General features: G+C 55.2%; 54 protein-coding genes (2 of these 54 cut by a window edge). 41 read left to right on the forward strand and 13 right to left on the reverse strand.

Going from position 1 to position 57,671, the window contains the following annotated elements; translation table 11 throughout:
• A protein-coding gene (locus UF64_RS18065) for an MgtC/SapB family protein (protein WP_044830022.1) crosses the window boundary here: on the forward strand, positions 1 to 93 show its 3' end. The gene continues 459 nt to the left of window position 1, outside the view; the window shows 93 of its 552 coding nt (coding positions 460-552); its start codon lies beyond the left edge, outside the window; it ends in the stop codon at positions 91 to 93.
• Here the strand turns inward: UF64_RS18065 and UF64_RS18070 are convergent, their stop codons facing one another.
• Positions 94 to 1,134: a LacI family DNA-binding transcriptional regulator gene (locus UF64_RS18070; RefSeq protein WP_044830023.1), complete on the reverse strand. Its 1,041-nt coding sequence runs from the start codon at positions 1,132 to 1,134 to the stop codon at positions 94 to 96.
• Between the two features lie 50 nt (positions 1,135 to 1,184).
• The gene (locus UF64_RS18075; protein WP_044830024.1) at positions 1,185 to 2,516 is read right to left on the reverse strand and encodes a GH1 family beta-glucosidase; all 1,332 of its coding nucleotides are present in this window, start codon (positions 2,514 to 2,516) and stop codon (positions 1,185 to 1,187) included.
• A 240-nt stretch (positions 2,517 to 2,756) separates the two neighbouring features.
• Here UF64_RS18075 and UF64_RS18080 point away from each other — a divergent pair, with 240 nt between their 5' ends.
• The 4 genes from UF64_RS18080 (at position 2,757) to UF64_RS18095 (ending at position 6,993) form a co-directional block, all read left to right on the forward strand.
• Complete coding sequence (locus UF64_RS18080; protein ID WP_052657700.1) at positions 2,757 to 4,004, forward strand: ABC transporter substrate-binding protein; 1,248 nt, start codon at positions 2,757 to 2,759, stop codon at positions 4,002 to 4,004.
• A gap of 96 nt (positions 4,005 to 4,100) precedes the next feature.
• The gene (locus UF64_RS18085; RefSeq protein WP_082049889.1) at positions 4,101 to 5,051 is read left to right on the forward strand and encodes a carbohydrate ABC transporter permease; all 951 of its coding nucleotides are present in this window, start codon (positions 4,101 to 4,103) and stop codon (positions 5,049 to 5,051) included.
• Between the two features lie 53 nt (positions 5,052 to 5,104).
• Entirely contained in the window at positions 5,105 to 5,908 is an 804-nt protein-coding gene (locus UF64_RS18090; RefSeq protein WP_369792977.1) for a carbohydrate ABC transporter permease, read from the forward strand.
• Between the two features lie 5 nt (positions 5,909 to 5,913).
• Positions 5,914 to 6,993: an ABC transporter ATP-binding protein gene (locus UF64_RS18095; RefSeq protein WP_044830026.1), complete on the forward strand. Its 1,080-nt coding sequence runs from the start codon at positions 5,914 to 5,916 to the stop codon at positions 6,991 to 6,993.
• A gap of 61 nt (positions 6,994 to 7,054) precedes the next feature.
• Here UF64_RS18095 and ddpX read toward each other — a convergent pair whose 3' ends face one another.
• On the reverse strand, positions 7,055 to 7,615 hold the full coding sequence (gene ddpX, locus UF64_RS18100; protein WP_044830027.1) for a D-alanyl-D-alanine dipeptidase: 561 nt from the start codon (positions 7,613 to 7,615) through the stop codon (positions 7,055 to 7,057).
• A 46-nt stretch (positions 7,616 to 7,661) separates the two neighbouring features.
• Here ddpX and tsaB point away from each other — a divergent pair, with 46 nt between their 5' ends.
• Both tsaB and rimI read left to right on the forward strand, forming a co-directional pair.
• Positions 7,662 to 8,435, forward strand: coding sequence for a tRNA (adenosine(37)-N6)-threonylcarbamoyltransferase complex dimerization subunit type 1 TsaB (gene tsaB, locus UF64_RS18105; protein ID WP_235285147.1), 774 nt, complete (start codon positions 7,662 to 7,664; stop codon positions 8,433 to 8,435).
• Positions 8,432 to 8,950: a ribosomal protein S18-alanine N-acetyltransferase gene (gene rimI, locus UF64_RS18110; RefSeq protein ID WP_044830029.1), complete on the forward strand. Its 519-nt coding sequence runs from the start codon at positions 8,432 to 8,434 to the stop codon at positions 8,948 to 8,950. The genes tsaB and rimI overlap by 4 nt, the downstream gene beginning before the upstream one ends.
• 167 nt (positions 8,951 to 9,117) lie before the next feature.
• Here rimI and UF64_RS18115 read toward each other — a convergent pair whose 3' ends face one another.
• Positions 9,118 to 9,366, reverse strand: a complete 249-nt coding sequence (locus UF64_RS18115) for a sulfurtransferase TusA family protein (RefSeq protein ID WP_044830030.1) — start codon at positions 9,364 to 9,366, stop codon at positions 9,118 to 9,120.
• A gap of 253 nt (positions 9,367 to 9,619) precedes the next feature.
• Between UF64_RS18115 and UF64_RS18120 the strand changes: the two genes are divergently transcribed.
• The 31 genes from UF64_RS18120 to UF64_RS18270 all read left to right on the forward strand — a co-directional run bounded on the left by UF64_RS18120 (position 9,620) and on the right by UF64_RS18270 (position 44,929).
• Positions 9,620 to 10,042, forward strand: a complete 423-nt coding sequence (locus UF64_RS18120) for a Fur family transcriptional regulator (protein ID WP_044830255.1) — start codon at positions 9,620 to 9,622, stop codon at positions 10,040 to 10,042.
• A 162-nt stretch (positions 10,043 to 10,204) separates the two neighbouring features.
• Positions 10,205 to 10,999 carry a GNAT family N-acetyltransferase gene (locus tag UF64_RS18125; RefSeq protein WP_044830256.1) on the forward strand — a complete coding sequence of 265 codons (795 nt, stop codon included), beginning with the start codon at positions 10,205 to 10,207 and terminating at the stop codon, positions 10,997 to 10,999.
• On the forward strand, positions 10,996 to 11,901 hold the full coding sequence (locus tag UF64_RS18130) for a 1-acyl-sn-glycerol-3-phosphate acyltransferase (RefSeq protein ID WP_044830031.1): 906 nt from the start codon (positions 10,996 to 10,998) through the stop codon (positions 11,899 to 11,901). The genes UF64_RS18125 and UF64_RS18130 overlap by 4 nt, the downstream gene beginning before the upstream one ends.
• A 169-nt stretch (positions 11,902 to 12,070) precedes the next feature.
• On the forward strand, positions 12,071 to 13,462 hold the full coding sequence (gene miaB, locus UF64_RS18135; RefSeq protein WP_082049891.1) for a tRNA (N6-isopentenyl adenosine(37)-C2)-methylthiotransferase MiaB: 1,392 nt from the start codon (positions 12,071 to 12,073) through the stop codon (positions 13,460 to 13,462).
• Positions 13,459 to 14,562 carry a PhoH family protein gene (locus tag UF64_RS18140; RefSeq protein WP_082049893.1) on the forward strand — a complete coding sequence of 368 codons (1,104 nt, stop codon included), beginning with the start codon at positions 13,459 to 13,461 and terminating at the stop codon, positions 14,560 to 14,562. The genes miaB and UF64_RS18140 overlap by 4 nt, the downstream gene beginning before the upstream one ends.
• A complete protein-coding gene (ybeY, locus tag UF64_RS18145; protein WP_044830032.1) occupies positions 14,546 to 15,136 on the forward strand; it encodes an rRNA maturation RNase YbeY in 591 nt (196 codons plus the stop codon). Before UF64_RS18140 ends, ybeY begins: the two co-directional genes overlap by 17 nt.
• A gap of 79 nt (positions 15,137 to 15,215) precedes the next feature.
• A complete protein-coding gene (locus tag UF64_RS18150; RefSeq protein WP_044830033.1) occupies positions 15,216 to 16,160 on the forward strand; it encodes a hemolysin family protein in 945 nt (314 codons plus the stop codon).
• On the forward strand, positions 16,153 to 17,730 hold the full coding sequence (gene lnt, locus UF64_RS18155) for an apolipoprotein N-acyltransferase (RefSeq protein ID WP_044830034.1): 1,578 nt from the start codon (positions 16,153 to 16,155) through the stop codon (positions 17,728 to 17,730). Before UF64_RS18150 ends, lnt begins: the two co-directional genes overlap by 8 nt.
• 112 nt (positions 17,731 to 17,842) lie before the next feature.
• Positions 17,843 to 18,313 carry a helix-turn-helix domain-containing protein gene (locus UF64_RS18160; protein ID WP_008888859.1) on the forward strand — a complete coding sequence of 157 codons (471 nt, stop codon included), beginning with the start codon at positions 17,843 to 17,845 and terminating at the stop codon, positions 18,311 to 18,313.
• A gap of 309 nt (positions 18,314 to 18,622) precedes the next feature.
• Positions 18,623 to 19,795, forward strand: a complete 1,173-nt coding sequence (gene metK / locus UF64_RS18165; protein ID WP_044830035.1) for a methionine adenosyltransferase — start codon at positions 18,623 to 18,625, stop codon at positions 19,793 to 19,795.
• Between the two features lie 142 nt (positions 19,796 to 19,937).
• On the forward strand, positions 19,938 to 20,657 hold the full coding sequence (locus UF64_RS18170; protein ID WP_044830036.1) for a tRNA (guanosine(46)-N(7))-methyltransferase TrmB: 720 nt from the start codon (positions 19,938 to 19,940) through the stop codon (positions 20,655 to 20,657).
• 179 nt (positions 20,658 to 20,836) lie between these two features.
• Positions 20,837 to 21,400 (forward strand): RNA polymerase sigma factor, encoded by a 564-nt coding sequence (locus UF64_RS18175; protein WP_235285148.1) that lies wholly within the window; start codon positions 20,837 to 20,839, stop codon positions 21,398 to 21,400.
• Between the two features lie 139 nt (positions 21,401 to 21,539).
• Positions 21,540 to 22,448 (forward strand): DUF4880 domain-containing protein, encoded by a 909-nt coding sequence (locus tag UF64_RS18180; RefSeq protein ID WP_044830259.1) that lies wholly within the window; start codon positions 21,540 to 21,542, stop codon positions 22,446 to 22,448.
• A 345-nt stretch (positions 22,449 to 22,793) separates the two neighbouring features.
• On the forward strand, positions 22,794 to 25,391 hold the full coding sequence (locus UF64_RS18185) for a TonB-dependent receptor (RefSeq protein ID WP_235285149.1): 2,598 nt from the start codon (positions 22,794 to 22,796) through the stop codon (positions 25,389 to 25,391).
• A 180-nt stretch (positions 25,392 to 25,571) separates the two neighbouring features.
• Positions 25,572 to 26,309 carry a calcium-binding protein gene (locus UF64_RS18190; RefSeq protein WP_044830038.1) on the forward strand — a complete coding sequence of 246 codons (738 nt, stop codon included), beginning with the start codon at positions 25,572 to 25,574 and terminating at the stop codon, positions 26,307 to 26,309.
• Positions 26,310 to 26,475: 166 nt separating this feature from the next.
• Positions 26,476 to 28,158 (forward strand): type I secretion system permease/ATPase, encoded by a 1,683-nt coding sequence (locus UF64_RS18195; RefSeq protein ID WP_044830039.1) that lies wholly within the window; start codon positions 26,476 to 26,478, stop codon positions 28,156 to 28,158.
• Positions 28,155 to 29,504 (forward strand): HlyD family type I secretion periplasmic adaptor subunit, encoded by a 1,350-nt coding sequence (locus UF64_RS18200; RefSeq protein WP_052657701.1) that lies wholly within the window; start codon positions 28,155 to 28,157, stop codon positions 29,502 to 29,504. Before UF64_RS18195 ends, UF64_RS18200 begins: the two co-directional genes overlap by 4 nt.
• Before the next feature lie 133 nt (positions 29,505 to 29,637).
• Positions 29,638 to 30,234: a biliverdin-producing heme oxygenase gene (locus UF64_RS18205; protein WP_052657702.1), complete on the forward strand. Its 597-nt coding sequence runs from the start codon at positions 29,638 to 29,640 to the stop codon at positions 30,232 to 30,234.
• 200 nt (positions 30,235 to 30,434) lie between these two features.
• Positions 30,435 to 30,935, forward strand: a complete 501-nt coding sequence (gene rimP / locus UF64_RS18210) for a ribosome maturation factor RimP (protein WP_052657720.1) — start codon at positions 30,435 to 30,437, stop codon at positions 30,933 to 30,935.
• 9 nt (positions 30,936 to 30,944) lie between these two features.
• Positions 30,945 to 32,501 carry a transcription termination factor NusA gene (nusA, locus tag UF64_RS18215; protein WP_044830041.1) on the forward strand — a complete coding sequence of 519 codons (1,557 nt, stop codon included), beginning with the start codon at positions 30,945 to 30,947 and terminating at the stop codon, positions 32,499 to 32,501.
• A gap of 18 nt (positions 32,502 to 32,519) precedes the next feature.
• Complete coding sequence (locus tag UF64_RS18220; protein WP_044830042.1) at positions 32,520 to 33,110, forward strand: RNA-binding protein; 591 nt, start codon at positions 32,520 to 32,522, stop codon at positions 33,108 to 33,110.
• Between the two features lie 80 nt (positions 33,111 to 33,190).
• A complete protein-coding gene (gene infB / locus UF64_RS18225; protein ID WP_044830043.1) occupies positions 33,191 to 35,857 on the forward strand; it encodes a translation initiation factor IF-2 in 2,667 nt (888 codons plus the stop codon).
• A 17-nt stretch (positions 35,858 to 35,874) separates the two neighbouring features.
• A complete protein-coding gene (gene rbfA / locus UF64_RS18230; RefSeq protein ID WP_044830044.1) occupies positions 35,875 to 36,294 on the forward strand; it encodes a 30S ribosome-binding factor RbfA in 420 nt (139 codons plus the stop codon).
• Complete coding sequence (gene truB, locus UF64_RS18235) at positions 36,294 to 37,220, forward strand: tRNA pseudouridine(55) synthase TruB (RefSeq protein ID WP_044830045.1); 927 nt, start codon at positions 36,294 to 36,296, stop codon at positions 37,218 to 37,220. The genes rbfA and truB overlap by 1 nt, the downstream gene beginning before the upstream one ends.
• Positions 37,221 to 37,237: 17 nt before the next feature.
• Positions 37,238 to 37,507, forward strand: a complete 270-nt coding sequence (gene rpsO, locus UF64_RS18240; protein WP_007088414.1) for a 30S ribosomal protein S15 — start codon at positions 37,238 to 37,240, stop codon at positions 37,505 to 37,507.
• A 209-nt stretch (positions 37,508 to 37,716) separates the two neighbouring features.
• Positions 37,717 to 39,840, forward strand: coding sequence for a polyribonucleotide nucleotidyltransferase (gene pnp / locus UF64_RS18245; protein WP_044830046.1), 2,124 nt, complete (start codon positions 37,717 to 37,719; stop codon positions 39,838 to 39,840).
• A 98-nt stretch (positions 39,841 to 39,938) separates the two neighbouring features.
• Positions 39,939 to 41,333: a nitronate monooxygenase family protein gene (locus tag UF64_RS18250; protein ID WP_044830263.1), complete on the forward strand. Its 1,395-nt coding sequence runs from the start codon at positions 39,939 to 39,941 to the stop codon at positions 41,331 to 41,333.
• Positions 41,334 to 41,490: 157 nt separating this feature from the next.
• The gene (locus UF64_RS18255; RefSeq protein ID WP_044830047.1) at positions 41,491 to 43,278 is read left to right on the forward strand and encodes an SPFH domain-containing protein; all 1,788 of its coding nucleotides are present in this window, start codon (positions 41,491 to 41,493) and stop codon (positions 43,276 to 43,278) included.
• A gap of 183 nt (positions 43,279 to 43,461) precedes the next feature.
• A complete protein-coding gene (irrA, locus tag UF64_RS18260) occupies positions 43,462 to 43,902 on the forward strand; it encodes an iron response transcriptional regulator IrrA (protein ID WP_044830048.1) in 441 nt (146 codons plus the stop codon).
• A 215-nt stretch (positions 43,903 to 44,117) separates the two neighbouring features.
• Positions 44,118 to 44,552, forward strand: coding sequence for a rubrerythrin family protein (locus tag UF64_RS18265; RefSeq protein WP_044830049.1), 435 nt, complete (start codon positions 44,118 to 44,120; stop codon positions 44,550 to 44,552).
• 92 nt (positions 44,553 to 44,644) lie between these two features.
• Positions 44,645 to 44,929, forward strand: a complete 285-nt coding sequence (locus UF64_RS18270) for a YciI family protein (RefSeq protein WP_044830264.1) — start codon at positions 44,645 to 44,647, stop codon at positions 44,927 to 44,929.
• On the opposite strand, the gene eutC is transcribed toward UF64_RS18270, so the two are convergent.
• The 5 genes from eutC to UF64_RS18295 form a co-directional block, all read right to left on the reverse strand.
• The gene (gene eutC / locus UF64_RS18275) at positions 44,926 to 45,699 is read right to left on the reverse strand and encodes an ethanolamine ammonia-lyase subunit EutC (protein WP_044830050.1); all 774 of its coding nucleotides are present in this window, start codon (positions 45,697 to 45,699) and stop codon (positions 44,926 to 44,928) included. The genes UF64_RS18270 and eutC overlap by 4 nt on opposite strands.
• Positions 45,700 to 47,091 carry an ethanolamine ammonia-lyase subunit EutB gene (locus UF64_RS18280; RefSeq protein WP_044830051.1) on the reverse strand — a complete coding sequence of 464 codons (1,392 nt, stop codon included), beginning with the start codon at positions 47,089 to 47,091 and terminating at the stop codon, positions 45,700 to 45,702.
• A 168-nt stretch (positions 47,092 to 47,259) separates the two neighbouring features.
• Positions 47,260 to 48,084 carry an ABC transporter ATP-binding protein gene (locus tag UF64_RS18285; RefSeq protein ID WP_044830052.1) on the reverse strand — a complete coding sequence of 275 codons (825 nt, stop codon included), beginning with the start codon at positions 48,082 to 48,084 and terminating at the stop codon, positions 47,260 to 47,262.
• The gene (locus tag UF64_RS18290) at positions 48,078 to 49,139 is read right to left on the reverse strand and encodes an iron ABC transporter permease (protein ID WP_044830053.1); all 1,062 of its coding nucleotides are present in this window, start codon (positions 49,137 to 49,139) and stop codon (positions 48,078 to 48,080) included. Before UF64_RS18290 ends, UF64_RS18285 begins: the two co-directional genes overlap by 7 nt.
• Positions 49,139 to 50,269, reverse strand: coding sequence for an ABC transporter substrate-binding protein (locus tag UF64_RS18295; protein ID WP_044830054.1), 1,131 nt, complete (start codon positions 50,267 to 50,269; stop codon positions 49,139 to 49,141). Before UF64_RS18295 ends, UF64_RS18290 begins: the two co-directional genes overlap by 1 nt.
• A gap of 180 nt (positions 50,270 to 50,449) precedes the next feature.
• Between UF64_RS18295 and UF64_RS18300 the strand changes: the two genes are divergently transcribed.
• Positions 50,450 to 51,244 (forward strand): class I SAM-dependent methyltransferase, encoded by a 795-nt coding sequence (locus UF64_RS18300; protein ID WP_044830055.1) that lies wholly within the window; start codon positions 50,450 to 50,452, stop codon positions 51,242 to 51,244.
• A gap of 3 nt (positions 51,245 to 51,247) precedes the next feature.
• Here the strand turns inward: UF64_RS18300 and UF64_RS18305 are convergent, their stop codons facing one another.
• The 3 genes from UF64_RS18305 to UF64_RS18315 form a co-directional block, all read right to left on the reverse strand.
• On the reverse strand, positions 51,248 to 51,706 hold the full coding sequence (locus UF64_RS18305; RefSeq protein WP_044830056.1) for an OsmC family protein: 459 nt from the start codon (positions 51,704 to 51,706) through the stop codon (positions 51,248 to 51,250).
• 17 nt (positions 51,707 to 51,723) lie between these two features.
• Positions 51,724 to 52,332, reverse strand: a complete 609-nt coding sequence (locus UF64_RS18310) for a GntR family transcriptional regulator (RefSeq protein ID WP_235285150.1) — start codon at positions 52,330 to 52,332, stop codon at positions 51,724 to 51,726.
• Between the two features lie 142 nt (positions 52,333 to 52,474).
• Positions 52,475 to 54,835, reverse strand: a complete 2,361-nt coding sequence (locus UF64_RS18315; protein WP_052657703.1) for an alpha/beta fold hydrolase — start codon at positions 54,833 to 54,835, stop codon at positions 52,475 to 52,477.
• Positions 54,836 to 55,118: 283 nt separating this feature from the next.
• Between UF64_RS18315 and UF64_RS18320 the strand changes: the two genes are divergently transcribed.
• Together UF64_RS18320 and UF64_RS18325 are read left to right on the forward strand one after the other, a co-directional pair.
• Positions 55,119 to 56,408 (forward strand): MFS transporter, encoded by a 1,290-nt coding sequence (locus UF64_RS18320; protein WP_235285151.1) that lies wholly within the window; start codon positions 55,119 to 55,121, stop codon positions 56,406 to 56,408.
• 146 nt (positions 56,409 to 56,554) lie between these two features.
• Positions 56,555 to 57,037, forward strand: coding sequence for a CHAP domain-containing protein (locus tag UF64_RS18325; protein ID WP_235285152.1), 483 nt, complete (start codon positions 56,555 to 56,557; stop codon positions 57,035 to 57,037).
• Between the two features lie 570 nt (positions 57,038 to 57,607).
• Here UF64_RS18325 and UF64_RS18330 read toward each other — a convergent pair.
• Positions 57,608 to 57,671: the final stretch of a GntR family transcriptional regulator gene (locus UF64_RS18330; RefSeq protein ID WP_044830060.1), read on the reverse strand. It continues 578 nt past the right edge of the window; the window shows 64 of its 642 coding nt (coding positions 579-642); its start codon lies beyond the right edge, outside the window; the stop codon is at positions 57,608 to 57,610.

A 57,671-nucleotide genomic window follows, 5' to 3' on the forward strand; every position in this document is an offset into this window, starting at 1 on the left:
CCGGTCGAGCTGTTTCTGGTCCGCCTTGTTGGGACAGGTGATGCCGAAAACGGCGACAATCCCGAACATCTCAGAACCGGGACAGATCGCTGATCAGAAGTCCTCGCCATCGCGAAAAGCGGCAAGATCGTCAATGCGATGATAAGGTAGCAAGGTCTGAAGTTCCGAGGCAGGTGTGCCGTTCATCAGATCATGCAGATGGTTTGCCAGCACTTCACCGACCAGTCGTTGAGGCTGGTAATAGTAGGCCAGTTTCTGTTTTGACAGCATGCGAAACGGCATGCCACCGAACCCTACAACACCGATTCCATCGCGGATCGTATCCATGCCAAGTTCCATCAGGGCTTCGAGAGCTCCGATCATGGTCATCTGACTTGCGCAGACAACGGCGGTAACATCACGCTGGGCATTAAAAAGCCGGGTTGTTGACTCGCGCGCCGCCCGCACGGAAATGTCCGAAGGCATCCAGATCAGGCTATCGGGATCAAGGCCGGCATCAACCATGGCCCTGCGCGCCCCCTGTTTACGATATCCGAAGAAGGTCAATGCTTCGGGCGGGTCGATCATGCCGATCTTGCGGTGGTCGTCATCAAGCAACCGTGTTACCGCATCATAAGCAGCCTGTTCATCGTCATGGTCGACAAAGGCATGTGGCGTGAGAAGTTCTGTACGCCCAAAGCTGACAAACGGAAAATCATGCTGGAGGCAGTATTTTGCCCGGCTGTCCTGCAAGGTGGTGCGCGAAAAGACTACGGCATCTGCAAGGCGCTGGGTGTGGACCTTGCGCACCGGATCAAGCGGATCTTCGCCACGGGTCTGGGCGAGTACCAGCAAGGAATAATTGTCGGCCTCAAGACCCTGCGTCAGGCTTTCGACTTGAGCCAGGAAGCCCGGATCGCCGTAATCCCCGACTTCGGGGGAATAGAGAATGGAGCAGACCTGCATGGTTTTGCCGGTGCGCAGCATCACGCCACGGGCATCTGGCTGATAACCGATGTCAGCCGCAGCCGCCTTTACGCGGGCGACAGTATCGGGTTTGACTTCGGGCCCATCTTTGAGCGCACGCGATACCGTCGTGATCGACAAACCAAGGCGGTCGGCAATCGTGCGAAGATTGGGGCGAGCAGCAGACATATACAGGTCCGTTTCATTCAGATTTCGGACAATCTAAGCATCCGGTTGGCCTATGGCAATGCGTTCTGTTCAATCACCTTGCGCATGAAATCATAGGAAGCCTTTGGCGTGCGTTTCTGGGTGACGTAGTCAACATGCACCAGACCGAACCGTTTTTCATAGCCATAAGCCCATTCGAAATTATCCAGAAGCGACCAGGGCATGTAGCCGCGAATGTCAGCACCTTCAGACACAGCACGTAGAAGCGCTTCAAGATATTCGGTGTAATAGGCAATGCGGTCCTGATCGTCGATCTGGCCATTTGCCTTCGGGATATCTGTAAAGGCACCACCGTTCTCGGTGATGAAAACAGGCGGATTGCCATAGTCATTCTGCAGGATCTTCATCGTGCGATAGAAGCAATCCCCGTCAATCGCCCAGCCCATTTCAGTCCGGCGGAAATAGTTTGGTGGCTGGGCATGTTTGAACGGCCATGCCGCATCTGTCGCAGTTTGGATGTAGCTTGGGAAATACTGGTTCAGCCCCTGGAAATCGACTTTGGTTTTGATGGCTTCAAGGTCGCCATCCCGAATATGTGGTTCCATCCGGTCAATGATCAGCTCCGGGTACCGGCCATAATAAACCGGATCCAGAAATACACCGTTCCACTTGGCTTCAAACAGGTCGACCAGATGCGCATCCTGTTCGCGACGGTGCGGAAGGGTATAGCCCTTATGCATCGGCAAGACGAAACCGACAGGTGCGTCCGGATAATGGTTCTTGATCACCTGTGTCGCGCGCGCGTGACAAAGATTAAGGTGGTGAGCTGCACGCATTGCTGCACGCGGATCGGTAATGCCCGGTGCATGGCGGCCTTCTTCGTGGCCGACCCAGGCAACAACATTGGGCTCATTAAAGGTGACCCATGATTTCACCCGATCCCCAAGCCGGGTTACAAGAAGTTCGGTATAGTCGCCAAACCAGTCAACGATATCACGGTTGGTCCAGCCGCCACGGTCCTGAAGGGCCTGAGGCAAGTCCCAGTGATAAAGGCACAGCCAAGGTTCGAGGTCACGTTCGAGCATGCCAGTGACCAAGCGACTATAGAAATCGAGGCCGGCTTCATTCACCTTGCCAGTCCCGTCCGGGATCACGCGAGGCCACATAACCGAAAACCGGTAATGTTTCGCGCCCAGTCCCTTGATCAGATCAAGATCCTCGGCCCAACGGTGATAGTGGTCGCAAGCGACACTGCCGTCATCGCCGTTGGCAACACGACCCGGCGTTGCGCAATATGTGTCCCAGATGCTGGCTCCGCGCCCGTCGTCCTTCGCGCCACCTTCGATCTGGTAGCTTGATGTTGAGACACCCCAGCGAAAATCGTCAGGAAATGATTTGGTCATGTTCGCTTCCTTGCCCTAGCCTTGGATGTCTTTTTTTGGATGCATCCAAAATCGTAACGTTTCGAAAAACACGTCAAAAATTTTTGTGTGCCTCGATCTTCGCCTATTATGGTAGGGTTTTGATGATTGACAAGGGTGAATAAAGCGCTTATCAAAAAAATCGTAACGTTACGATTTTCCGGCCAGATAAACGAACAAGAAGTCGGGCGTGAACGTGTCCTTTAGGGAGGAACATCCGTTATGAAGAAATTTTCCAAAATTGCCGCAAGCTTGGCGTTTCTGAGCGTCGGTGTATCTGCCGGTGCACTTCATGCCCAGACTGCCGAAGTTCTGCATTGGTGGACTTCGGGAAGCGAACAGGCCGCGATTGGTGAAATTCGCAAGGCGTTCGAGGCCAATGGCGGAACCTGGGTTGATACCCCGATTGCCGGTGGTGGCAATGCGCGTGCTGCAGCGGTGAACCGCATGTTGGGCGGGGATCCGGCTGCTGTCTTCCAGTTTTCCATTGGACAGCAACTTCGCGAATTGGCCGATCAGGGCCTTCTGGCCAATGTCGGCGAGGTCGCAACCGCTGAAAACTGGGATGAGAAGTTACCGCCACTGATCGTCAAGGCAGCGAAATATGATGGCAACTACATTGCCGCGCCGATCAATATCCATGGTGAGAACTGGATGTTCTATAACACATCCGTTCTGGAGAAATCCGGTATCGAGGTTCCAAAAACCTGGGATGACTTCATTGCCGCGGCGGAAAAGCTCAAGGCCGCAGGTATCACGCCGATTGGCCTTGGTGGTCAGCCTTGGCAGGAACGCATCATGTTCAACAGCGTTCTTCTGGGCGTTGCTGGCCGTGAATTTTACGCCGAGCTATATAGCACCCTTGATGACGAACTTCTGAAATCGGATACGATGCGCAAGGTGTTTGAAACCTTTGGGGCGCTTAAGCCGTTTGTTGATGAAGCAAGTCCGGGTCGTAACTGGAACGAAGCGACCAACATGGTCGCCAAGGGAGAGGCCGCATTCCAGTTCATGGGTGACTGGGCCAAGGGTGAAATCATTGCAGGCGGGATCGAGCCGGGCACCACGGTTGGCTGTGCCTTCGCACCCGCAATTGATACGGCCTATATTATGACGGTGGATGCCTTTGCCTTCTCGGCCATGGATGGTGACGAGGATGCAACCCCTGCTCAGACCCTGATGGCACAAGTGATGTTGGAGCCGGACGTGCAGATTGCCTTTAACAAGAAAAAAGGATCGATCCCGGCGCGTCTTGATGTTCCTGCTGACAGCTTTGATGTCTGCGCACAAACTGCCATCAACACCCTGCAGGACAAGAAAACGCATCTTGTCAGCACTGGGTTGTTTGGTGTGCCAAGTGCGGTTTCGGGTGCGATTGATGACAGCATTTCGAATTTCTGGAACAGTGCAGACATGAGCCCTGAAGAGGGTCAGGCACAATTTCAGCAGGCGATTTCCTACGCAAAATAACCATTTTGCGTATTACCGGATATCGTGATCGTGAGTAAGCGCCGCTGAAGCCACGGACGTGGTGCAGCGGCGCCTTTACAAACAGGCGAGAATGTCATGGCCGAACCGGCACCGGACGTGTTGCAGCGTTCCGACGAAGGAAAAATCACAAGCAAACCCGCAAAGAAGCGTTGGCGACCGCAATGGAGTGCCGGGGTCGCGCTTGTGCCGGCGATGACAATCACGATTGTTTGCTTTTATGGGTTCATCATCTGGACCTTTGTGATTTCACTGACCCGTTCACGGCTTCTACCTGTCTACAAATTTACCGGCTTTGATCAGTATGTCCGCCTGTTTGCCAATGAACGCTGGTGGACGGCGATGCAGAACTTGGCGATTCACGGGTTCCTGTTTATCGGCGGCTGCGTTGTTTTTGGGTATCTGCTGGCGATCCTGATTGATCGCGGGGTCAAGGCAGAGGGGATGTTTCGAACGGTGTTCATGTTGCCGCTTTCGATGTCGTTCATTGTGACGGGGGTCATCTGGCAATGGGTGATGAATCCCGGGCTTGGCTTGCAGGAAGCTGTGCGTGCACTCGGCTGGACCGGGTTTGAATTTAACTGGATTGTGCGTCCGGACAGGTCGATCTATACGCTGGCAATTGCGGGTATCTGGCAGCAGGTCGGGCTTTGCATGGCGCTGTTTCTAGCTGGTCTTCGAAATATTGATCCCAATATCTGGAAGGCATCGCGCGTCGATGGCATTCCGGTATGGCGGGTCTATCTGCACATTGTCACACCGATGCTGCGCACTGTTTTCTTTACGGTGTTCATTCTGATGAGTGCGATCGTGATGAAGGCCTTTGATCTGGTGGTCGCGCTTACCGGGGGTGGGCCTGGCTTTTCATCGGATTTACCGGCCCGGTTTGTCGTAGATCATATTTTGAACCGTCAGGAACTTGGTCTTGGGGCGGCAGGCGCGTTTGTGTTGCTGTGCACCGTGATCGCCGTGATTTCCCCATACATCTATTACGAGCTCAAGAAAGAGCGCAGCGGGCGGGGGCATTGATCGTGCGATATAACCGATTGGCCCTTTACGGTTTGCTCGGACTGGCAGCCATCATGATCATGGCACCGGTTTTCATCATGATTTCCACATCGGTGAAATCTATGGATGAAATCAGGGATGGCAGCATCTTTACCTTGCCAGCTGATCCAAGTTTTGCCGCCTGGAGCAAAGCCTGGCTTGGTGATTGCAGCCAGACACTTGGCGAAAAATGCGGTGGGTTGTCATCATCCTTCATGACGTCGGTACAAATTGTGATCCCGGCTCTGATCCTGTCCGTTGGGTTGGGGGCGGTGACCGGTTATTCATTGGCTGTCTGGAAGATGAAGGGGGCAAATCTGATGTTTGCAGCCCTTCTGGTCGGGATGTTCATCCCGCCGCAAGTAACGCTTTATCCATTGATCATCATGATTCGCGAACTGGGGATCTTCGGGTCCATCCCGGGGCTCATTCTTGTCCACGTTATCTGGGGTGTTGCTTTTACCACCATGATGTTCCGCAACTTCTTCAAGACTGTGCCGCAGGATCTTTTGAAAGCAGCCCGAATAGACGGGGCCGGGTTCTGGGCTTTGTTCTGGCATGTGATGTTGCCTTTATCGCTGCCGATTCTTGGTGTCGCGATGATTTTGCAGTTCACCTACATCTGGAACGACTTCCTGTTGGGGCTGACCTTTGGCGGGCGTTCGGGCCAGCCGATGACAGTCGCACTGAATAACCTTGTCGGGTCACAGTTCGGCGAGAAGGAATACAATGTTGATATGGCTGCAACCATGCTGACAGCCTTGCCCACCCTTGCAGTTTATCTGCTTTCCGGGCGGTTGTTTGTGCGCGGCATTGCCGCAGGTGCAGTGAAAGGGTAACGGGGATGAATGGCGTCGAACTTCGCAACGTGACCAAGGCCTATGCCGGACTCACGGTGATGGAAAACATCAATCTGGAGATCGCCGATGGTGATTTTCTGGTGTTGTTGGGGCCATCGGGGTGCGGCAAATCGACATTGCTGAACATGATAGCCGGACTGGAGCCGGTGACGGGTGGCTCGATTGATATCAACGGCCGTGACGTTACCGAACTTGAGCCGGACGAACGCGATATTGCCATGGTGTTTCAGTCCTATGCGCTTTATCCAACCATGTCGGTTCGCAAGAATATCGGGTTTGGTCTTAAGATGGCGGGAATGCCCAAGGCCGAGATCGAGGAGCGCGTTACCGAAGTGGCCGAGCTTTTGCAAATCACGCCGCTTTTGGATCGAAAGCCATCCCAGCTTTCGGGCGGCCAACAGCAACGTGTTGCGATTGGTCGTGCTTTGGTGCGTGAACCTGCCGTTTTCCTGTTTGATGAGCCGCTATCGAACCTTGACGCCAAGCTGCGTGCGGATATGCGGATCGAGCTCAAGCGTCTGCATGAACGCCTTGGTCGGACAATTGTCTATGTTACCCACGATCAGATCGAGGCGATGACGCTGGCGACCAAGGTTGTCGTGCTTGATCGCGGCAGCATTCAGCAGGCCGATAGCCCGGAAAATGTATATCGCCGTCCAGCAAACCGGTTTGTGGCAAGCTTCGTTGGTGCACCGACCATGAATTTCATCGATGGGGTGCTCGTCCGCGAAGGCGACCATGTGTTTTTTGATACTGGCAAAGGTAAATTGCCGCTGATTGGTGCCCCAGCCCCGACAGATGATTTATTTGGGCGTCCTGTTACTTTGGGCGCGCGACCGGAACATGTTCTGTTTGACGATGCAGGGATTTCGGCACGTGTCGTCTTGGCAGAACCGACAGGGCCTGATCAGTATGTACGTCTTGCGGTCGCTGGTGAGGAAATGACAGCACGAAGTGGCCCTGAGCAGGCATTTATGTCAGGCTCCGATATCGGGATTGTTATTGATGGGGGGCGGATGTCGCTTTTTGACCGGCAGAGCGGGGACGCACTTTTACGCGGGTGAGCACGTTGGCTTGCGGGCCAGGTCTTGAAATTGGCGGTGCCGCAATGCGCCGCCAATTATTTTATTTGATCATCATTGGTTCGGGCAGTGAACTGTCAGAAAACAGTGGATAGCGTGCGCGCGCATTGGGTAACTGATAGTGCCACCATTCGTGATCGTAAAACTCGAACCCGGCGCTGACCATGATGCCGAGCAGCAAGAACCGGTTGGCTTCGGCCTGTTTGGAGATCAAATCCGAACCGTGATACGAGCGGATATGCATTTCATCAAACCCTGCCCCCATATCCAGTTCCTTGCCGTTTTGATCAATCAGGGTTAGATCAATGGCCACACCACGACCGTGTGGCGATCCGAAATCCGGGTGGGCGACGAAATCGGGGTTGGGCGTATGGTTCCAAAGCGCACGCTGTGCTTCCTGGGGCCGGAATGCATCAAGAATGCGGAGCTTGACCCCCTGACGGCGCGCCATGGCAGAGGCCTTTTTCAGGCACTTGGCCGCATCCGCATGAAGATAGCAGGCAGGTCGTGTATAAATCGGTGCCCCGGTGAAATTGCGATCCGTGGCATAGACGATATCAATTTCGACATCATATTCTTGTGGCGTAATTTCGACCAGCGCCATCGCCGGAGGCCCCCTGTTCTTGTCGTTCACCGATTACATAAAGAAAATGCTGACTGGACAGTCGCACCGATTGGATACGGCCGACCATAGCGCATCCGACGCGGCAAAGCCAAAGGCCGAAAGATCCGGACCGACGATTTTGGCGATTGATACCGCCTCGACATCGCTGTCGACCGCTGTTCTGATTGATGGCGAGGTCAAGGGCGAGCTCTATGAAGACATGGAACGCGGTCAGGCCGAGCATCTGATGGGCTTTATTGCCAAAACGCTGGAAACCGCAAAAGTAGATTTCGCCGATCTTGATGGTATTGCTGTCACCGTGGGGCCGGGTGCCTTTACCGGCATGCGGATTGGTCTTTCGACTGCGCGTGCGCTTGGTCTGGCGCGCAAGATCCCGGTGGTTGGCGTCAGTTCGCTAGAAGCGGTGGCCTATGGCGTGTCCGAACGTGATCAGCAGGGGCGCAATATCCTGGTCGCGCTTGATAGCAAACGAAACGAGATTTTCGCCCAGGCGTTTGATGGCAAGAAACGCCCGCTCAGCACGCCGGAATGTGTCGCGCCGCGCCAGGCGCTAATGATGGCGCCACCCGGCGATACCTTGCTGGCCGGTGATGCGACCCCGCGTCTTTTGACCGCTGCTGCCCATGCGCCTGATGCGTTTTATGATTGCACGGCACCGGGCCTTCCGCGCGCGGGCAATGTCGCACGGATCGCGGCCGAGCGGTGGGAAAGCGGCGAAAACCTTGCCCCCGTGCCGCTTTATCTGCGTGCGCCCGATGCAAGGCGCATCGAAGATCAGGGACCGCAGAAAAAGAAATGACCCCGGCCAACCCCAATGATGGCAGTGCTGATGGCAAGAACCCGCAGATTGCGCTGGTGCCGTTGACAGCAGCCTTTGCGTCGGTGGCCAGTGCCCTGCATGCCAAGGGGTTTGAAGATGCCTGGGATGAAGATGCGATCATCCGGTTGCTTGATGTGCCAGGTGCGTTCGGGATTTTGGCCTATCGCCCCGGTGATGCGGCGAAAAATGCCGAAGACCAGCCGCTTGGGTTTGTTTTGATGCAAACCGTTCTGGACGAGGCGGAAATCAATACCATTACGGTTGATCCCGATGCCCGGCGGATGGGGGTTGGGCGCGCGTTGCTGGATGCTGTTACCGACCGACTTCAAGAATGTGGTGTCACCCGTATCCTGCTCGAAGTGGCGGTCGATAATGATGGCGCGATTGCGCTTTATCGTCAGAACGGCTTTAGCGAGGTCGGGCGGCGCAAGGGATATTATGCCCGTGCCGGTGGCCGGAAAGTTGATGCGCTGGTTCTTGAGCGCCTGATCTAGACAATTTTTCGCGATGCCGATTGCCTATGCCAACCATGCAAGGAAGTTTGGTTTCCCAACATGGTCTTAGGCAATTTGGAGTAATTTTAATAAGTTATATCCACATAAATAGTGTGGTTTTGAGCGCCAACCTGTTGTAGTGTAAGCCTGCATCGGAACTGGTGGTTTCACGAACCTTTGCGGATTGTGAGCCGATAAGTTCCCGGTGTGTCAGCGATTTCGACCAGTTCGACGACTTCGTCGCCCATCTCGGTTACCGAGCGCGGAACGTTTTTAAGCGGTTCACCGGCGCCAAGGGTAACTTCAAGAACCTGACCTGCTGTCATGGTTTCGAGTTTGAGACGGGTGCGCACAAATGTCATCGGGCAGACGTCATTTGTGATGTCTATTTTCTGGTCGGGGGTTGCGGTGGCCATGCCGGTCTCCTGCCTTGATGCGCAACTGTGAAGTAGCGTCCTTCATCGCGGGTGGCAAGTGGCCACGGGAATGCCGATATGATTGTGATTGCCGGTGATTGATACCGGCGATTTACAAGAAGCGGAATTTATCGCGAATTCGACCTTGCGATATGTGGCGGATTTTTCAATATTTAGCCACAAGAGATCGATGCCTGAGACACGTCTCGGCTGGGGACAGGTGGAACCGGAAACGGAAACGAGAAACAAGACAATGCTTGCAGAATCAACTATCGAGCAGAAATGCATCGACGCGGGCCTGAAAATGACAGGCCAACGCCGGGTGATTGCCCGTGTGCTCTCTGAGTCCGAAGACCACCCGGACGTTGAACTGGTTTATCGTCGCGCGACCGACATTGATCCGAAGATTTCGATTGCGACGGTGTATCGCACCGTGCGCCTGTTCGAAGAGGCAGACATCCTTGAAAAGCACGATTTCGGTGACGGTCGTGCCCGTTACGAGGAACTGACCGAAGAACATCATGACCACCTGATCAACATGCGTTCGGGTGAGGTGATCGAGTTTTCGAACGAAAAAATCGAAAAGCTTCAGGAAGAGATCGCCAACGAACTGGGCTATCGCCTGGTTGGGCATCGTCTTGAGCTTTATGGTGTTCCTTTGAAAGACGGCAAGTAATTCTGCTGTTCAATGGCGCACGCGACTTATGATTTTCAAGGCCACTTGCTGATATCGGCAAGTGGCCTTCATATTTTTGTTACCTGTTCTTCACAAAGCCTTCACTCGCTCTTCACGCAGTTCTTGCGCAATATCCGTGCAGTTGAACGAAAGGGTGTTGTCATGCGTGACGAAAAACAGCTTCAGCGGCTTGAGGTTCGCCTTGCCGAGAATGAAACCGAAATTCTCGCCAGCCAGAAGCTTCGCTACAAAGTGTTCTATGAAGAGCGCGGCGCCAAACCGACCGATGAAATGGCTGCCGAAAAACGCGACTTCGATCACTATGATCCCCTTTGCGACCATCTTCTTGTTCTTGATCACACGCGCGGTGCGGGTGCCGATGCGGTTGTGGGCACCTATCGCCTGTTGCGCCAGTCGGTCGCCAATGAACATGGCGGCTTTTACAGCGCCGATGAATATCACATCGAAAGCATGCTTAATGCGGTGAAGGAAACCGGGGAGATCATGGAACTCGGTCGTTCCTGCGTCGAAGCCGAATACCGCACCATGCCGACGCTGCAGCTTCTGTGGCAAGGGATCGCGGCCTATGTTTTCAAATACGACATCAAACTGATGTTTGGCTGTGCGTCCTTCCACGGCACCGACCCGGATGCCTTCAAGGATGTTCTGACCTATCTGCATCACAATCACCTTGCACCCGAAGACATGCGCCCGCGTGCGATTGCCGATCGCTACGAGCCGATGATGCGCGCCGAGATCGATGGCATCGATCAGCGCCAGGCGCTGCGCGATCTGCCGCCGCTGATCAAAGGCTATCTGCGACTGGGTGGTTTTGTTGGTGACGGGGCGGTGGTCGACCATCAGTTCAACACCACCGATATCTGCATCGTGTTGCCGACCGAAAAGGTCACAGATCGCTATTACAAGCATTACGAACGTACCGCGAGGGTGTCGTGAACTGCTATGTGTGTGCAGCCATCCGGCTGATGGCCTATGCGCTTCTGACGCTGGTTCTGTTGCCGGTTCAGATGGTCGCCATTGCCGCGCGATTGAAGCTGGCCGATGAATTGCCGCGTTTCTATCACGCGCTTTGCCTGCGCATCCTGCATATCGAAGTCCGGGTTTCGGGCGTTGATATGATGGAAGGGCCGGGCGTGATCGTTGCCAACCACGCATCCTATCTTGATATCCCGGTACTTGGCGCTTTGACGCGCGGCAGCTTCATTGCCAAAACCGAAGTCGCCGACTGGCCGGTCTTTGGTTTGCTTGCCAAACTTTCGCGGACCACCTTTATCGAACGCCGCGCTGCGCGATCACGTGAACAGAATGACCAACTCAGCCAGCGTTTGCGAGATGGTGACAAGCTGATCCTGTTCCCGGAAGGCACCAGCAACGATGGCAATCGTGTGCTGCCATTCAAATCAACGCTGTTTGCCTCGGCCGAGCGGGTGATGCCCGATGGGTCGCCGGTGCGCTTCCAGCCGATTTCGATTGCTGCCACCCGTCTTGACGGGGCGCCGATTGGCCGTGATTTGCGGGCGTTTTATTCCTGGTACGGGGATATGGACTTGGCCCCGCATTTGTGGCAGTTTCTCGCGCTCGGCAAGGTGACGGTTGAGATTGTTGTCCATCCGCCCGTGACGCTGGCAGATGCAGCTGGATCACGCAAGGAACTTGCCCGGATGTGTGAAGCCCGCGTTGCCCAGGGACATCAGGCAGCTTTGCGTGGCCTGCATCAGGGTGTGCCGGTCCAGTTGATTGACAGCGATCTTTCCGGTGAGCTGATCGGGTGTTCGCCGCTTGCGATCATTTCGGAAGATTTTCGACTGTTTGGTCCGGATCGACAGTTCGGCTCCTGATCGTTTTGCCGTATAATGCACCGGTTGATGTGAAATTCGGTTTCACCTGACCGGGATTTCAGATAACGAGATGTCCGACGGGTTCCGGTTATTGATGATGTGGAACCCAGGCGCGGTGTGAGCGATCACACCGCTTTTCGGCGTTTTGAGAGAGCGAAACGGATCTGGCGTGACTGAACCGAAGAAACTTTTTGTGAAAACCTATGGCTGTCAGATGAATGTCTATGACAGTCAGCGCATGCAGGATGTTCTGGCGCCGCTGGGTTACCAGTCGGTCGACAGTGCTGAGGGGGCCGATATGGTCATCCTCAATACCTGCCATATCCGTGAAAAGGCCGCCGAAAAGGTATTTTCCGATCTCGGGCGCGTGCGCAAGCACAAGGAAGCCAAGGAAGCCAATGGCGGCGACAAGATGATTGTCGCAGTGGCGGGCTGTGTCGCACAGGCCGAGGGTGCTGAATTGATGAAGCGCGAACCCATGGTCGACATGGTGTTTGGTCCGCAGACCTATCATCGCCTGCCGGAAATGGTGGCGCGCGCCAACCGCGCGATTGGCCGCAACCGTATTGTTGATACCGATTTCCCCGCCGAAGAAAAATTCGATCATCTGCCCGAACAGGTTTCCAGTCAGGGATATTCAGCGTTTCTGGCCATTCAGGAAGGGTGTGACAAGTTCTGTACGTTCTGTGTTGTGCCCTATACCCGTGGGGCGGAATATTCACGCCCCGGTGCCGATGTGATCCGCGAAGCCAAGCAGTTGGTGGCGCAAGGCACGCGTGAACTGACCCTTTTGGGGCAGAACGTGAATGCCTATCACGGCGAAGCACCGAATGGCGGGGAATGGACCCTTGGCCGGTTGCTGCGCGAGCTTGCTGAAATCGACGGGCTGGATCGCATTCGCTACACCACATCCCATCCGCGCGACGTTGATGAAGATCTGATTTCCGCCCACCGTGACATCAAAAAGCTGATGCCGTTCCTGCATCTGCCGGTTCAGGCTGGCGGTGACCGTGTTTTGCAGGCGATGAACCGCAAGCATACCAATGCGGATTACCGCGAGATTGCCAAACGGCTGAAGGATGCCTGCCCGGATCTTGCGCTGTCGTCGGACTTTATCGTCGGATTCCCCGGGGAATCCGACAAGGATTTCGAAGACACGATGGAAATCGTGCGCGATATCACCTTTATCCAGGCCTTCAGCTTTAAATACAGCCCACGCCCGGGCACGCCAGCATCGGCAATGGAATTGCAGGTGCCTGAAAAAGTCAAAACCGAACGGATCATGCGCCTGCAGGCCCTTCTGGCCGAACAGCAGTTGGTGTTTAACCAGAACAGTGTCGGCAAGGAGATGGATGTTCTTCTTGAACGCCGTGGCAAATATGAAGGCCAGCTGGTGGGCAAAAGCCCCTATATGCAGCCGGTTCATGTCAGCGGTTTGCCGGAATCGGCCCTTGGACAGATCGTTCGCTTGAAAATCACCGAAGCGCTGCCTAATTCCCTTGGCGGCGAACTGGTCGACGCCACCCGTAGCGACCAGAAATCTGAAAGGAACGTTGCGTGAGCGGCACCCCCACGAAAAGCAAGACCAACACCAAAACCAAACATGCCCCCAAGGATTCCGATCAGATCGAGTTTCAGGACAATGCGCTTGCGCAGGTTTTGTACGGCCCGCAGGCCGAAAACCTGACACGCCTGTCGGAACGCACCGGGGTTCAGGTTTCCAGCCGTGGGCTGGTGGTGATGCTGGCCGGTGATCCGGCAAAGGTCGCCCAGGCCAAGAAGGTCCTTGCCCAGCTTTATGCGCGCCTGCGTGATAAGGAAATTGATCATATCGATATCGAAACGGTAGACGGTGCCGTGCGCCTTTCCGAACCGGACGACGCCGATCCCTGGAGCGGCCAGACCAAAGACATGTTTGGCGGTTCGCGCCTGACCATCCAGACCAAGAAGCGTCGCATTTCGCCGCGCTCCAAGCGCCAGAAAGACTATGTCGAGGCGATCCTTGATAACGAGCTGATCTTTGGCATCGGTCCGGCGGGTACCGGCAAGACCTATCTTGCGGTCGCCATGGCGGTGCAGGCGTTTATTCTCGGTCAGGTTGATCGCATCATCCTGTCGCGTCCGGCAGTCGAGGCGGGTGAACGTCTTGGCTTCCTGCCCGGCGATTTGAAAGACAAGGTCGATCCGTATCTGCGTCCGCTTTATGACGCGCTCCATGACACGCTTCCGGGCGATGTCGTGATCAAGCGCATGGAAAGTGGTGAGATCGAAGTCGCCCCGCTGGCCTTCATGCGTGGTCGTACCCTTTCACATGCCTTTGTCATTCTGGACGAAGCGCAAAACACCACGCCGATGCAGATGAAAATGTTCCTGACCCGTCTGGGTGAAGGATCGCGCATGGTTGTGACCGGCGACATGACCCAGATCGACTTGCCGGACGGCACAAAGTCGGGTTTGCGCGATGCGCTTGAAACCATTGGCGATGTCAAAGGTGTGGCAACGATCAAGTTCGATCAGCGCGATGTCGTGCGCCATCACCTTGTGACCAAGATTGTTCAAGCCTATGACGCGGCCGATGCCCTGCGTGATCGCCTGAAAAAGGGTTATCGCGGCGAAAAGGACAGTGCAGCCAAGGATGCGGGTGATGACCGCACCGCTTGAACTGGACCTTGAGGTCGAAGCAGGAGACTGGCAACGCGAAGAGATCGCCGCTATCGAGGCTGCCGTGATCGCGGCCCTTGATGGTGCGCTGGCCAATGGTGCGCTTTGGGATGACAACGCGGTGCCGACCGACGGCACGGAAGATGAAGGCGATGGTGCATCGCTTTTATCCGTCGCCCCGGTGATCGAAGTCGGGGTGCGGTTATCTGATGATGCATCGGTTCAGATCCTTAATCGCGATTACCGCGACAAGGACAAGTCGACCAATGTGTTGTCCTTTGCGGCCCTTGAAAGTGCCGAGGATGCCGAGGCCTTCATGATGGCGCCTGATATGCCCCTGATGCTTGGTGATATCGTGATTGCGCGTGAAACCTGTTCCCGGGAAGCCGTTGAGCAGAAAAAGCCATTGAAAAATCATCTGGTTCATCTTGCGGTTCATGGCACGCTACATCTTGTCGGCTACGATCATATGGTTGATGATGAAGCCGAAGAGATGGAAGAACTTGAACGTCAAATTCTTGCCGGACTCGGGATTGATGATCCCTATGAGCCGATTGAAGATGAACCTAACTAGAATACGGTTTGTTTGAATTAAAGGATGTCGAAACCGACCCATGAACGACTCTAGTCAACGCGACGACGACCACGAGAGTATGCGCCCTCGCACAGGCGAGGATACAAATCAGGACGCCGAGAACGGCTCCTTATGGGACAATGTGGCCTCCGCCCTGGGCTTCAAGCGGGGCAAGTCCCGCAATGGCGAAGCGTCGCTCAGCGACACGCTTGAAGAACTCGCCGAACGGACCGAGCAGGATGAAGAGCCGGTCTCGCTGCACGAACGTTCCCTTTTTGAAAACATCATTGCGCTCCGCGATATGACGGCAGAAGACGTCATGATCCCGCGTGCCGACATTGTGGCGGTTGCCAAGACCATTACCCTTGATGACCTGGTCGAAGTGATGGTCAAAAAGGCCCATTCACGTTTGCCGGTTTATGGCGATACCCTCGATGACATTGCGGGCATGGTTCATATCAAGGATGTGCTGGGCTGTGTCGCGGCTGGTCGGGAATTCAGCCTGCAGTCGCTGTTGCGCCGGGTGTTGTTTGTCTCGCCCGCGATCCGGGTGCTGGATCTTCTTTCGGAAATGCGGCTGTCGCGCACCCACATGGCGCTGGTGGTTGATGAATTTGGCGGGATTGATGGTCTGATCACCATCGAGGATCTGGTTGAGGAAATCGTCGGCGAGATCGATGATGAACATGATATCGACCAGACGCCCAAGCTGATCCGTCTTTCGGATGGCTGCTATATCGCCGATGCGCGGTTCGAGGTCGAAGACCTTGAAGAAAAGCTGTCCTTTGGCTTGCTTGACGAGGATGAGGACGAAGACATCGATACGCTTGGCGGTCTTGTCTTCTCGCTGGCCGGGCGTGTTCCGGCACGTGGTGAGCTGATCGAACATCCAAGTGGCATTCAGTTCGAGGTTCTTGATGCCGATCCACGGCGTATCCGTCGTCTTCGCATTCATATGATGCGCCGCGAGGAGGATCAGGAACCCGCAGCATCACCAGAAACGCAGGAAAAAAAGGATGATTGACGCCATGGCGCGCCGGATTGCCGGTCTTTCAGGCTGGCGCAGGCGTTTTGTCTGGCTGTTGTCCGGGGCGGTGGCGGTTTTGGCTCTGCCGCCCTTCTTTATTATTCCTGTTCTGCCGATCTGTTTTGCGGTTCTGCTCTGGAGCCTTGAGGGCGTTCGCTGCAACAAGGGTGCACTTTCAGCCGGCTGGTGGTTTGGTACGGGCCATTTTGCCGCAGGCTTTTACTGGGTCAGTCATGCCTTTCTCGTACAGCCGGAAATCTATGGCTGGATGATCCCGTTTGCCTTGCTGGGGCTTGGGGGTGGTTTGGCGATTTTCCCGATGCTGGCGGTCTGGGCTAGTTGGCGTCTGGGCGATGGCCCCATTCGGCGCGCGGTGTTGCTCGCCGTTTTCTGGGCGGTGGTCGAATATCTGCGTGGCCATGTGCTGACCGGCTTCCCCTGGAACCTTTTGGGCCATATCTGGGCGATTGATGCGGCACCGATGCAGTTTGCCTCGGTCGTCGGGGTGTACGGCCTTTCCTTTGTGACTGCCCTTTTCGCAACCTTGCCAGCGGCCTTTGTGGCCGGGAAGCCGGGCAAGCTTGCAGCCCTTGGTGGGATCATGATTGCGTTGATCCTTTGGGGTGGTGGTGCGGTGCGCCTCATGATGGTCGGGCCTGTTGCACCAGAAACTGCCCTTTCGGATCTGCCAGCCGATGTGCCGATTGTTCAGATCGTTCAGCCCAATATTCCCCAGCGTGAAAAATGGCGTCCGGAGCTGCAAAACCAGCATTTCGCTCAGCTTCTTGAGATGTCGCGCAGGCCCGAAGGCCTGCGGCCTGATCAGAAGCGGATTGTCATCTGGCCAGAAACGGCGGCGACCTTTTTTGTCGAGACCCAGACAACGGCTCGCATGCAGATGGCCGAGATGCTTGGGCCTGATGATATCCTGATTACCGGCGCACCCCGGACCTATCCGCGTGATACCGATGAATACAAGGTCTGGAACGCGATTCAGGTGATTGATGCTGGTGGTCATATTGTCGCCAGCTTTGACAAGTTTCATCTGGTGCCGTTTGGGGAGTATGTGCCGTTCCGATTGATCCTGCCGTTTCCGAAACTGACAGCGGGCCGAACCGATTTCTCTGCCGGGCCGGGGCCACAGACCCTGTCTGTAAGGGGGATGCCAAGCTTCTCGCCACTGATTTGCTATGAAGTAATTTTCCCCGGCGCTGTGATTGACGATGACAAACAGCCCGACTGGTTATTAAATGTTACCAACGATGGGTGGTTTGGCCACAGCGCGGGCCCATATCAACATATGGCAGCGGCCAGGTTCCGGACCATTGAGGAAGGCCGCCCCCTCGTAAGGGCAGCCTATGCAGGGGTATCGGTGACGTTCGATGCCTATGGGCGCAAGGTGGAGAGCCTGTCCTTAGGAGAGAGGGGGATCCTCGTGCACCCCCTTTCGAGTGATAAAAACCATACAACAGTATATTATTTGTGGCGTGACTTGCTATTTTACGGTATTGTTACCTTCTTCGCCGTTCTCGCTATGGGATATAGACGCAAAGTAAAATCCCTCTAGGCGGCTGAAAAATTTACCGAACCGTCCAGAAATTGTCCCTCAAAACAAGGACGGATCAGGTCGGAGTGAGAGAAGGAACTACCTCAAAATGTCGCCTAAGGATGAAACTAAGATGGTAAAGAACACACGTGGTCGGGGCCGTGGCCGGACTGCAAGTGGGGCTCCAAATCCTGTCGATATTCACGTTGGTGCGCGTGTTCGACTGCGCCGGACGCTTCTTGGCATGAGCCAGGAAAAGCTTGGCGAAGCGATTGGCCTGACATTCCAGCAAGTGCAGAAATACGAACGTGGTGCCAACCGTGTCGGTGCGTCGCGTCTGTATGATCTGTCACGGGTTCTTGAAGTGCCTGTATCATTCTTCTTCGACGACATGCCCGACGAAATTTCGTCCAAGTCGGTGCATGAACGTCGTGAAATGTCCGAAAGCCCGGACCCGTTTGACAACGATCCGATGAACCGTCGTGAAACGTTGGAACTGGTGCGTGCCTATTACCGGATTACCGATCCGAACCAGCGCAAGAAAATCTTTGAACTCGTCAAATCAATGGGCGCATTGCAGGGCACTGATTCCGATCAGAAATAATCGGATTACCCGATCATTTTGGATACAGGACGTAGTTCACAGAGCGTGAATTACGTCCTTGTCTTTATAAGTAAAACTAACCCGCATGTAAGGTCATCCGGGTTACGGTTTTACGTCGATGATGCTTGACCTTCACAAAGTGATCAGGCACAACCGACGAAATAGTTCGGCCCGGCGCCGGACACTGTGGACGGATTTGGACCGCTTGCCACCACATTAAAAAAGGCTAAGTGGGCGCTATCGATACGGCCTCGTATCGGGAGCCCTCCGGTCCAGTTTTGGAAACCCATTACCGGAGAAGGTCTTATTATGTCTCTTTCCGATTATCTATTTACCAGTGAATCCGTCTCGGAAGGTCATCCGGACAAAGTCTGTGACCGCATTTCCGATTCCATCGTTGATGCTTTTCTTGCTGCGGATGAAGATTCGCGCGTTGCTGTTGAAACCCTTGCCACCACCAACCGCGTGGTTCTGGCAGGCGAAGTACGTGGCCCTGAAAGCGTGACCAAAGAGGTCATGATCGAAAAGGCCCGTCAGGCAATCCGTGACATCGGTTACGAGCAGGACGGCTTCCACTGGAAGACGGCCGAGATTGAATGCCACGTGCATGAACAGTCTGTTGATATTGCACAGGGCGTTGACTCTGCTGGTGAAAAAGACCTTGGCGCTGGTGACCAGGGCATAATGTTTGGTTACGCTTGTAACGAAACCGATGAACTGATGCCGGCACCGATCCAGTTTTCGCACCGTATCCTGCGCGCGATGGCTGCTGACCGTCACTCGGGCAAAGCCCCGCAGTTCGGTCCGGATGCCAAAAGCCAGGTAACCCTGCGCTATGCCGGTGGCAAGCCGGTTGCTGCAACCTCTGTTGTTGTGTCGACCCAGCATGCCGAAGGCCTGTCGCAGAACGACGTTCGCGACCTGGTTCTCCCTTACGTCGAGGCTGCCCTGCCGGAAGGCTGGCTGCCGCCGGCTGATGAAATCTACATCAACCCGACGGGTCGTTTTGTGATTGGTGGTCCTGATGGTGATGCCGGCCTGACCGGCCGTAAGATCATCGTTGATACCTATGGTGGTGCGGCCCCGCATGGTGGTGGCGCGTTTTCGGGTAAGGACCCGACCAAGGTTGACCGTTCGGCTGCTTATGCTGCGCGTTATCTTGCGAAAAACGTTGTTGCTGCTGGTCTTGCGGAAAAATGCACCATTCAGCTTGCTTACGCAATTGGCGTTTCCAAGCCGCTGGCGCTTTACGTGAACAACCACGACACCGGCAATGTTGACGAGACGAAACTCGGTGACGTTCTGCGTCAGCTGATGGATCTCAGCCCGCGTGGCATTCGTGAGCATCTTTCACTTTGCCGTCCGATCTATACGCCGTCTTCTGCTTATGGTCACTTTGGCCGTCAGCCGACCAACGATGGTGGCTTCTCCTGGGAGCGCACCGATCTGGTCAGCGATCTGAAATCGGCATTCGGTGCCTGATTGGCAGAAAGCGTGTAAAACTGCGATTTGCCAAAATCGCATGACGTGATAAGAGGCGGGCGGCCCGGACATATCGGGCCGCCCGTTTTGATTTAAAGACGACCTGACCCGCAAATTCCGACCCTGATCGACTGAAACGACCATGCGCAATAAAGACCGCCCGATCCCGACACCTGATCGTCCGAACTTCTATGGCCGTCGCGGCAGCCGACCGCTCAAGGATTCCCGCAAGGCCCTTGTTGATGCAATGCTGCCCAAGATCGGCATCACCTATCCGGACGAAGCCGGGATTGATCCCAACAGCTATTTCGATGGTACGCCCGATCAGCTTTGGCTGGAAATCGGCTTTGGCGGGGGTGAACACCTTGCCGGTCAGGCCGAAGCCAATCCGGGCATCGGAATTATTGGTGCAGAGCCATTCATGGACGGGGTTGGAAGCCTGTTGCGCCACCTTGATGAGCGCAATCTTTCCAATGTTCGCGTGGTTGCCGATGATTCGCGCCCGCTGCTGTACAAACTTGTGGATGCCTGTTTTGATCGGGCCTTTTTGCTATTTCCCGATCCCTGGCCAAAGAAACGCCACTCAGAACGCCGCTTTATCGGCCCAAAGAACTTGGCACTGCTTGCACGTCTTCTGAAAGACGGGGCGGAGTTTCGGGTTGCCAGCGATGATATGCAGTATATTTCCTGGACCCTGCAGCATATGCACAACCACCCGGATTTCGAATGGCTGGCCGAAGGTCCTGATGACTGGCGCACCCCGCCAAGCGACTGGGTCAAAACCCGCTATGAGCAAAAGGCGCTGCGTCAGGGCAAGAAATGCAACTACCTGCGTTTCCGTCGTAAAAAGCGTGCGGCCTGAAGCTGCGTTGTCTGACAATTCAGTTTGAGAAAACCCGCCTGTTTCAGGCGGGTTTCTTTTTGTGATCGTGTGGGAGGATCATGCCCCTGTACGTCAGCATAAAGTGGTTTATGTTGAGAATGATTTTCATGTGCGATATAGTGCGTGGCTCATCTTCTTGATGTCGAAGTCAAACCGGCATGTTTTGGCCCCACCTTAGTGCCGGTTTGCAGATCAGTCCGAAGGTCCGACCCGTGCCACATTGGGATGTAAACAAGCTCTTTCGAACCTATCATTCGCGACTTCTGCAATTTGTGCGGCGGCGCAAGCTGTCATGGCACATGGCAGATGACATTGTGCAGGACACGTTCCTGCGTATCATTGCAACGCCATCACTGCCCGAGCAGGATTTTGCCAAGTCCTATCTGTATCGTACCGCGAATAATCTGGTAATTGATCATTTCCGACGTGAACGGATCCTGAGCTTTGTCCCCGATCCGGACAAAGCATTCGAAATGCTGGCAGACGATACCCCGTCGCCCGAGCAAATCGCCTGGTCACGTCAGGAACTGAAACGATTGCAGAAAATCCTGCAAAAGCTCCCAAAGCATCACCGCGACGTTTTCATTCTGGCCCGTATTGAAAGTCTGACATATGTGCAGATTGGTGAAAAACTCGGGATTCCCAGCCAGACAGCCTTTAGCAGAATGGTCCGTGCACTTGGCCTGATCAAAGAAGCGATGGATCAGGCGGAAAAAAAGTGATCGGGACTTCGGATATTTCGCGCGTTCGTTCGTTAAAACCTATAGAGCGGAATCATACCTTGTGTTCGGGTGACGCGGTCAGAGCAGGCCCGAACAGTTGAAACCAGAAAACAACCAGACAATGGCAAAAGCAAGTAGCATGAACTCTTTGCGAGATCCGGTATCAGAGCAAGCAGCCTATTGGTTCGCCTTGCTGCTTGATGGCAGTGAAAGCGAAGAAGATCGTCAGAAATTTGCACAATGGGTGGCGCAAGACCCGGCGCATCCAAGGGCATTTTCCGATATCGAGCGTCTGTGGAGTGGCAGTTCAAGCCTTGATTTTACGTCTTCGACCCATATCGGACGGCGCGCCATGCTCGGCGGTTCCCTAGCGACCATCCTGCTTGCAGGGGGGTGGGGGGCATATCGCTACCACCCGCTGGCCGATGTCAGAACGCAAACCGGCCAGCGACGTGAAATCAGCATCCCCGGACAACGCGGACGCAGCATTGTTGCCAGCAACAGCATTCTGTCTTTCGTGTCTGATGGCCGCATGACCGGGGTCGAAATACATCAGGGCGAAGCATGGTTCGAACATGAGGGCGATGATGGTGCCTTTTTCGTCCGCGCCCAAAACGGAAGAACCTTGTCGACCGGCGGAACGTTTGATGTCGCCGCCTATGATGGTGCAGTAACAGTGATCGCCGAAACCAATCCGCTTATGGTCGATATTGCCGGTGGGCGCCATATCGTCGCCGAGGGCAATGCCATGACATACGATGCCACTGGCGTTTCAAGGTCTGCTCATCCGGTTGATGTGCAATCCGCGCTGGCCTGGCGTCAGGGACAGTTAGTCTTCATGGGCGAACCGCTTGTACATGTTGCGACGGTGCTAGAGCGCTGGCAGCTGGGCAAGATCGTTATTATGAGTGGTGCATTGAAGAGGCGGCCAGTGACACTGGTCGTCGATCTGGACCGGTCGCGTGACGTCGTGCCGGTTCTTGCAGATGTCTTGCATGTCGATGTGATGCGCTTCACCGACTATCTGACCGTTATCCGGGACGTCTGAGCCAGATTTATGGGTAAAGATCCTTAGGCCAGACAACTAAAATAATTGCAAATAACAATTATTTTCAAAAAAGATCATTTTGTTTCAGATAAATGCAAAACCCCCTCGTCTGAGAAAGTAGCGAAACAGCAATGCGACTAAGTTGCATTCGTGAAATCAGGAGACCATAATAAAATGCCTTCAGATGGGGTGGGTCGCCTCGGCGATACCAGAAAAACAACTCTCAAAACGGGGACATCCTTGGGGGATGTGAAGGCCTTGGCGTTTGGTGCGCTGGGCTGCGGATTAATTGCGATGGTGCCCGCGGGGGCAGCAGCACAATCAATCGGAAAAACTAGCGCTGACATGCCGTCAGCATTTGAGATCGCACAAGCCAATTCATCTTCTTCAGCGCTTTCCAACGAGACCAATGCGTTTGACATCGAGTCACAGCCGCTTGCGATGGCGCTGGTGGCCTTTTCAAGAATTTCCGGGGTTGATGTCGCAATTGACGGGTCTTTGCCCGACGGGGTTCAAAGTACAGCAATATCGGGTGAGATGAGCGCGGCCGAAGCGCTGGACAGAATGCTGTCGCAAAGTGGCCTCGTCTGGCAGGTGCTGAACGCAACGACGATTTCGGTTATCGATCCGAGCCGTACAAGCAATAATGGCAATGACTTCGTGACAGCGCCCGTCGTTGTGAAGGCACGCCGTCGCGCCATGGGGCCAAATGGTGTTCCGGACGAAGTATATTCCACCCCCGGCTCAGTGGCGGTGATCACGCAGGAAAGCATGCGCAAAGCCCCGGTGCGTGAGGCACGCGAGATTTTCAATAATGTTGCCGGTGTGGATATTGCAAATGATGCCCAAGATCCGGGTTTGACGGTCAATGTGCGTGGTCAGCAGGAAATGGGCCGGGTAAACGTCAATATTGATGGTGCGCGTCAGAACTACAATCAGCTGACACATGGCACGGCATCACGTGTTTATGTCGATCCGGCGCTTCTGGCCGAGGTTGAGGTCGAGAAGTCTGATTTGGCGAAGAATGGTGGTGCGGGTACATCTGCCGGGATCGTCACCATGCGAACGCTTAATACACAGGATATTCTCGACCCGGACGAGGACTGGGGCGGCAAAGTCAATCTTAGCCGCGGTACAAACCAGTATGACTTTGCGGGTGACGTTGCCGTTGGTGCCCGTGTTTCGCCAAAGTTTGATCTATCTGCCGCAGTGAGCCGGAAAGTCGTCGGTGATTATCGTCCCGGGACGCATAACCCGGGCCTTTATCAGGAAATCGATAGCTCACCAAAATATGTCGATGTTTACAGTTCACGCCCGGAATACAGTTATGTCCGGCAAACGTCGGGGCTGGTAAAGGCGAACCTTTTTCTGACCGAAGATCAGGAGTTAAATCTTGGGTATGTCGGAAGCAGCACGTCATACACAAAATCGAGTGATTCGGCGAACAACTACCAGGACCACAATAAAACTGACGTTCATACCGTAACCGCCAAACATGTCTGGAACCCGGAATCAGACCTGATTGCCATGAATAGCGGCCTCTACTGGACACGGACACAGAACCACCAGTTCCGACCGGCGCGATACAATACAAGCGGTGCCGTTACGACGGACTCCTTTGATAACCAGTATACACTCGATACGTTGGGCGGTGAGGTGTCAAACAGCAGCAGCTTTGACTTTGACCTGAGCAGCGACATCGCCAGTCATCTCGGTCTGGATTACGGTGTCGAATATTTTCAGGACACGGCCAAAACAAGTGCAGAGCTTGGCGGTCTTGGCGGCGCGGGTGCCGCGTATGAAATTGAGGGTGGCACGCCGGCCGGTGAGCGCGACGTTTCCGGGGGCTTTGTCGCCGCCACTTATGACCTTAATAACATGTTCGAACTGCGAGGTGGCCTTCGCTATGACCGGTACTCACTGAATGGGGATTCCTATTGGTGTGAGGAAGAGAACTCCGCCAACCTCTGTGAGGACGGTGGCACGCCACTCAACATTGATCTTAGCGAAGATGGGTTTTCGCCATCGGTTGGCGCCAGTGTCAATGTGACCCCGGGAATTCAGCTATTCGCAAACTATCGCCGGAACATGCGTGCCCCGACCATCATGGAATCAATGATCAAGGGCGATCATATTGGCGACAATGCCGGTTTGCCGTTTTACTCCAACGCGAACCTGAAGCCGGAAGAAAGCGAGACAAAAGAAGTTGGTGTCAACTTCAGCTTTGACAATGTGCTTCGCCAAGGCGACGGGTTCAGGGCAAAACTTGCATACTATCGGACCGCAATTGATAACTATATCACCTTGGCCAATGTGCCCCAACCGACGCCGAGCCGAAGTGGTGTTGGTGTGATTACGAACCAGTCAAAAGAAGCAGAAGCCATCGTCAACTTGACTGACCCGGTATACATCAATGGCACCGAAGCCGAGCTGTCTTATGATGCTGGCGAGTTCTATCTCGGTGGTACGATTTCGATCTCGGATACCGATCTGTCAGGCAACCACAATCCATATGTTCTCGACACGGCATATGATCCCTTTGCCGCGGTAAACTATACCCAATTGGGTGGAACTTATCTTGCCTACAATGAAGTCAACTACGGGACCGCTGATCGGCTTTTCGGGATTTATGCAATTCCAGAGCGAAAATACACGGTCGATGGCGGGTTCCGACTGTTTGATCAGGACCTTGTTATTGGAATGCGGGCGTCATTTGTCTATCCGCAGGATAACTTCGGCAGCAGCAATTCGTCCTCAATCGTCTCTGAGTATTTCAAGTACCGGGTGTTTGATTTCTACAGCTCCTATGAAATCAACGAGAGCCTCACATTGAGATTTGCGGTGAACAACATGCTTGATGAAGCCTATGTGCAGGGGACCGGCGGAACATTCGCCCCGGCACCAGGACGAACCGCCATACTGACTTTTAGCGGCAATTTCTAACGTAACGCCGCATCGGCAAGATGCTGAACCCAACCAGGTATGTGCCTGGTTGGGCTTTCGTGTTGATCAATATAAACTATTGATAATAAACAATTTTTTTCGTTGACTTTTAAGGATAATAAGAGTCATTCTCATTGCGTTATCCGCTAAATGGGTAGCTTTATGACAGGAGAAACTGACATGACTATTACGATTGATCTGAACGCAGCATCTTCGGGTGCTGGTGTGGACCTGCATGGTGTTATTGAAGACTTCAACACCAACTTCTCCCTTGGTTCGGGCAACCACGGTACTTTCTATGATGGCTTTGCACCGTCGAGCTATTATGGTGGTACACAGTTCCTGGCGGCCGACCAGGATAGCAGCAGCAGCTACACCGGTTCTGTGCTTGCGACAGCCGGAAGCTCTGACTTCGCCTACGACATCAACACACACACGATCACGGGCAATCTCGACAAGCTGTCCTTTGGCACGACCCTTGGTGTCGCAGACAACGGAACCGAGTTTGACTTCACCGACTCGCCTGTCGATATCTCGGGCCTGAACCTGTCCAACAGCGATACCAATGGCGTTCTTGTCGACATCTATTCCGGCAGCACCGATACGCTGGAATCAGTCCTTGATTCCGGTGTTGAAATCAACGGCAGCGCCGGGGATGACGTAATTGGTGGTTGGGCAGGTGATGACGTTCTGACCGGTAATGGCGGGGCGGACACCTTTGAGTTCGATACCTCGTCAAGCTTTGGCGACGACACCATCACCGACTTCACCGATGGTACCGACGTTCTTGATATCGACTACAACTCGGTCACCATTGGCGATGATGGCGCAGGCAATGCCGTGATCACCCATGCTAACGGCACCGTCACCCTGACCGGTGTTGATTTCAACGACCTTGATGCAACCGACTTCGTTTAACAAAACGGCCCGTCCCGCAAGCTGCGGAACGGGCACAAGGTCTTGATTGCAGGGTGCCGCGTAACAGCGGCACCCACCCCAACCTACCCTAGATGACTGGTGTATCAAAAGCGTGTTTGTCAAAGCATCCCAAAGCCCCACCCAGCCTTCGACGCATTCCGGCCCGATGAGCCGTGCCCTTGGCACATTGCGCGGCGCCTTTTTGGCCGTCGGCGCGATGAGTGGTGTCTCCAACCTTTTGATGCTGACCGGCCCGCTTTTCATGCTTCAGGTCTATGACCGCGTTCTGGCCAGTCAGAGCATCCCCACCCTGATTGCCCTGATCGGTCTTGTGGTTGGTCTTTATCTGTTTCTTGGCGCCGTGGATGCCCTGCGTGCGCGCATGCTGGTCCGGATTGGCTGGCGGGTCGATGAACAGATCGGGCCGATGGCGCTTTCCAGTACCCTGGATCTGCGTCTGAAAAACGGTCGCGAAAACACCCAGCCACTTGGCGATCTTGATCAGATCCGGCAGTTCCTTGGTGGTTCCGGGCCCGTCGCGATATGTGATTTGCCATGGATGCCGCTTTTCCTTGGGATTGTTTTTGCCTTTCATCCCTGGCTTGGCGTGCTGGCGCTTGTCGGCGGGTTGGTCCTGATTGCTCTGACCCTGATCAGTGAATTTGTGACGCGCAAGAAAGTCGCGCGGATGAACAGCCAGATCGTCAGGCGCAATGCGTTGATTGAAGCCGGACGGCAAAATGCCGAAGCCATTCGTGCCATGGGCATGGAAGATGCCTTTCGCGGTGCATGGGCCAAGCAAAACAATCTGTATTTGAACGACAATACCGCCGTTGGTGACGTCAACTCGACCTTCTCGGCCTATATCAAGGTCATTCGTCTGGCGCTGCAGTCCGGTGTATTGGCACTCGGTGCCTATCTTGCGATCAAGCAGGAAGTCACCCCCGGTGCGATGGTCGCAGCATCGATTTTAACCGCGCGTGCCTTATCACCGGTTGAACAGGCCATCGCCAACTGGCGCGGCTTTGTCGCAGCCCGACAAGCTTGGGGTCGTCTTGATGCACTTCTGCCCGATATTTCCGATAAAGCGGCAACCACGACTCTGCCCGCGCCGTCTGAGAGCCTTTCAGTTTCGGGTCTTGTGATCGGAACGCCCGGTAATCAGAAGGCCGGCAAAGACAAGGTTCTTTTGCGGGTTGGCGAGCTTTCCCTAAGCGCCGGCGACGGGCTTGGTGTGATCGGGCCAAGTGGTTCGGGAAAATCGACGCTTGGGCGGGCACTTGTTGGCATGGGGGCGTTTCGCGGTGGCAGTATCCGCCTTGACGGGGCAGAGTTATCGCACTGGAACCCGGTCGATCTTGGCCGCCATATCGGGTATCTGCCGCAGGATGTGGCGCTGTTTGACGAAACGATTGCGCGCAATATCGCCCGGTTGCAGGCTGATGCAACCGACAAGTCCATTGTTTCGGCCGCAAAGGCAGCTGGCGCACATGAGATGATCCTGTCCCTGCCCAACGGATATGACACCCGGATTGGCAGTGGCGGTGTTGTCCTATCAGGCGGGCAGCGGCAACGCATTGGCCTTGCCCGTGCCTTGTTTGGTGATCCGTTCCTGATTGTCCTTGATGAACCCAATGCAAGCCTCGACAGCATCGGTGAACAGGCCTTGCTTCAAGCGGTCAGGGATGCCCGTGCGCGCGGGGCGATCGTCGTTCTGATCGCCCATCGGCCCAGTGCACTTGCAACCGTGAACCTTGCGACCGTTATCCAGGACGGGCGTCAGGTGGCGTTTGGCAAACGCGATGACATCATGCGCAAAACTGTCAGACAGGTGGGAGAAACCGCATGACCAGATTACAGCTTGCCACCGGGCCGAGCGGATCGGCAGATCCCAAGGTGATGTCTCCAGCAATCGCAACATTACGCCGGCATATTGTTTGGGGTGGCGGGATTGTCGCTGTGCTTTTTGCCAGCTGTGTCTTGTGGCTTGTTTTTGCCCAGCTTTCTGGTGCGGTGGTTGCCACGGGCAAGCTCGTCGTCGAAAGCAACGTCAAGGACGTACAGCATTCAGAAGGCGGCATTGTTGGCCAGATCAATGTGAAGAATGGCGATCGGGTTGCAGCCGGTGATCTTCTGATCCGGCTGGACGACACAATGGCGCGTGCAAGTCTCGGAATTGTTGAAACACAATTGTCAGCCTTGGTCGCCAGACGCATGCGTCTGAGCGGCGAACGTGACAACCTGTCCGCCCTTGAAGTGCCGGCGGCCTTTATCGATCGCCAGTCGGAGCCAAAGATATCCGAATTGATCGCGGCCGAGGTCAGTCTGTTTGCCGCCCGCAAGAACAGCCTTGAAGGCGAAAAGGAACAATTGCGCCAAAAGCTTTCCCAGCTTTCAGAAACGGTTGTCGGCCTGACTGCGCAGAAAAACGCCAATGAGGAAGAGCGACATCATATCGTTGATGAACTGACCGGGCTTGAAACCCTGTTTGCCAAACAACTTGTGCCGATCACGCGGGTTGCTGCCCTGCGCCGCGAACGCGCCAGCCTTGATGGCCGACATGGCGAACTGACGGCCCAGATTGCCGCAACACGCATGCAGATTTCCGAAACCGAGATGCAAATCCTGCAGCTTGACCGTGATCGGCAGACAGAGGTTCTTGGCGAACTGACCGATATTGATCAGCAAATTGCCCAATTGATGCAGCGTGAAATCGCCTTGCGAGACCAGCTGCGTCGGATCGATATTCGCGCACCCTATGACGGCACGGTCTATCAGCTTGCTGTGCATACGGTCGGTGGTGTGATTGGTCCGGGTGACAGGATCATGGGGATTGTCCCGGATCAGGACGAGCTGGTGATTGAGGCAAAGGTCAATCCGCGTGACATCGAACAGGTCGTTGTCGGTCAGAAAGCCATGTTGCGCTTCACGGCGTTTAATCAGCGAACCACCCCGGAACTGACCGGACAGGTTTCCTTTGTGTCAGCCGATCTGGATCGCGATGAGCTGACGGGTGAGACATATTATAATGTAAGGGTGCGCATCGAGGCCGGTGAAGTGGCCAAACTTGAAGGTCGTGAATTGGTGCCGGGCATGCCTGTTGAAACCTTCCTGGCAACCGGGGAACGCTCAGCCCTTAGTTATCTGTTCAAACCATTATCGGATCAGTTTGCCCGCGCGTTTCGCGAAGACTGATTGTGACCCTGGAATGATTTTGCGCGGTGAATGTCAGATATCAGCCCGCCTGACCCGTCTTGAGAACAGGGAGCCGAACGGCAATGGACCATTCGGCCGGACTCAGGATCGGACTTATGAAAGGGCAACGGCAATGAATGCTGTATCAGGTCAGGCAATGGCGGGCATGACCCGTCTTGAAGAACTCAAGCAATCGACGCGCAGCGCGCATCAGTCGGTCGATGACATGGTTATGGCCATGGAGCCGTTCGATAGCCGCGACAACTATCTGCGCTTCTTGCGCTTGCAACATATATTTCATGGCCGGATGAAATCACTTTATGCGGCAGCTGATCTGAATGATGCCATTCCGGGCCTGGCAGAGCGCAGCCGATATGATGCCGTCTGTGCCGATATGGCCGACCTTGGGTATGATGCGGATGAAGACTGGAGTCGTATGCCGATTAACGCCGATGGCGCGGAAAGAGTTGGCTGGCTGTATGTCTGTGAAGGCTCATCGCTTGGTGCAGCCTTTTTGCTTAAGGCGGCAGACAAGATCGGTCTGCATGCGCAATTTGGCGCCCGTCATCTGGCCGGCCATGTTGAAGGGCGTGGCAAGTACTGGCGGGAATTTGCAGAGCAGGTCAATGGCTTGGCGCTTGATGCAAAGGACGAGCAAGCGGTGCGTGATGGGGCTGTAAATGCCTTTGCCTTCTTCCGTGGTTTGGCCGCCCCGCAGCCGTCGGTTTAAACCCGCACGGAATCCTTAGGTTGAATGGCGTTGGCTGCCGGTATCCTGACTTGATTTTTGCACAAACCGGCTGTATAACGCCGCCAAGCTTTTTGTAAATTCTGACAAAGAGTGGGCCCCGCGCCCGCTCTTTTGTGCTTTTTGGGGTATGGCATCGCTTTATGGCTGAGCTGATTGGACAACAGTTAAAAGACCCGTTGATGGCGAAAATCGCAGAGATTATCGAGCCGTCAATCAACGCGCTGGGCTTTGAGCTGGTTCGCGTTTCGATGACGGGTCAGGATCACAATATCCTGCAGATCATGGCGGATCGTCCGGACGCGAAAGGCAGCATCAATGTTGAAGATTGCGCCGAAATCAGCCGTACGGTTTCTGCCCTGATGGATGTCGAGGACCCGATTTCAGGTGCCTATCACCTTGAAGTCAGTTCCCCGGGTATCGACCGCCCGCTGACCCGTGCTGCGCACTTTGATGTGTGGAAGGGCTTTGAGGCAAAGGTCGAGCTGGTGATGGCCATGGATGGTCGTCGCCGTTTCAGCGGTGTGCTGGATGGGATTGAAGATAATGCGGTCGCCCTGATTGTGGATGGCGAACGTGTCTTGTTGCCGTTGGCCGATATCGCGAAAGCGAAATTGGTGCTGACAGATGAATTGATCGCGCACGTCACCGGCGACCGCCGGAATGACGACAACGCAGAATAGAGGTTGGATATGGAAGCAACTTCGGGAATGCCGCGGCCGGAACTTTTGCAGGTCGCTGATGCCGTCGCCCGTGAAAAGGGCATTGATCGTGACGAAGTTCTCGGTGCCATGGAACAGGCCATTCAGAAGGCCGGTCGTTCCAGATATGGTCACGAGCATGACATTCGTGCGCATATCGACCGTAAAACCGGCGAAATCAAACTCGCCCGTTACATCGAAGTCACCGATGAAATCGAAAACGATTTCACCCAGATGTCGCTCGAACAGGCACGTATCCGTGACGAGAACATCAATCTTGGTGAGTTCCTGGTTGATCCGCTGCCGCCGATCGATTTTGGCCGTATCGCTGCCCAGACCGCAAAGCAGGTCATCGTGCAGAAAGTGCGCGATGCAGAGCGCGAACGCCAGTTCGAGGAATACAAGGACCGCGCAGACGAAGTCATCAACGGTGTCGTCAAGCGTGTCGAGTTTGGCAACGTTCTTGTCGATATCGGTCGTGCCGAAGCCATTCTGCGCCGTGAAGAACTGATCCCGCGCGAGACCGTGCGTCAGGGTGACCGGGTTCGTGCCCTGATCCTTGATGTCCGTCGTGAACAGCGTGGCCCGCAGATCTTCCTGTCGCGTACCCATCCGACCTTCATGGCAAAACTGTTTGCCCAGGAAGTTCCGGAAATCTACGACGGCATCATCGAAATCAAATCGGTTGCCCGTGACCCGGGTTCGCGCGCGAAAATCTCGGTTCTGTCTTCGGACAGCTCGATCGACCCGGTCGGTGCCTGTGTCGGTATGCGCGGTTCGCGCGTTCAGGCCGTTGTTGCCGAACTGCAGGGCGAAAAAATCGACATCATCCAGTGGTCGGAAGACCCGGCAACCTTCGTTGTGAATGCTCTGGCTCCGGCCGAAGTCACCAAGGTTGTTATCGATGAAGAAACCAACCGCATCGAAGTCGTCGTTCCGGACGATCAGCTGAGCCTTGCGATCGGCCGTCGTGGTCAGAACGTACGTCTGGCTTCCCAGCTGACCGGTTGGGATATCGACATTCTGACCGAGGAAGACGAAAGCGAACGTCGTCAGGAAGAAGCACGCAAGCGTGCGGAAATGTTCATCAAGGCCCTTGATGTTGACGAAGTTATCGCCCATCTCCTGGTCGCTGAGGGCTTCACCTCGATCGAGGAAGTCGGTTATGTGCCGCTGGCAGAACTGGCCGAGATCGAAGGTTTTGAAGAAGAAATCGCCGAAGAGCTGCGCAACCGCGCACGCACCTTCCTTGCCGAAGAGGCCGAGCGTCTTCAGAAGCGTCGTGAAGAGCTCAAGGTTGCCGATGATCTGGTTGAATTCCCGGGTCTGTCGCTTGCTGTTGTTGTTCGCCTTGGCGAAAACGACGTCAAAAACCTTGAAGATTTCGCAGATCTCGCAAGTGACGAGCTGATCGAATATGTCGGGGATGCCGATACCATTACCATGGATCAGGCCAATGACATGATCATGGAAGCCCGTCGCAAGCTTGGCTGGTTCGAAGGTCTTGAAGAAGAGACCGAAGAAACGGCTGAAAGCGAAGAGGCCTAAGGCCGATCGGAGGATGCCATGTCGCATCGTAAAGGCGGCAAGGTAGCCGAGGTTCCGGAACGCCGGTGCATTGTCACCGGCGAAGTCCGGAACAAGGAAGATCTTCTCAGGGTTGTGATCGGGCCGGATGGTTCGGTTGTTCCCGACCTTGAGGAACGGCTGCCGGGACGGGGATTATGGTTGTGCCCGTCGCGGGATGTGATAAATACCGCCTGTGCAAAGAACGCTTTTGCCAAGGCGGCGCGGCAAAAAGTCGTGATCGACACCGCACTTGCAGACCGGATCGAAGAGCTGCTGACACGCAAATGCATCGATCTGTTGTCGCTGGCGCGACGTGCCGGACAGGCTGTTGCAGGATTTGAAAAGGCCCGTGCCCAGATTGCCGAGGGCGCAGCCTTGATATTGGCGGCACGCGATGGTGCCGCAGACGGAAAATCAAAGATCGAGGCCAAGGCCCGGGATCTGCCGATTTATTCCGTTCTGGATGCTGCTGAAATCGGCGCGGCCTTTGGTCGTGAAAAAGCAGTACATGTGGCCGTTGCGCCAGGAGGCCTTGCCAACCGGTTGGGGCGTTCGTGCAAGCGGCTTGAAGGATTTCGCGCTGTCTGACATCAGACCAGCGCCAGACGGACAGGACAGGATCGGAATATGTAGCCGATCCCGCAGGAAATGAGGAAGTTGTACGGATTATGAGTGATCGCGATCAGGAGAAGAAACCGCTGAGCCTCAACAGATCGAAGCTTGAATTGAGCAAGACGGTCGAGGCAGGTCAGGTTCGCCAAAACTTCTCGCATGGACGGTCAAAATCTGTGACCGTCGAAGTGCGCAAGAAGCGTACATTCGAAAAGAACGAATCCGGTCGCTTCCGTGAAGTGAAGAAGGACCTGGTCGAAGAGCAGGCCCCGGCAGCAGAAAAGCCGGAACCGGAAGTCAAGAAAGAGCCGGTTGAAGAGCCGAAATCGCGTCAGGCCGTTGATGATCACGGCAACCTGACCGATAGCGAACGTGCTGCCCGTATGGCTGCTTTGAAGGCTGCTGAAGAGCGCCGCAAGCAGGACGAAGCGGACGCACAAATTCGTGCTCGCGAAGAAGCCGCGCGCAAGGCCGAGGAAGAAGCCCGCAAGGCAGAAGAAGCCAAGGCTGCTGCCGAAGCCAAGCAGGAAGAAGCACCGGCCAAGTCTGAAAACGACTCCCCGTCTGTGGAAGAAGTCGAACAGCAGCTTGCCGCCGCGACTGCAAAGGGCAAAACTTCCAAGCCGAAACCGGCTGCCAAGCCGAAGGCAGAAGAAAACGTCATGCAGGGTGAGCCGGCAGAGCCGCTTGTCCCGGAAGAGCGTCGTCGTTCCGCCCCGGCAGATGGCAAATCCAAAAGCCGCAAGGAAATCGAAGAAGAAAATGCCCGTGTGGCAGCCCGCAAGCGTGCCGAGGAAGAAGCCGGCAAAGCTGCGCGCACCAAGGGTGACGATGGCCGCCGTCGTGGCAAGCTTTCGATCAACAATGCCATGAGTGGTGACGAAGGCGGTCGCCGTCGTTCCATGGCGTCGATCAAGCGCCAGCAAGCCAAAGCAAAAGCGCGTGCCCAGGGCCCGCAGAAGCCGAAGGAAAAAGTCGTGCGTGATGTGGTTATCCCGGACGTTATCACCGTCCAGGAACTGGCCAACCGTATGGCTGAACGTGCGGCAGACGTGATCAAGACCCTGATGAGCATGGGCGTTATGGCGACCATCAACCAGAGCCTTGATCCCGATACCGCACAGCTAGTTGTCGAGGAATTCGGCCATAACATGCGCCGTGTTTCCGATGCTGACGTTGAAGAGGCACTGGTCAGTGCAGATGACAACGAAGAACAGCTCGTTGGTCGTCCGCCGGTCGTGACCGTCATGGGCCACGTTGACCATGGTAAAACGTCGCTGCTTGATGCGCTGCGTTCCACCGACGTTGCCGGTGGCGAGGCTGGCGGCATTACCCAGCATATCGGTGCCTATCAGGTCACCATGGCAACCGGTTCGAAAATCACCTTTATCGATACCCCGGGCCACGCCGCATTTACCGAAATGCGTTCGCGCGGTGCCAAGGTAACCGATATCGTGGTTCTGGTTGTTGCTGCAGATGACTCGGTCATGCCGCAGACGATTGAGGCAATCAGCCACGCCAAGGCTGCTGGTGTTCCGATGATTGTCGCGATCAACAAGATCGACAAGCCGGGTGCCAACGCATCGAAAGTGAAAACCGAACTGCTTCAGCACGAAGTCGTGGTCGAGGAAATGGGCGGTGACGTCCAGGCTGTTGAGGTTTCGGCCAAACAGCGCACCGGCCTGACCGAGCTGGAAGAAGCCATTCTGCTGCAGGCCGAGGTTCTTGACCTCAAAGCCAACCCGGGCCGCGTTGCGGACGGGGTTGTTGTTGAAGCCCGCATGGAAAAAGGCCGCGGTCCGGTCGCAACCGTTCTGGTTCAGCGCGGTACGCTGCGCACCGGTGACATCTTTGTCACGGGTCCGGAATGGGGTCGTGTCCGTGCCCTGATCGACGATCACGGCAACCGTGTTTCGGATGCCATCCCGGGCATGCCGGTCGAGGTAACTGGCTTGAACGGTGTGCCGTCTGCTGGTGACGACTTTGTGGTTGTTGAAAACGAAGCCAAGGCCCGTGAGGTCTCTGACTTCCGTCAGCGCCGCATTCGTGAAACCCAGGCTGCTGCGATGAAGAAATCCGCACTCGAGAACATGTTCTCGCAGAGCGGCGAAGTTAAAGAACTCCCGATCGTCATCAAGGGTGACGTGCAGGGTTCTGTCGAAGCCCTTATCGGCACCTTGCAGAAACTTGGTAACGAGGAAGTCTCGGTCCGTGTTCTGCATAGCGGTGTGGGCGGTATCAACGAATCCGACGTGACCCTGGCGCGTGCATCGAATGCGCTGATCATCGGCTTTAACGTGCGTGCAAATCAGCAGGCTCGTGAACAGGCCCGTCGTGACAACGTCGATATTCGTTACTACTCGATCATTTACGATGTTGCTGATGACATCAAAAAGATGCTGTCGGGCATGCTGTCTCCGGAAGTTCGCGAGAAGTTCCTGGGTTACGCAGAAATCCGCGACATCTTCACCATCTCTGGCAACAAGATTGCCGGTTGTATGGTCACCGAGGGTATCGTCAAACGTGGCGCAGGCGTCCGTCTGCTGCGCGACGATGTCGTCATTCATACCGGCGAACTTTCGACGCTCCGTCGCTTCAAGGACGAAGTCAAAGAAGTCCGCGAGGGCTATGAATGCGGTATGTCGTTTGCCAAATACAACGATATCCAGGCTGGCGATGTCATCGAGTGCTTCGAAAACGAGGAAATTGCCGTCGAACTGTAAGACGGTGAGGAACTGAAATGGCGAAGCAACCGGCCAAAGCACCAAGTCAGCGACAGCTCCGCGTGGCGGAAGAAATCCGTCAGGCGCTGTCGCAGGCGTTGGAGCGTGGAGACATTTACGATCCGGATCTGACACGTCGCCCGGTAACCATCACGGGCGTCAATCTTTCACCGGATATGCGTAATGCTATGGTATCTTTCACCCCGCTTGGCGGCGGGGAAGCGGAAACGTCGATGAAGGCGTTGATGCGTCAGAAAGGTCACCTGCGCAATCATGTGGCCCATGCGGTTCACATGAAATATGTGCCTGCATTGCGATTTGTCGAAGACAAGAGTTTTGATGTCGCTGACCATCTGAGTGCCCTTCTGCGCGACCCGCATGTTGCGCAGGATCTTGTGGACGATCGGTCGGGTGACCAAGAAGATGAGGACGACTGATGGCGCGTCGCCGTCGCGGTAAAAGCATTAATGGCTGGCTGGCGGTCGACAAGCCCCTGGAGATCACGTCATCAACCGTGGTCAATCAGGTGCGCCGTCTGTTGGACGCCAACAAGGCCGGACATGGCGGAACGCTTGACCCGCTGGCGTCCGGCGTTCTGCCAATTGCCTTTGGCGAAGCAACCAAAACGGTTGCCTATGTCATGGATGGCAGTAAAAGCTATCGTGTGACGCTGAAATTCGGCGAAGCGCGCAGTACGGACGATGCGGAAGGTGAGGTGATTGAAACCTCTGACCATCGTCCGACTGAAGACGAAATCAAGGCTGTGCTGGGTGAATTCATCGGTGAAATCCAGCAGGTGCCGCCAAAGTTTTCGGCGATCAAGGTCAATGGCAAGCGTGCCTATGATCTTGCGCGCCGCGATGAAGATGTGGTGTTGCAGCCACGTCCGATTCTGATCAAGGATCTTCGACTGGTCGACATGCCAGATCGCGATCATGCCGTGCTTGACGTTGTGTCGGGCAAAGGCGCGTATATGCGATCTTTGGCGCGCGATATTGCGCTGCGCCTTGGTACTGTCGGCTACATTGCCGCGCTTCGCCGGACTTCGGCGGGGCCGTTTTCGGAAGGGAACGCCATTCCCCTGCAGGAACTGCTGGATATGGACCCGGACGATGTGATGAAGAAACTGCTTCCGGTTGAGACCGCGCTGGACGACATCCCGGCGCTGGCCCTGACCGAAGTCGAGGCGCAACGCCTTTCCTCTGGCCAGCCCGTCGGGCTGTTGCCGGTGGCAAAGCGCAATGCCCTTGAAAACCCCGTCGTGCAGGACGAAATCGTCTGTGCCATGCTCGATGACCGCGCGGTAGCGCTGGCGGAGATCAATGGTGGCGAAATCCGTCCTGTGCGTGTTTTTAATCTCTAAAGGCGAAAGGATGCCTGATGTCGATTACTGCTGAACGCAAAGCTGAGCTGATCAAAGAATACGCTCAGAAAGACGGTGACACCGGTTCCCCCGAAGTCCAGGTTGCTATCCTGACTGAACGGATCAAGAACCTTACCGAGCACATGAAAGAACATAACCACGACTTCCATAGCCGTCGTGGTCTTCTCATGATGGTTGGTCAGCGTCGCCGCCTGCTGAAGTACCTGCAGCGCAAAGACCAGTCGCGTTACGAGACCGTTATCGAACGCCTCGGTATTCGCCGCTGATATCAAACTGCGGCGGAGGGTGACCTCCGCCGTCGTTTTTTTATTGTTCCGGTGGATCGGAACACGAGAAGCAGGGTCGGATGGGCCGACCCGATGCTTACGCCGGACCCATTACTCATGACGCTGTCATGCAAGCCTCATGAGTAATGTGTTCGGAACTCGTGTACTATTTCGGGTCCGCCAGAGGTTTGTAAGAGGAAGAGAAAATAATGTTTAATGTCGTCCGTAAGGAAATGCAGTGGGGCAATGCCAAGCTGGTTCTTGAAACCGGTAAAATTGCCCGTCAGGCAGATGGTGCCGTCAAGGTGACCTACGGTGAAACCGTTGTCCTGTGTACTGCTGTTGGCGCCAAACAGCCGCGCCCGGATGTCGACTTTTTCCCGCTGACGGTTAACTACCAGGAAAAAGCATTTGCTGCCGGCAAGATCCCGGGTGGCTTCTTCAAGCGTGAAGGCCGTCCGTCCGAAAAAGAAACCCTTGTTTCGCGTCTGATCGACCGTCCGATCCGTCCGCTGTTCCACCCGCAGTACCGCAACGACACCCAGATCGTTTGTACCGTTCTGTCGCACGACATGGAAAACGATCCGGACGTGGTTGCGATGATTGGTACCTCGGCTGCGCTGACCATTTCCGGTCTGCCGTTCCTGGGCCCGATCGGTGCCGCACGCGTTGGTTACAAGGATGGTGAATACCTTCTGAACCCGTCGACCGAAGCAGTTAAGGAAAGCGACCTTGATCTCGTTGTTGCCGGTACCCGCGACGGCGTGATGATGGTTGAATCCGAAGCATCCGAACTGTCCGAAGACATCATGCTTGGTGCAGTCAAATTCGGTCATGACCAGTTCCAGGGCGTTCTCGACCTGATCATTGATCTGGCCGAAGAAGCTGCCAAAGAGCCGCGTGACGTTGCCGGTCTTCCGGATGGTTATGACGCGCTGGTCGAAAAAGTTGCTGCTCTGGGCACCGAAGGCCTGACCGCTGCTTACGCAAACGTTGTCAAACAGGAGCGTTCGGCTGCTGTTGCTGCTGCGAAAGCAGACATCGTTGAGAAACTTGGTGATGAAGTTCCTGATGAACTCAAAGGCAAGGTTTCCTCGATCATCAAGGATCTGGAAAAAGACATCGTTCGCGGTGCGATCCTGAAAACCGGCAAGCGTATTGATGGCCGTACCGGTGCCGACGTTCGTCCGATCATGGGCGAAGTTTCGGTTCTGCCGCGTTCGCACGGTTCCTCGATCTTCACCCGTGGTGAAACCCAGGCGCTGGCTGTCGTTACCCTCGGTACCGGCCAGGACGAGCAGATCGTTGACGCGCTTGACGGTGAATACCGTGAAAGCTTCATGCTGCATTACAACTTCCCGCCGTACTCGGTTGGTGAAGCTGGCCGTATGGGGTCGCCGGGCCGTCGTGAAATCGGTCACGGTAAACTGGCATGGCGCGCCCTGCACCCGCTGATGCCGGGCAAGGACGCCTTCCCATACACCACCCGTATCGTTTCCGAAGTCACCGAATCGAACGGTTCTTCCTCGATGGCAACCGTTTGCGCAAGCTCGCTTGCAATGATGGATGCTGGTGTTCCGCTGGCACGCCCGGTTGCGGGTATTGCCATGGGCCTGATCAAGGAAGCCGACGACTTTGCCGTTCTGTCCGACATCATGGGTGACGAAGATCACCTTGGCGACATGGACTTCAAGGTTGCCGGTACCGAAAACGGTATCACCTCGCTGCAGATGGACATCAAGATCACCTCGGTGACCGCAGACATCATGCAGATCGCTCTGAAACAGGCCCGTGATGGCCGCCTGCACATTCTGGGCGAAATGGCGAAAGCCCTTCCGGAAGCACGCGGTGAAGTTTCGGGCAATGCACCGACCATCACCCAGTTCTCGATCCCGAAAGACAAAATTCGTGATGTCATCGGTTCGGGCGGCAAGGTCATTCGCGAAATCTGCGAAGAAACCGGTGCAAAAGTCGACATCGAAGACGATGGTTCGATCACTGTCGCACATACCGACGGTGCCAAAGGCAAGCAGGCTGTGGATTGGATCAAATCCATCGTTGCGGAACCTGAATTGAATCATATCTATGACGGTAAGGTCGTTAAGGCTGTTGATTTCGGCGCATTCGTGAACTTCTTCGGTGCGCGCGACGGTCTTGTTCACATCTCCGAACTGGCGCCTGAGCGTGTCAAACAGGTTTCGGACATCGTGAAAGAAGGCGACCAGGTTAAGGTCAAAGTCATCGGCTTCGATGACCGTGGCAAAATCAAGCTGTCGATGAAACGTGTTGACCAGGAAACCGGTGCTGACCTCGACGCAGGCGACGCCGAATAAGCTAACGGGATGCCGGACGACGATAAAAACGCGACGTCGTCCGGCGCTCTGCACGATATCTTGGTATCGTGGGCAAATGCCGAATGGGAGAGACGAATTTGAAAGCCCTTAAACCGCTCGTCATGTCGGGTAAAGAGGTCTTGCCAGTTGTTGAAGGTGGCAAAGGCGTTGCTGTATCGACGGGTAAAAGTTCCGGCGCATGGGCTGCTGCCGGTGGTATCGGGACTTTTTCCGCTGTGAATGCCGATTCTTATGACGAGAACGGCAATCTGGTCCCGATCGTATATGCAGGAAAAACCCGTAGCGACCGCCATCAGGAACTGATCGCCTATGGTATTCGTGGCGGGATTGCGCAGGCACAAATTGCGCACGAAATGCGGAACGGCGAAGGTCGTTTGCATATGAACGTTTTGTGGGAAATGGGCGGTGCCGAACCCATTCTCCATGGTGTTCTTGAAGGGGCCAAAGGCCTGATCCACGGGGTGACCTGTGGCGCGGGTATGCCTTACAAGATCGCCCAGATTTCCGCGCAATATGGCGTGCACTATTATCCGATCGTGTCATCGGCGCGTGCATTCCGTGCGCTGTGGCTGCGGTCTTATAAAAAGATCCCGGAATGGCTTGGCGGCGTGGTCTATGAAGATCCGTGGCGTGCTGGCGGCCATAACGGTCTGTCAAACTCCGAAGACCCGCTGGTCCCAGAAGATCCGTTCCCGCGTGTTGCAGCCCTTCGTGAATTCATGAATTCCGTCGGCCTCAATGATGTTCCGATCATCATGGCTGGCGGCGTCTGGTTCCTGCGCGATTTCGAAGACTGGATCGACAATCCGGAAGTGGCCCCGGTGGCCTTCCAGTTCGGGACGCGTCCGCTTCTGACCCAGGAAAGCGAGATTTCTGATGACTGGAAATCTCGTCTGACCAGTCTGCAGAACGGTGATGTTTCGCTGCACAAATTCAGCCCGACCGGTTTCTACAGCTCGGCTGTGCGCAACGACTTCCTCGAAGACCTGCATCAGCGTTCTGATCGTCAGGTACGCTATTCGCGTACGGCAGAAGCTGATTTGCATGTCGGTATTCCGCTCGGCCGTCGTGGTCGTCCGATCTATGTGCGCGAAGACGATGCCGACAAGGTTAAGGCATGGCTTGAAGCCGGCTATACCGAAGGCATGCCGACCCCGGATGACACCATGGTGTTTGTCACCCCGGAAAGCGCACTGACGATCAAGAAAGACCAGATCGATTGCATGGGCTGCCTGTCGCAGTGCCAGTTCTCCAACTGGGAACAGCATGAAGGCACCACCGGCAAACGTGCCGATCCGCGGTCCTTCTGCATCCAGAAGACGCTGCAGAACATCGCACATGGTGCCGATGTCGAGCACGAACTGATGTTTGCCGGTCACAATGCCTACAAGTTTGGCGAAGATCCGTTCTATGCCAACGGCAACATTCCGACTGTGAAGGAACTGGTTGACCGCATCATGACGGGCGACTGATCCAGATGTCAGAACCAAATAAAAAGGGGCCGGTTTTTACTGGCCCCTTTTTTGCTATTTGTGCGAAAAATCACATGTAATGTTTGCAATCTTAAGTACCATGCCAAGATAGGGCCGCAAGATCGAATGACTGCGGTACAGATTTTGGGAGATCTGAATGATTTGGCTGATACTAGGGTTGCTGTTTCTAATTGCAGCGGCATTTATATTCGTTAAGGGGATACCAGAAAGTCGTCCAGCAATTGGCAAGATGACTTCAGCCGGGTTGTTTTTCGTTGCATTGGTTTGCTTTGCTTCGACATCGTATGTCTATGTCGGCGGTAACCAAGTAGCGCACTTGAAGCGAATATACGGGGGTAGTTCGCTTCCTGCTGGCAGACTGATCGCTCTTTCAGGCGAAAACGGTTTTCAATCAAGAATTTTGTCGCCCGGTTTTCATTTTGAACCTTTGCTGACTGTTATCAACGACGTTGCAGTCCTGCCGATGGTTGAGATTCCACCAGGTTCATATGGTCTGATTGAAGCTCGGGACGGAAATCCGTTACCTTCCGGTGCAGCCTTTGCCGCGCCGTGGCCCGAGGCAGAAGTCAAGGATATGCTCGACGCGTCTTACTTCCTGCAGAATGGCGGGCAGAAAGGCCTTCAAACCACAGTGCTGAAGCCGGGTGTTTACCCTCTGAACCTCTATCTCTTCCGTGTAAAAATCGGAACCGGGAGTGCAGAGATTACCTATGATCGTGACGGTCTCACCGAGGGTAATGGCCCCACTGATACGCTCATTACCGAAATTCCAGCGGGTTTTGTTGGGGTTGTAAAGTCGAACGTCCAAGAACGTCCGAGCTCGGAATGCGATGAGATCACTAACAGTGATGTTAGCGCATTGAGTGTCGCTTTGGTTCCGCGTGGGTGCAAGGGTATCTGGAAAACGGTTCTCAACCCGGATGCATATTACATAAATCGCGAGGCTTACGACGTGACCCTCGTGGATACGCGTGTTCAAACGTGGAAATACCGTGGTGGATATGTAAAGCGTTCGATCAAACTTAACGTCGACCAGCAAGGAAAAATTGGACAGACGGAAACCACAGATAACGTCGTGTTCAACCCCAAAGATGATGCGGACCGCGCCATTGTCGTCAAGGTGGAGGGTTGGGAAATCCCCCAAGAGGTTCGCGTCCTGGTTCAGGTGACACGCGAAAATGCCCCCTATGTTGTTGCGTCGGTTGGTAGTCTTCGAGAGATAGAGGACCGAGTACTTACACCAACTATCCGTTCTATTGTTCGCGACGTTGCAGGTGGATCAATACAGCTTCCAAGTGTTGATGGCTCGAACGCTTATGTGGTGAGAAAAACGCGCGTTCTAGATCTGATTGAAAATCGGGAAGCACTGCAAAACACCATTGAACGGAAGGTTCGCATAGAAGGTGACAAGGCAGGTATCAATATAAAAGAGGTACGACTTGGTGAGCCTGTAATTCCGCCTGAACTGCTTGTTGCACGACAGAGAGAGCAGCTGGCAAGTCAGCTTGCTGCAGCCTATCAGCAGGAAAAACTGTCGCAAGATGAACGAATTAAAACCGAGAAATCACGTGCGACAGCAAATCAGCAATCAGAGTTGGTTAAGGCTGAAATTGACGTCGAAATCTCTGAGAAGCGCAAGTTAGAGCGCAAAAACCTTGGGGAAGCAGAAAAAAGCTATTTGACGGCTCTGGCAGACGGCCAGATGGCTCAGGCACAGGTTCTGGGCGAAGATCGCGTCGTAATGCTTCAAGCTTTGGAGAAGTTCCTAAATACACTTGAGAGAAAGCCAGAGTTGGTAAAGCTCGTCTCGAAACTTGTGCCGGAGGTTTACGTTTCTGGCGACGCAAGCGACGGGTTGGGGGGAGCCGCAGCCATTTTACGCGGCACTCAACTGTTCAAAGGCGCAAACAAGCCAGCTGAATAAGAAAAACGCACTATAGAGAGGGCCGGTTTTTACCGGCCCTTTTTGTTTGTATTTAGCGTTATTTCATCCCGCGATTATAGTTGATCAAAATCAAAGAACAACGCGTTCGGGTTCTTTAGTCTATGCCAAGAATTTAACAGGGCCATTGTGATTGTGGCCCGACCACGACAAAGGGGCAAAGCTATGGGACATACATCGCGTCCATATACCAACGCGCTTAACCGGCTCAAGGATGCCAATCTGCGTCCGACGCGTCAGCGTCTGGCACTGGCTCGTTTGCTGTTTGATGATGGCCACCGTCACGTCACGGCAGAACAGCTGCATTCCGAAGCCATGAGCAACAATATCAAGGTATCGCTGGCAACGGTTTACAACACCCTGCACCAGTTCACCGATGCGCGCCTTCTCAATGAAATCGTGATTGATTCGGGTCGATCCTATTTCGATACCAACACCGAACCGCATTACCATTTCTATTGCGAAGAAGACGGCATGCTGTCCGATATCCCGGCCGGTGACGTCAAGATCGCCAACATTCCGAACATGCCCAACGGCACGGAACTGGCATCGGTCGATCTGGTGTTCCGTCTGCGTCGCAACCAGGCGGCACAGAACGCGGCCTAAGACATACCCGCCGTCCTTTGCGCAGCCTTGCGCAGGTGACAGGCAGATGAAATCTGACGTCTGATCAGTGCAATTGCCCCTGCTCTGCTTGACGACGGTGGATTTGACGACAAATAAAGGGCGGCAGAACCACTTGGTTCTGCCGCCTTATTTTTTGCGACTTTTGCTCATACAACACGGCTGTATTGGGCGAACAATAACAAGGATCAGCGCACATGGCGCTTAAGGGAACACGTACCGAGGCAAACCTGCGCGCGGCCTTTGCGGCTGAGGCGCAAACCAACCGACGCTATCTTTACTTTGCCCAGCAGGCTGACATTGAAGGCCAGACGGAGGCCGCCGAGCTTTTCCGCACCGCGGCCGAGGCCGAAACAGGCCATGCCTTTGGCCATCTGGAATTTCTCGAATCCGCGGGTGATCCCCTGACCGGCAAGGATATGGGCACAACGCGCCTTAACCTTGAAGCCGCGATCGCACAGGAAAAGGACGAGGCCGAAACGGCTTATCCGGAAATGGCCCGCATCGCCCGTGAAGAGGGCCTTGAAGATGTTGCTGCCTGGTTTGAAAGTCTGGCACGGGTCGAAAGTGCCCATGCAGATCGCATCGAACGTCTTCTTGCCCGGATGGGTAGTCAGACTGATGCAAGCTGATTGAACCCTGATCGCCAGAACGTGATTTGTGATCACGGGTAAAACCAAAGAGTTTTGGGGCATCGCAACCAAAACCGATGACAGGAAAACCGATGTTTGTCGTTTCGCTAAGCTACAAGGTGCCGCTTGAACAGGTTGATGCCCATATCGAGGGCCATATTGCCTGGCTCAAGCAGGCCTATGCCAAGGGCATGTTTCTGGCATCCGGGCGCAAGGTGCCGCGCGATGGTGGGGTGATTCTGGCCAAGGGTGACCGCGCGGTCCTTGAAGACGAACTGACACGCGATCCGTTTCATCAGCATGATCTGGCTGACTATCACATCACGGAATTTGATCCGGTGATGGTGGCAGACGGTCTTGAGGCGCTTAAGGCTTAGCCCTCGATCAGGTCAGGGTTGGATGAATTGTCTTTCAATGCCACACCCGACAGTCCCATCTTGCGCGATTCTGTCATCAGATAGGCGATCTTTTTGGCAGCCTTTTCCGGGCTTAGACCGGCCGGGCGGATGTTTGAAACGCAGTTGCGATCTGCGTTTGAACGCCCGCGCTTGGGTCCCCATGTCAGATAACAACCAAGCGAATCGGCACTCGACAGACCCGGGCGTTCACCAATCAGCATCACTGTCAGTTTCGCCCCCAAGGCCGCACCAATTTCATCGCCCAGTCCAACGCGTGATTGCGTTGCCAGCGTCACCGGTGCGACCGACCAGCTTTCACCCAACTGATCAAGGATCAGCGACAGGGTATTGGTCGCATGATCATGGGTCGCACGTGCCGACAGGCCATCGGCCAGAATGAAGGCAACGTCATAGTCCCCGGCATGTTTGCCCAGCGTCGCAGTCGATTCGTCATCAAGCAAACGACCAAGATCGGGACGTTGCAGATAGGTCGGGCGATCAGGCGCAGCGGAATGGACATCAAGGATCGGTCGATCAAGCCCATCAAGCTGGGCACGGACGGAACCGGCCTCAAAAGCCATATGCACCGAATCGCGGGCGCGCGCATGCGCCATCTGAAACTCCAGCAATCGTTCGGTGGGTAATCCGTCGCCCACTCGGCCAAGGCCGATGCGGGCATCGGTATGAACCCGCAGCGCATTCCACGGATCAAGGCCGCTCGGGATTTTCTTGTTGGTCAGATTGCTCATTTAAGCGGCCCCCGACCATGCCAGAAGGTTCTGGGCCGCTTGCCCGTCAAGCTGCGGGCGGGTGCGGCCGTTCTGATCAAGAATTTCCATCTTGCGCAGCCAGGCGGCAAACTCCGGTGCCGGCTGCAGACCCAGCACAGAGCGCAGATACATCGCATCATGGAAGCTTGTGCTTTGGTAATTGAGCATGATGTCATCCGCACCGGGCACCCCGATAACGAAGTTGCAGCCGGCAACACCCAGAAGGGTCAGCAGGTTGTCCATGTCATCCTGATCGGCCTCGGCATGGTTGGTGTAGCAAACATCGCATCCCATCGGCACGCCAAGCAACTTGCCACAGAAATGGTCCTCAAGACCCGCACGGGTGATCTGTTTGCCATCAAACAGATATTCCGGGCCAATAAAGCCGACCACGGTGTTGACCAGAAGCGGGGAATATTTGCGTGCTACCGCATAGGCACGCGCCTCGACGGTTTGCTGATCAATGCCTTCGTGGGCATCGGCTGAAAGGGCGGCACCCTGTCCGGTTTCGAAATACATGACGTTGTCGCCAACCGTGCCGCGCTTAAGGCCCTTGGCAGCGTCTTCGGCCTCGGCCAGCATAGCCAGATTGATGCCAAAGCTTTCATTGGCCTTTTGTGTGCCGGCGATTGATTGGAACACCAGATCAACCGGCGCATTGCGCGCCATGACATCAATCGCCGTGGTCACATGGGCCAGAACGCAGGACTGGGTCGGGATATCGATCCGTTCACGGACCTCGTCGATCAGCTTAAGAAGCTCTATCATGGCTTCCGGGCTGTCAGTCGCCGGATTGATGCCAATCACCGCATCCCCACTGCCATGCATCAAACCATCGAGGATCGAGGCCGCGACGCCGGCGGGGTCATCGGTTGGATGGTTGGGCTGCAGGCGGACCGAAAGATGCCCCGGCAAACCGATCGTATTGCGAAAGGCGGTCACTACATGGCATTTCTTGGCAACCGCAATCAGATCCTGATTGCGCATCAGCTTTGAAACCGCCGCCACCATCTCCGGCGTCAGGCCGGGGGCCAGATGTTTAAGCGCTTCGGGGGTGGCATCATCGCCCAAAAGCCAGTTGCGAAATTCACCCACGGTCAAGGACGATACCGGTGCAAAGGCATCCGCATCATGATCGTCAATGATCATGCGGGTGACGTCATCATCCTCATAGGGAACAAGGACCTCGCTTAAAAACCGTTTGAGCGGCACATCGGCCAACACAAAGCGCGCCGCGACCCGTTCTTCATCCGAGCTTGCGGCAAGGCCTGCCAGCACATCGCCCGACCGAAGCGGACTTGCCTTTGCCAACAGGGTTTTCAAGTCGGGAAAGGTAAAGCGTTCAAAACTGAATGGCGCGCCGGTCTGCAAGTTCTGCCTCCTGAAGCATGAAAGACATCGCCAGGGAATTTTGGCCCTGTTCACAAAGGAAAACAGCGTCAAACATGACGCTGTTGCGATGCATGATCATCATTCGTCCATGGAAGCAGAAAATGCCTCAAATGCAAAGTTTTTAATCACAAGGAAAGCGGCGCCTTCCTATTGAGCAGCCAATGCGGTGTCTGCCAGATCGTTGTGACCAACGGCAGTATTGTGCCGGCTGTTGGTTTCATCGCTGGGACCACGCAGCACGATATGCGGATGGCCAAGGGAGTTGAGCTCCACATGGCCGTCGACCTGATAGACATCGCGCAGAAGGTCGCTGTCGATCACATCCGAGCACGGACCAAACGCCACCATCCTGCCATCGCGAATGGCCATGGCCTGATCGCAATATTGCAGGGCATGGTTCAGGTCGTGAATGGCGATCAGGACAATGATGTTCTGGCCTTTGGCGACGTCGCGCATGAAGGACAGGACTTCCATCTGGCGATGCAGATCAAGGGCCGAGGTCGGCTCATCCATCAGAAGGATCTTCGGGTCACGCACTAGCGTCTGGGCAATCGCGACCAGCTGCCGCTGCCCGCCGCTCAGCTCACCCAGATTGCGCCCGGCAAGATCGCCAATACGAAGGGCGGCCAGAATCTCGTCGATCCGGGCAAGTTCTTCGGCGCGGACGCGCAGGCTGGAACCCTGTTTGGCGGCGAGAATGACGGACTCATAGACTGACAGAACGGCGGTCGAACCGGTATCCTGCGGCATATAGCAAATCGTGTTGCGATCTGATTGATGTGATCCAAGATCGACAACGCCGCCACCCTGTGCAAGGCCGGCAACACGGCGAAACAGGCTGGATTTACCAGCCGCGTTCGGGCCGATGACGGCGGTTACCGTGCCTGGCTGGATGGTCGGGGTGGTGACACCGGATACGACCTGCACCTTGCCATAGCGGGTGCCAATATCTTCAAGACGCAGCGTTACCATGATTTCCTCCGGCTTGCGAAGATCAGCGAGAAGAAGAAGGGCACACCGACAAGGGCGGTGATCACCCCGATCGGCAGGATCGCACCCGGGATCAGCAATTTCGACAGCACCGAGGTGGCCGACAGGATCAAGGCGCCGCACAGAATGGATGCCGGCAGGAAGAAGCGTTGATCTTCACCGACCAGCATGCGGGCAATATGCGGTCCGACAAGGCCGATAAAGCCAATCGTGCCGACGAATGAGACCGGAATGGCGGCCAGAAGGCTTACGATCAGCATGGTGCGCAGGCGAAGACCCTGCACGTTCACGCCAAAACTTTCCGCCTTGGCATCGCCGAGCCGAAGGGCGGTCAGTGCCCATGCCTGCCGGGTAAAGAGCGGAATGGCAATGATGACTGCAACGGCGGTTACCGCCACCTTGGTCCAGGTTGCTTTCACAAGTGACCCCATGGTCCAGAAGACAACAGCTGCCAGGGCCTGCTCACTTGCCAGATATTGCAAAAGGGCCAGAAGCGCGTTGAAGGTAAAGACCAGCGCAATACCCAGAAGCACGATGGTTTCAACCGTCACACCGCGCAGGCGGCTAAAGAAATGAATGATCAATGCCGTACCCATCGCCATGATGAAGGCGTTGAGCGGAATGATGAAATCAACAAAGGCCGGCAGAAGCGCCACACCGAGGACCAATGCCAGTGCCGCGCCAAACCCGGCGGCGGCCGAAATGCCCAAGGTAAAGGGGCTGGCCAAAGGGTTGGCAAGGATGGTCTGCATTTGCGCGCCTGCGGTCGACAGGGCAGCACCGACGGTCAGCGCCATGAGCGCGACAGGCATGCGGATATCCCAGATCACCACGCGCAGCTGATCGGTGGCCGACCATGGATCAAGCAGGGTGGCGATCACGTCCGATAACGGATAATTCGCCGGGCCCGTCGCCAGATCGATGGCAAACGAAAGAAACAATGCCCCCGCCATTGCAAGCAGGAGCAAAAAACGACGCAGGGAGCGTGCTTTGTAATGCACGCTCCCGGCTTCGACGCTGATTTGGTTGGTCGTCATTAGTTTGTGGCTGTATCGCTGATCGAGATGAAGTAGCCCGGCTGGTAATCCAGCGGCAGGAAGCGTTCGTGCAGTTCCTTGAAGGTTGCTTCGGCATCGATGTCCGCAAACAGGTCCGGGTGGAACCATTTCGCCATCTGTTCGATCACAACGAACTGGTACGGGCTGTTATAGAACTGGTGCCAGACGGCATGAACTTCACCATTTTCGACCGCTTTGACGCCAGTAAAGGCCGGGCGTTCCATTAGGCCAACCAGTTTGCGGCGTGCTTCAACCATATCGGCATCCGGGCCAAGACCGACCCATGCGCCGCCTGGTGAGTAAGCTTCCCAGCTTGCACCGGTGCCTACGAACTGATCGGGGTTGGATGCAACAACCTGTTCCGGGTTGATCGTGCCAAAGGTGCCCGGAATGATCGATGCCGCGATGTTCACGCCACCGGCCATTTCAACCATGGTGCCGAAGTTCTCGTTACCAAATGACATGCAGCATTCATCGGAATAACCCGCCGCGCGTTCAATGAAGACCTGCGGTTTTTCCGGGTTTGCCTTGGCAATGCGGTCGGTGACGTTCTTGATGCTGTTGGTGCGGAAGCTGATGAATTCCGCAGCACGGTCTTCCTTGCCGGTCAGCTGACCGAGGATTTTCATGCTGGTGTCGGTGTTTTTCATCGGTGCTTCGCGGAAGTCGATATAGACCAGCGGAATGCCAACAGCGGCGAGTTTTTCGTCAAAACCGCCATCTTCGGTCGCACTTTTGGCTTCGAGGTTCATGATCACGACGTCCGGATTGACCGAAATGGCCTGTTCGATGTCGAACGTGCCATCTTTCATGCCACCAAAGGTCGGAATGTCGTCAATACGCGGATATTTTGCAGCATAGATGTCGTAGGTCTGCGGATCGGCCTTTTTCAGGTCGTCGCGCCAGCCGACAACACGCTGGAAGGGGTCTTCGCTATCAAGCGTTGCCAGACCATAAATCAGGCGTCCTTCCCCCAGAATGACACGTTCGACCGGCAGTTCGACCGCGACTTCACGCCCGGCAATGTCGGTGATCGTGACGGTTTCTGCGGCTTGTGCCGTTCCTGCCAGCAGCATGGTAACTGCGGCAAATGCACCCAAGATTTTCATTCCCATTCCCTCAAAATTAGGATTGCCTGAGGCCGGGATTATCAGTTATTAAGAATGCAAATCAATATGTTTCGCAAAAATAGTGAAAATTTTTGATTTATTAAAAGATAATAATATTCAATTTAGAGTTGAGCAACGCAGCAGGTTTCTGCTGTTTTCGGCCAAGAGAGATCCGGAAAAATGAGCCACGCCAGCAATTACAATCTGCGCGAAGAGATCAAGGAATACTGGTCGATGCGCGCAGAAACCTTTGATCAGCAGCCCGGCCATGAGATTTTTTCAGAGTCTGAGCGCGGTGCCTGGCATGCCCTGTTTGAACGCCATTTTGGCAAGGGTGACGGGCGCAAGGCGCTTGATCTGGCAAGCGGGACTGGCGTGATCAGTCATCTGATGCATGATCTTGGTTTTGATGTGACCGGCATGGACTGGTCGGAAACAATGCTTGAAAAGGCGCGTGCAAAATCAAAGCAGCGCGGATCGAACATCCGTTTCCTGCTCGGCGATGCCGAACGGACCCTTGAAGATGATGACAGCTACGATGTGATCGTCACCCGTCATCTGGTTTGGACGCTGGTCGACCCGGCGGCGGCCTTTGCGGAATGGTTCCGGGTTCTTAAACCCGGTGGCAAGCTTCTGGTGGTTGATGGCGATTTCGTTTCCCCGACCTGGGCGACGAAATTCAACAAGGCAATGGCAGGTTTCCTTGAAAGTCTGGGCCTGCGCAAACCGGTTGAACCGGTGGCATATATGCAGACCCATCATGACATTTTGGCCCGCGTGCATTTCTCAAACGGGGCACGGGCCGACGAGGTCAAAGCCATGCTGAGCCAGACCGGGTTCAATCCGATTGCGGTGGATTTCGATCTGAAGCAGATCCACAGCGCTCAGAAAAAACACATCAGCTTTGCCAAGGGGCTGGAGCGCGGTGCACAGCATCGCTATGCCATCTGTGCGCAAAAGCCCCTCGCGAATTAGGCGTTAAACTGGTTCGACGACGACTTCAGTTTTGACCGAGTTGGCAAGAAAGCAGGCCTCGTGCGCCCGGTGATGCAGGTCCGCGACCAGTTCTGCATCTGGTGCCTTACCGCCATAGCGGATATCGGGGCGCAGCGTCACCTTGGTGATCATGGTTTTGCCATCAACGGTTTTCATCTCGCCGATCGCGGCATCGGCATAATGATCGACCACCAGCCCGTCATCGGATGCGAAATGCAGGAAAAACAGCATGTGGCAGCTTGAAAGGGCGGCGACAAAGGCTTCTTCCGGGTCGACATTTTCTTCAAGCGAATAGGGAAGTGGTACCACATGCGGGGATGAAGATGCCGGGACTTCGACCCCGCCATCAAAGCGCCAGACATGACCGCGTGAATAGCGGCGATCAGTAAAAATTTCGGCTTCCTTGCGCTGCCAGATAACTTCTGCGCCAAAGCTGCTCATGTTGGGCTCCTCGGTCTTCAGGATTGATCAATCGGGATCAATGTGCCGGCGGTGACGCCAATATGGGTGCTCAATACCTTGCTGGCGGTGGCGATATCGCGGGCCTCAAGGGCTTCAAGAATTTGCTGATGTTCTTCGTAAAATGCACTTCGTGGCTGTGATCCCTTGGGCTGCAGGGCATAGGCGCGCTTGGCCTCGCCGCGAAAGCCTTCGATCATCGAAAGCAGCCTCTGATTGCCGCATGCGCTATAGAGGATCGTGTGAAATTCCTGATCCAGCTCGGCCAGCATGTCGGGATCGTCTTCTTCAAACAGATCCTCATTGATCCGCCTGGCCTTGCGCAGGGCCGACGGACTCAGATTGGGGGCACACAGCTCAAGCGCGCTGACCTCGAGCGAGATGCGAATCTGGCAAAGCTCACGCACGTCCTCGCGCTTTAACCCGGTGACGGCAAGGCTTCTGTCCGGGCGCTTTTCAAGCAAACCGGATTCGTGCAGTCGTTCAAGCGCGTGGCGGATCGGCTGGCGACTGACGCCAAAGCGCGCAGCGAGTTCTTCCTGCTTAAGCACATTGCCTGGCGGCAAGCTGCCGGCTTCGATTTCTTCACGCAGGGCCTGTGTAATCATATTTGTATCCATGGATCCAAACTATGACGGGATGCATTTTTCGTCAATAAGAAGTGTGTGCGGGTCGAAGGTGATGGGGCAGCGAAGGGCGACGTTGCGCAGTTGGTAGCGGCATATATCAATGGGGGAATGCAACCCGCGATTACTCGGCGGGGATGGCTTCTGTTTGCGCATCGGCCGTATCGCAATGGCTTTGGATGAAGTCGATGATGCGGTCGTGGGCATGATCGATGTCTTCATTGATGATGCCGTGACGTTCGGATTTCAACATCTGGACCTCGATCTCGGTACTCTCATTGGTGCTGGTTGCCAGACGCCGGATCATGTTGGCGCTGGCCGGGTCAACAACCTTGTCGCCATCGCCCTGCAGGATCAGGGTTGGGCAATCAATATCCGGCAGGCGGCGCTGCATCGAGGCCACGGTCTGGCGCAATTGATGCAATCCGCCAATCGGGATATTGCGGTAATTGATCTCGGGATGTTCGGATTCGTTGGGCCGGAAGCTAAGTAACTCCTGCGCGGACGGCATCCAGCCCATCAGCTTGTTCGCGCCATACAGCAGTGGCACGAACATCAGATTGCGATTGCGGAGTTTAAGCGGCGTGCCTGCCAGAACAAGTGCGCGGAGTTTTTCGGGTTTGTCGGCGGCATGAATGGCCGAAAGTGCCCCGCCGGTTGAAAAGCCGACAATGATCACCTGATCACAAAACGGGCTCAGGATTTCATAGCCGCGCCGGACGGATGTCAGCCAGTCGGTCCATTTGCGTTTTTGCAGTTCATGGGGTGATGTCCCGTGCCCGGCAAGCCTAACCCCCATCACCGCATGGCCCATGGCTGCGAACTTGTCACCCAGTTCGCGGAGTTCCGCCGGGGACGCCAGAAAACCATGCACTAGCAACACACCGCAGGAAAATCGCGTCTGCCCGTTGGGCAATAGCAAATAGGGGCGGCTATCGGCGGTCGCCGTTTCCTGGCTGTTGATCGCATCATACTTCGGTTTCTGGAATTTGTTGTGGTTCCACTGCCAAGCCAAAATTTCGTCATCAAAGCGGCGGTGGGCGATGTCGGTCGGGCTTAGATGATCCACCTCGATCCGCGCACGCTCAAGCGCCTGCCAGGCTGCATGGATCGGTGCCATTTCATTGGCATAGACCATGATCGGATTGTCCATGCGGATCTGATCAAAGCTCGCCTCGGCCTGCAATTTCGGCAGGAAGCAGTATTTCTGATCGCGACGTTCAATCAGGCCCAGCTGAACCGCACTATCGATAAAGAAGCGGATTTGCGGGCAATTGAGTTCGAAAATGCCGACATAATCTGCCGGATTGCGCATGCCGCGATGCAGATGGACATTTTCAGCCTGCTGGATGTTCTTGATCGCCAGATAAAGCGTGCGGTCAAAGTGGCTGATATCGATCTCGGTCACGCCATCCTCAAGCCACATCATGATCAGGCGTGATGCCAGATGGCTGACATTGATCGTCAGGTTGGAATACATCACCGACATGCAGCGATCGCGGAGCGGCTTGATATTGCGCGTAATGGCAAATTGCGGAATGCGGTCGGTGATCTTTTCAAGGGTCTTGGCCGGTTTGAACAGATCATCCATGCAGGTGGCCTGCTCAACCCGTTTTGCCAACAAACGACGATCAAGCCAGTTGAACTGATCGCGCGGATCGACCGGGTCGCCGAGGCGGATGTCCATATCGGTCTTCTTGAACATCAGATTGCCTTCGATGATCATTTCCTCGGCCATTTTGGGGCTGAGCCCGCCGGTAAACATGTCGGCGGCCCGCGCCAAAAGGTTCTGATCCACACGCAGCGGGTGGAAGGTGATATTGGCCGGAAACATCAGGGTCGGCTTGGCAAGGGTCGCGCGCAGATCATCTTCGCTACGCTCCAGAAGGGCCGCCCAGCGTTTGAGTTCGTGGGTTTTGCCCTTCTCGATCAAGGCTGACAGCCCGATCTTGAAGCCATCAATGCACAGTCCAAGCAAGGCCGCACCGGTATGGTGCGCGCGTCTGGTATCAGCCGATCTGGAATAGATGCTGTAGTCAGGGCGTTTGGGGTGCGGGCGTATATCGGTCAGAACCCGGCGATCCTTGACCATTCCGCCCTCGGGAAAGACCACGACCTTGCCCCCGCGCAGGATTTCCTCGGCCAGAAACGGCAACAGCCGTTCATAGTCATTCGGCACACCGCCAAGGGCGCGCAGATATCGGGAAAACGTGTTGTCCTGGGCAAAAAACTCGCCCGACGCAATGGATCGGCAATAAACCCCGGTTTCAAGCGCGATCAGGAATTGCGGGATAAAGGTTTCAAACCGGGCGAAGTGGTTGAACATGAAAATGTCGCCCTGCGACAAATGGTCGCGCGGCCCGTGCATCTTGATGTTGATGTCGATATTGGCGCGCAATGCCGTCATCGCACGAATGGTCCATTCGCAGGTCTTCGGGCTGATGGCGAATTGTTCGCGTTCGATGTCGCGGAATGTCTGAACCATGCGTGGCAATATCCCGGCCCAGGGTCGAAGCCCTGATATAAAGCGTTGGTTTCTTGGACGATTTTATCTGTTATTGATGACTTCGTTATTAAGATAGATATGTGTCGCAATTCCCGGTTTTGGAAGGCACGCCGTCTTCGATTTACGAAGAATTGATGCTTGAGCGACCTGTCTTTCGTATAATCCCGTGACTTGCCGGGCTGCATTCTGCCCGTGTGTTCCTGTCAAAAACGGTCTGGTGTCATCGCCACCTCATGATCCCGACCCCATGATTGGAGGCCTCGTGCCTGTTCCCGACCCTGCCCCAGATCCGGATCAACCCAGCCAGCCAGCCAATCAGGATGCGGCACAAGGATCGATTTTTTCTGACCGCAATTTCCTTTTGTTTCTTGTCGGGCAATGCATCACGACCCAGGGGCTTTGGATTCAGAAAATCGCCATGTCCTGGCTGGCATGGTCGCTGACCGGGTCGGCCTTTTGGACCGGGATGATCGCAGCCCTTAATTTCGCACCGGCCTTTTTCCTCGGCCCGATTTTCGGTGTCATGGCCGATCGGGTGGATTTGCGGCGGACAGCCATGTTGCTCAATCTTGGGCAGGCGGGTGTTTCGTTCCTTCTGATGGGGTTGTCCTATGCTGACATGATGACCCTGCCCTGGATGGTGGTGCTGGCCGGATCGATGGGGATCCTTGGCAGTGCAATGACGCCCATTCGCCTCTCACTCGTGCCGGTGATTGTACCGCGCGCCTTCATGAACCGGGCGGTGGCCTATGCCGCGATGAATTTCAATATTTCGCGGCTGGTCGGGCCTGCGGTGGGTGGTGTGGTGATCGCCACTTGGGGCACGGGGGCAGCCTTTATGATTAACGCGATCAGTTACCTGCCGATGGTGTTTGTCATTTCGGTGGTGACCATTCACATGGAACGCGCACCAGATGCCAAAAGCCGGCGTATCTGGACGTCGCTTGTTGATGGGGCAAGCTATGCGCTGAACCATCCAATGATCCGATCGGTACTGGCGCTTTCCTGTTTCGTCTCGCTGGTCGGGACCGGCATGGTCGAACTGATGCCAGTCTTTGCCGAGGCAGTCTATGACCGCGGTGTCACCGGGCTTGGCATGTTGGCATCAAGTGCCGGGATCGGTGCGGTGACATCGACCTTTATCCTGTCGCGGATTTCATCGGATGCCATTGCCTATCAACGGATCACCATCATCGGTGCCTTCACTGCTGCCATTGGCATGACGGGGCTGGGGTTTGCGCCCTGGTATGAGCTGGCGGTGGTTCTGGTCGCACTGACCGGGGGCGGATTGACGCTGGTCGGTGTCGGCTCGCAGACGGCGCTTCAGCTCACCGTCGATAACCGCCTGCGCGGTCGGGTGATGAGTTTCTGGAGTGCGACCAGCTTTGGCGGCATGGCGCTTGGCGGAACGTTATTGGGGGCGATTTCCGAGGCCGGTCACATTCAATATACCGCGCGGGGATCGGGTGTTTTGATCCTGTGTGCGGCCTGTGTCGGCCTTTGGCGGCTGTATCGGATCGGCGCTTTGCCGGGTGCGGGTGCATTGCGGTAAAGGATTATTAAGGCCTGCCATCCTATGGTGATCCATCGTGAGAAGATGGGGATTTCCAGATGCGTTTGGTTGGGATTGTCGGACTGTGTTTGTTGCTTTCGGCCTGTTTTACCACAGGTAATTCTGCAACCCGGCCGAGCGGGCCGATGCCAAGTGACACCGTCCAGACCCTTGCCAGCGTCAATATTCCGTCTTCCCGCCTGAACAACTTCACACCCACCGACAAGTTCCTGCAATGCGTGCCCTATGCACGCGAAGTTTCCGGCATCCAGATTTATGGCGATGCTTGGACCTGGTGGGGTCAGGCCGGTCAGAAAAACTTCCAGCGCGGCAATCGTCCGCAGGTCGGGGCCGTTCTTGCGCTGCGCAAGACCTCACGCCTCAAACTCGGCCATGTTGCCGTAGTCTCTGCCATTCTTGATAGTCGTAAGATCCTTGTGAACCACGCCAATTGGGGCAGCGATTCGCGCACGCGCGGCAAGGTGCATTACCGTCAGCCGGTGGTCGATGTATCGCCCAACAATGACTGGTCGGAAGTGCGCATGATGAACACGCTGGGTTCATTTGGCAGTGTTTATCCGGCGCATGGCTTTATCTATCAGCCGCGCGAAACTGCCGAGGCGAACTAGGTCTTTTGCCCGGGCGCCTAGCTGGCGCGACGTATTCCCCCGCATCTCAAAGAAAAGTGGCGAAGCCCCCAACGGATAGAGAGCTTCGCCAATTAAACCCGTGCGGGCGGCACGGGTTCGGGGGTTGAACCCGACAAGGCTTTCAGAAGCACCGTTCTGGCGGTGGCGGACCCCTGTGCAGTGCAATTTCCCACACCGACTTGGCGGCGGAGTCTGCTCTGCGACATTGGGGCGTCATTCCGTTCTGAGGCGCCTTGAATTAAAATTATCTATAAAATGACGTTCGATCTGTTAATTACGCCGCGGTCGGGCGCTGAAATCAACGGCAAAATAGTGGAGTCAGAGAGATTCCACGATGTTTCTACCTATGTGTCTGTTAATTATATGATTTAAATAGGAAAATATTATCTATAAAATAGCGATGCTTGAGCGCAATTTATGTCTTCGAGGTGAATTTCCGTGCACGTAATCCTGAATCCGAGTGCGTTTTCACTCGGATCGGTTCGTTTTGTCAAAAAACGGGCGGGGAATTTGGGGAAATGATCTGGGTCGATGCACTCGGAAAGGCGTCTAGGAGCGGACCATTTTACCGGGCTTGTTCCCAATCCATTTTACATGTCGGGCAAGGGTTGCG

It is taken from the genome of Thalassospira sp. HJ, from assembly GCF_000948415.1.
In the GTDB taxonomy this organism is placed as follows: Bacteria; Pseudomonadota; Alphaproteobacteria; order Rhodospirillales; family Thalassospiraceae; genus Thalassospira.

Coding starts and splice junctions, on each gene's coding strand:
- UF64_RS18070 (WP_044830023.1), bottom strand. CDS start 1,134: ATGTCTGCTGCTCGCCCCAATCTTCGCACGATTGCCGACCGCCTTGGT.
- UF64_RS18115 (WP_044830030.1), bottom strand. CDS start 9,366: ATGGCCACCGCAACCCCCGACCAGAAAATAGACATCACAAATGACGTC.
- UF64_RS18160 (WP_008888859.1), top strand. CDS start 17,843: ATGGTAAAGAACACACGTGGTCGGGGCCGTGGCCGGACTGCAAGTGGG.
- rpsO (WP_007088414.1), top strand. CDS start 37,238: ATGTCGATTACTGCTGAACGCAAAGCTGAGCTGATCAAAGAATACGCT.
- UF64_RS18090 (WP_369792977.1), top strand. CDS start 5,105: ATGATCATGGCACCGGTTTTCATCATGATTTCCACATCGGTGAAATCT.
- UF64_RS18200 (WP_052657701.1), top strand. CDS start 28,155: ATGACCAGATTACAGCTTGCCACCGGGCCGAGCGGATCGGCAGATCCC.
- UF64_RS18075 (WP_044830024.1), bottom strand. CDS start 2,516: ATGACCAAATCATTTCCTGACGATTTTCGCTGGGGTGTCTCAACATCA.
- UF64_RS18220 (WP_044830042.1), top strand. CDS start 32,520: ATGTCGCATCGTAAAGGCGGCAAGGTAGCCGAGGTTCCGGAACGCCGG.
- UF64_RS18150 (WP_044830033.1), top strand. CDS start 15,216: ATGCGCCCTCGCACAGGCGAGGATACAAATCAGGACGCCGAGAACGGC.
- UF64_RS18125 (WP_044830256.1), top strand. CDS start 10,205: ATGCGTGACGAAAAACAGCTTCAGCGGCTTGAGGTTCGCCTTGCCGAG.
- UF64_RS18325 (WP_235285152.1), top strand. CDS start 56,555: ATGCCAAGTGACACCGTCCAGACCCTTGCCAGCGTCAATATTCCGTCT.
- lnt (WP_044830034.1), top strand. CDS start 16,153: ATGATTGACGCCATGGCGCGCCGGATTGCCGGTCTTTCAGGCTGGCGC.
- UF64_RS18305 (WP_044830056.1), bottom strand. CDS start 51,706: ATGAGCAGCTTTGGCGCAGAAGTTATCTGGCAGCGCAAGGAAGCCGAA.
- UF64_RS18190 (WP_044830038.1), top strand. CDS start 25,572: ATGACTATTACGATTGATCTGAACGCAGCATCTTCGGGTGCTGGTGTG.
- UF64_RS18255 (WP_044830047.1), top strand. CDS start 41,491: ATGATTTGGCTGATACTAGGGTTGCTGTTTCTAATTGCAGCGGCATTT.
- UF64_RS18095 (WP_044830026.1), top strand. CDS start 5,914: ATGAATGGCGTCGAACTTCGCAACGTGACCAAGGCCTATGCCGGACTC.
- UF64_RS18180 (WP_044830259.1), top strand. CDS start 21,540: ATGAACTCTTTGCGAGATCCGGTATCAGAGCAAGCAGCCTATTGGTTC.
- UF64_RS18120 (WP_044830255.1), top strand. CDS start 9,620: ATGCTTGCAGAATCAACTATCGAGCAGAAATGCATCGACGCGGGCCTG.
- nusA (WP_044830041.1), top strand. CDS start 30,945: ATGGAAGCAACTTCGGGAATGCCGCGGCCGGAACTTTTGCAGGTCGCT.
- infB (WP_044830043.1), top strand. CDS start 33,191: ATGAGTGATCGCGATCAGGAGAAGAAACCGCTGAGCCTCAACAGATCG.
- UF64_RS18295 (WP_044830054.1), bottom strand. CDS start 50,269: ATGAAAATCTTGGGTGCATTTGCCGCAGTTACCATGCTGCTGGCAGGA.
- UF64_RS18175 (WP_235285148.1), top strand. CDS start 20,837: ATGTTTTGGCCCCACCTTAGTGCCGGTTTGCAGATCAGTCCGAAGGTC.
- UF64_RS18080 (WP_052657700.1), top strand. CDS start 2,757: ATGAAGAAATTTTCCAAAATTGCCGCAAGCTTGGCGTTTCTGAGCGTC.
- tsaB (WP_235285147.1), top strand. CDS start 7,662: ATGCTGACTGGACAGTCGCACCGATTGGATACGGCCGACCATAGCGCA.
- truB (WP_044830045.1), top strand. CDS start 36,294: ATGGCGCGTCGCCGTCGCGGTAAAAGCATTAATGGCTGGCTGGCGGTC.
- ybeY (WP_044830032.1), top strand. CDS start 14,546: ATGACCGCACCGCTTGAACTGGACCTTGAGGTCGAAGCAGGAGACTGG.
- rimP (WP_052657720.1), top strand. CDS start 30,435: ATGGCGAAAATCGCAGAGATTATCGAGCCGTCAATCAACGCGCTGGGC.
- UF64_RS18205 (WP_052657702.1), top strand. CDS start 29,638: ATGAATGCTGTATCAGGTCAGGCAATGGCGGGCATGACCCGTCTTGAA.
- ddpX (WP_044830027.1), bottom strand. CDS start 7,615: ATGGCGCTGGTCGAAATTACGCCACAAGAATATGATGTCGAAATTGAT.
- UF64_RS18185 (WP_235285149.1), top strand. CDS start 22,794: ATGCCGTCAGCATTTGAGATCGCACAAGCCAATTCATCTTCTTCAGCG.
- UF64_RS18170 (WP_044830036.1), top strand. CDS start 19,938: ATGCGCAATAAAGACCGCCCGATCCCGACACCTGATCGTCCGAACTTC.
- rimI (WP_044830029.1), top strand. CDS start 8,432: ATGACCCCGGCCAACCCCAATGATGGCAGTGCTGATGGCAAGAACCCG.
- UF64_RS18290 (WP_044830053.1), bottom strand. CDS start 49,139: ATGACGACCAACCAAATCAGCGTCGAAGCCGGGAGCGTGCATTACAAA.
- UF64_RS18300 (WP_044830055.1), top strand. CDS start 50,450: ATGAGCCACGCCAGCAATTACAATCTGCGCGAAGAGATCAAGGAATAC.
- UF64_RS18195 (WP_044830039.1), top strand. CDS start 26,476: ATGAGCCGTGCCCTTGGCACATTGCGCGGCGCCTTTTTGGCCGTCGGC.
- pnp (WP_044830046.1), top strand. CDS start 37,717: ATGTTTAATGTCGTCCGTAAGGAAATGCAGTGGGGCAATGCCAAGCTG.
- UF64_RS18085 (WP_082049889.1), top strand. CDS start 4,101: ATGGCCGAACCGGCACCGGACGTGTTGCAGCGTTCCGACGAAGGAAAA.
- UF64_RS18310 (WP_235285150.1), bottom strand. CDS start 52,332: ATGATTACACAGGCCCTGCGTGAAGAAATCGAAGCCGGCAGCTTGCCG.
- rbfA (WP_044830044.1), top strand. CDS start 35,875: ATGGCGAAGCAACCGGCCAAAGCACCAAGTCAGCGACAGCTCCGCGTG.
- UF64_RS18270 (WP_044830264.1), top strand. CDS start 44,645: ATGTTTGTCGTTTCGCTAAGCTACAAGGTGCCGCTTGAACAGGTTGAT.
- UF64_RS18285 (WP_044830052.1), bottom strand. CDS start 48,084: ATGGTAACGCTGCGTCTTGAAGATATTGGCACCCGCTATGGCAAGGTG.
- metK (WP_044830035.1), top strand. CDS start 18,623: ATGTCTCTTTCCGATTATCTATTTACCAGTGAATCCGTCTCGGAAGGT.
- irrA (WP_044830048.1), top strand. CDS start 43,462: ATGGGACATACATCGCGTCCATATACCAACGCGCTTAACCGGCTCAAG.
- UF64_RS18265 (WP_044830049.1), top strand. CDS start 44,118: ATGGCGCTTAAGGGAACACGTACCGAGGCAAACCTGCGCGCGGCCTTT.
- UF64_RS18315 (WP_052657703.1), bottom strand. CDS start 54,835: ATGGTTCAGACATTCCGCGACATCGAACGCGAACAATTCGCCATCAGC.
- eutC (WP_044830050.1), bottom strand. CDS start 45,699: ATGAGCAATCTGACCAACAAGAAAATCCCGAGCGGCCTTGATCCGTGG.